This is a genomic window from Colwellia maritima (genome assembly GCF_022669015.1).
Taxonomy (GTDB): Bacteria; Pseudomonadota; Gammaproteobacteria; order Enterobacterales; family Alteromonadaceae; genus Colwellia; species Colwellia maritima.
This window is the reverse complement of the sequence record NZ_JAKKSL010000001.1, coordinates 749,731-807,401: the sequence shown is the minus strand read 5'-3', so window position 1 is coordinate 807,401 and position 57,671 is coordinate 749,731. Positions and strand designations below refer to the sequence as shown.

The following is a 57,671-nucleotide window of genomic DNA, read 5'->3' as shown; positions in this document are numbered from 1 at the left end:
ATATCCTCGCTATTTACATTTAGCGCTTGTAAATCAACCATATGCTCCGTCGGTAGTGCAGGGCTAGCAAAACTCACTTGATACCCCTGCTGCTGAAAAAATGCGATAAGTTGCAACATACGACTACCGGCTGCAGAAGAGTTAGGCTCAGGCCAAACATAACCGATAATTAGGAGTGTGTTCATGTGAGGGATAATAAAAAGATTATAATGATGGAGTATACACTTTATTTGCGTTTCATGGCACTGAGATATGATTCACATTCAACAAAAAAGTCACTAACAATAACTCGTTAGTGACTTCTAAAGTCGTTATTTCTCCCCTAGTTATATTACTACCTAGGCGAATCAATAAGGTTTATTGTTCTGCAGGTGTATCGCCTACTTGTGGAGCCGGCTCGCTTTTTTGAATCTCTAATAATTCAATTTCAAATTGTAATACTGAATTTCCAGGAATTCGTGGCGGATTACCATTTGGTCCATAGGCTAAATCAGAAGGGATAGTGAACTTGAATTTAGAACCAACTGACATTAATTGTACGCCTTCAGTCCAACCACTAATTACACGGTTTAGAGGAAATACAGCAGGTTCGCCACGGTCATATGAACTGTCAAAAGTTTCACCATTTAAAAACGTTCCTTTATAATGTACTTTCACCGTATCCGTTGCTTTCTTTGGTTTATCACCTTCAGCAGCGGTAAGTACTTCATATTGAATACCAGATTCAGTAACCATTACGCCTTCTTTCTTAGCGTTTTCTTCTAAGTACTTTTGTCCTTCGGCTAAACTACTTTCAGATGCTTTTAACGCCATTTCTTGTTGTTTAGTTTTCATTGTTTCATCAAGGCTCATCATCAAGGCTTTGATTTCTTCTTTTTCAATGGCTGATTTGTCGTTAATACTATCAACAAAGCCTCGTACGATTAATTCTTTGTCTAACGCTAAACCTAGTTTGTCATGCTCATCTAAATTGCGTTGCATATACATACCAATCGATGCACCTAATCCATAAGCTTGCTTTTGAATTTGTGTGTCTAATACTGGTGCTTTGACTTCTTCCTTTTTAGCGCCTTCTTGACAACCGACAACAGCAAATAATGCAACAGCAACTAAAGTGGGTTTAAAAAATTTCATTTATTTCTCCGTAAAAAATCATAATTGGAGAATCCCCCAATCCATCTATTATTTTAGTTTTTACTTTCTATTGACGCTTTTACTCTCTATTGTGCAAGTAAATCAAAGATAAAGTTAAACAATTTAAAAAAACGCCTTATACTAACGAGAAATGCTCAAATAAAAAAGTATTAATATGTTGCTTAATTTTTCAAAGACTAAAAAACACCGCTTAACTGCTACCGTGTTATCGGTAACTAGCCTTTTAGCAATGTTATTTTTACAAGCTTGCTCCCCCTTAACAACCAAACCTTTGCAACGTTATCAACATTCAATTGAAGGCAGTTATGCTGCTGATATTTCTAACGATGGCAAATGGAGTGTTAGTTCATCGATACACCACGGTATTAGTGCTTGGGATTTAGATAAAAATGCACTGATTTATCAATGGTCTCAACAGCAAGACAGCAGTGATAATTTAGTATTAGCCATTGATATAAGTGACAACAACAGCCATGCGCTAACAGCAAGTAGAGAAAATTTTGCACTGTGGAATATAAAAACAGGACACTCTGAAGGTTATTGGAAAGTTCGAGAATCTAACATTCGTGATATTGCGGTGAGTAATAATGGTGATTACTTACTTATCGGCAAAGGCAATGGTACTGTGGTACATGTTGCAGTAGATACAGGAAGACGTTTAGAGTTTTTGGGTCATACAGAAAAAATTAACACCGTTGATATGATGCCTAATGGTAGAGTGGCCATGTCAGGTGGCAATGATTTTATAGCTTACGTTTGGGATACAAAATCTGGGCAAGTGATTTATCAATTCAATCATACCTCAAGAGTTTCTAAAGTTGCATTAGATCCATTAGGTCGGTTTGCCTTTTCTGCCGACAGTATGAAATCTGCACATATTTGGGATTTAAAGACTGGCAAATTAATCAGCACCCTACAGGGAACTAAACGCCAAGAAGTGTTTAGCTCGGTCCGTTTTTCTCCTGACGGTACAACGTTAGTCACGGGTGCTGCTAGTAGCAAAGTGAGTATATGGGATATTGCGACAGGCAAACGTACCACTAAATGGCATGTTACGCCCAAAGAAGCAAAAATACCTACGGGGGTAGTTGTGTATAGTGTCGCATTTAGCGATAATAACACCTTATTAACTGAAAGCTCGTCTGGCTATGCTGAGCTTTGGCAACTTCCGATGAAAACAAAATAAATGACTTTAACTACGCAGACACAAAGCGACAGAAAAATTCTTGAAGAGCGTATTGATGCCCTTGAATCGCGCAATCTTTTTCAAGACGATGTTATTGAGCAACTCAGTGAAGAATTAGCCGTGCATCAAACACAACTTTCTGAATTAAAGGCACAAATTCAATTAGTTGCTAACCGCTTAAAAGATGCCGGCAGCTTATCTTCAGGTAAAGATGACGTTGAGCCTCCACCACCGCATTATTGATAAACCAACATTGCTACACCAACTTTTCAACACTAGATGGTTTCAAAAATTAAAGACACATTCAACCCACCAAAAGCAAATGAATTGCTTAAAATCCGCTTGATTTTAGCTTGAACAGGTTGGTTTGAAACCAAGTTGATTGAACACAATGGATCAAGTTGGGTAAAGTTGGTTGTGGGAGGAACTGTTTGATTTTGTATCGCAAGAATTGAAGCAATTACTTCAACAACGGCTCCTGCACCTAACATATGCCCATGAATCGACTTTGTTGATGAAACGAATGGTGCGCTTATCGCCTCTGAAAACACCGTATTAATTGCTTGGCTTTCAGTTTTATCATTTTGTAATGTTCCTGAGCCGTGCGCATTGATATAATCAACATCCGAGCTTGTTAACTTTGCATCATCCAGAGCGGCTTTCATTGCCTGCTCTGCGCCTTCAGATAACGGCTGAACCGCGTTATGAGCATCAGAGCTCATACCAATACCTGAAAGCTTAGCGTATATTTTTGCCCCTCTTTTCACGCGCGTGTATTTCCCGCTCTAAAATTAAGGTGCCTGCACCTTCACCTATCACTAAACCACTTCGGTCTAAAGAAAAAGGGCGACATGTATCAGTTGATAATACTCTAAGACCATCCCATGCCATAAAATTGCCTTTCGTAATACAGGCTTCAGCACCTCCCACTATCGCGACATCAATCAAATTACTGCGTAACATCAGCGCCGCCATGGCAATGGCATGCCCAGAGGAGGAACAAGCAGACGAAGTAGAAAAGGTTGGTCCCTTAATGCCAAACTTCATTGATATTTGACTTGCGCCGGCACTAGGTAACAATTTAGGTACCGTAAACGGATGAGTTCGAGTTTTTCCTTGTTCAAATAATTGTGCGTAAGCAGTTTCTATTGTTTGTTGACCACCAATACTAGAGCCGTGCACAACACTAATACGTTGTGGATTTACCGTTGTGAAATCAAGTGCTGCATCGGTAATCGCTTCTTGCGCGGATATAAGCGCAAATTGTGCAAACCTATCGAGCAATTTAAGTTCATTTTTTGAAAAGTGCTGCTCACTGATATAATCTTTAACTTCGGCGGCAATATAATTGGTATGGTCATCCGTCTTGAATAAACTAATTTCTCCCATTGTATTATTCGTCGGCTGCGTAGAAAAAATCGTTTTTCCAAATTCAGGTATACTATTACCTGCAGCTGAAATACACCCCATGCCGGTCACAACAATTTGTTCAGTCATCGTGCGACTCTTTTTCAATAAGTGCAGTAACAATAGCTAAAACCCCTACAAAACTATTGCAGTCAAAACCGTCTTTTTGCAAGTCAACTTCATTTGGTATTTTGATATCAAAGGCTTCTTCGATATCAAAAATAATTTCAACCACTGATAATGAGTCAATATTAAGCTCTGCAAAACTACTCGCTTGGTAAAATTCATGCGATGGCATTTCGGTATATTCTGCAATAATTTCTTCTATTTTTTCTTTAATTTCTAACATTTGATTTCCTGCCGAACAATACAATTACCAATGCCAGAGACATAAATAAGTATTTGATCAAATTGGGATATTGTGAATAAAAACTTGTTATTGGCTGAATCTCTATTTCATTAATAGAATAGCCAAGAATATTATCGTCGATTTTAGAGGAATCAAGCAATCGACCATATGGGGTAATAATACCGCTGACCCCTGTATTGGTCGTTCTCACCAAGTACTTTCTAAATTCTATCGTTCTAAAAAGTGCTAAGGCATAATGTGTATTTTTGCCGGCAATATGAGCAAACCAGTCATCATTAGAACTATTGATAAGTATCTCTCCACCTTTTTTAACACCGTTACCTACAATCTCTGTAAATACAGCTTCATAGCAAATCAGCGGAATAACGTGAATAACATTATCATTATTTTTTATTGTTAATAAAGTGCTTTGGTTACCAGGTTTGTAATTAGGAGCATAAGGAAACAGATCTTTTAGCCAAGGCATACTTTTTTGAAAGGGAATGTATTCACCAAAGGGTAATAACACTTGTTTGCTGTATTCTTGTGTTACACGCTTATGCGCAATTAGCTCCATAGTGTTAAAGTAACTACCGTTTTCATTGATATCACTTTCAAAATGGTTATTAGCCGGTTTTATCGTGGTCATAAGCAATGTTTTGCTTGGTAAGTGCTTTTCAAAATACAGTTTATCTTCAGGGTAATATTGATAAGAAATAGGAACCGGTACCTCGGGAAAAACAACAAGGTCTACATTCTGATTTTGTTCAAGTGTATCTAACACTGGCGTTAGTAGTGTTTGCTGAGTTTTCCAGTCGTTACGTGTTCTGTTTTTAATATCAATATTGGGCTGCAGCATGGCAATGTGGAGTGTCTTTCCTGCTTTACCATCAAATACTTGTGATTGCGAAAGTCGATAGTCACCATAGGCAATATTAGCAAAAAATAACGTTATCGCTAACAATAGACAGCCTTGCGATTGACGCCTATTGGTTTTAACCAAAGTAATAGCATTTGCTAAAAGAAAATTTATACAATGGATAATATAAAAAACTAACGGTACACCACCAACATCCGCCAATTGAATAAACAAAGGCCTTTTGTATAACGCATGAGCTAAATTACCGGGCAAAATATGCGGTATATAATTCACGAGTACCGTAAAAATAACAGCAGAGCTTAGTGCCCCAACGACTGAATATCCCGACTTAAGACGAACATGAAACCAACAAGCAATGGCATAGGGAAGTGCAGATAAAAAGCAGAAAATAAAAACAAATGGAATGACAAGGTTCGCCTGCGTGGATGTTATTTCAGAAATACCATTAATCGCCCACCAAATACTGCACATCCAACCTAGCGTGGCTGCCAGTAGGCCTAAAAAAAATGCATTTCTGCCCGAGCTATTGTTCAACGCAATGACAACAGGCACTAAAGTAAGCCATGCTAAATCACCCAATCCACCACTTGGAAAGGCAAAGTAAAATAAGGCAACGGTGGTGAACGCCATTACCAGATCAAAGCATTGCTTTTTCTTATTCTCAGACGGTTCGGCTTGAGTTCGGGTTAACACTGCTATTTTTTATCCAGAAAACGTGCGGTTATTTTCTTTTACGGTAAAGGTAGGCAACAAAAATAATCATAGCAATTTGTAAACTAAGGTTCATTGAGGGTACGGTTGAACCAGTCACAGCGCCACCTCCCCCGCCTCCGCCACCGGCAGCAAGTGCATTGAATGAGAAAAGCATCAGTATTATGACAGCAACAAACCACTTAATAATAATCATATACAACGATTTCCTTTAAACTTTTTATCTAGACCTAATATAACAACTAATGCCGTAGCAAAATTTATGGCTTGCCAAATATATAAATGAAACATATCAAAAGCACTATTTTGATTTTTTACTACATACAGTAAATGCGCGATCCTCACAATATTCTCACACTGTAAAATGAATATTGCGATGAGAATCATTTTAACTTTAACGTGCCATGTATGTTCAAACGCTATGATAGCGGAACATACACTAGCAAGAAGCATTAACCCTGTGCAACTATTATCCACAATCAAAAAACCAAGAGAATCTTGATGAATCAATAGATTACCATCAATTACAATAGAAGAATCTACCATACTATAGAGCAACCCTACAGCATGGGTGATACTACCTTGGATTATGGCTGAGAAGTTAGCTTGTAAAACATAAACAACTAACTGCAAAATAACGACTGTTAAAATAAATTGAGTAAAAAAATTCAGTGTTATCGATTTTTTTAGGTATTCACTATTTTCAAACATCGAGCCCATACCTAATGGATAATTCTTCATAAAACAGTATCATTTTTCAAAACTGAATCCTATGAATAATTTAAAACGCTATCACGTTAACTCATTGTGATGACTGTTATTTGTGAGTATATTTAGGTTTAATTTTTATATACATGTGTGTCGTTATTGTTTAAACACTCCAATAACTTGCTCATGTTGACGCACAACTTCTTCAACTTGCGGTTCGCTTTGGGTCATTTCTTCACCGCAACTCACACACGTCGCTTTTTCAACGCCATCTTCTTTAGTTAACGCCATCGTGTCTTGCTCATTACATTTTGGGCAAATAGCCCCCGCAATAAAACGTTTTTTCTGCTTCTTTGTCATTCGCAATACTCTACTTCATCAATTAAGGGAAAATAATCAGGATATTCGCTATTTTACCTTGAATAGTGGTATCAGGAAAAGCGACAATGCACGAGTATTTTTTTAGTCACCATTTTACTTACTTTCTACACATGATTTATATAAGGAAAGAACATTGATTACCGCCGATTTAAGTCTAGACAGAGGCGCAAAAAATCTAATTACGGCCTCTAGTTTCACTATTCATCCCAACCATAAAGTGGGGTTAGTTGGCAGTAATGGCTGTGGTAAATCGTCTCTTTTCGCGGCATTTCTTGGTGAGCTAGCACCCGATGCAGGCGATTTAAGTATACCGAGTAGTTGGTCAATAGCCACGGTAAAGCAAGAAACCCCTTCTTTGGAGCAGTCTGCCCTTGATTATGTAATGGATGGCGATAAGGAGTATCGTCAACTTGAAGCTCAATTAGACGAGGCACGACAAAATGATGACGGCAATTTAGAAGCAATTCTGATTAATAAAATAGATACTATTAACGGTTATAGTTTGCCCGCCAGAGCCGGTGAGTTACTCCACGGATTAGGCTTTCTACAAAATCAACTCAACAACCCCGTAAAAGATTTTTCCGGTGGTTGGCGCATGCGTTTAAATTTAGCGCAAGCATTAATTAGCCGTGCTGATTTATTATTACTTGATGAGCCAACTAACCATTTAGATTTAGATGCCGTAATTTGGTTACAACGTTGGCTTAAACGCTTTACAGGTACCTTGGTACTTATTTCACATGACCGTGATTTTCTCGATACTGTAATCAACCAAATTTTGCATATAGAACATCAACACGCCAAACTTTACAGTGGCAATTATACTGCCTTTGAAAGACAACGTGCCGAACATCTAGCGCAACAAGAAGTGCAATACCAAAAGCAACAAAAAGAAGCAGCACATTTAACTGCGTTCGTTGACCGATTTCGTGCCAAAGCCAGTAAAGCAAAACAAGCACAAAGCCGTTTGAAGCGTTTAGAAAAACTGCCGAACTTAGCCCCTGCGCATATTGATAGCCAGTTCACCTTTAGTTTTGAAGAGCCTGAAAGTTTACCCTACCCTTTATTGTCTTTAACGGAAAGTCAGTGTGGCTATAACACTGACACTATTATACTCAATGATGTTGGCTTAACCTTAGTACCCGGTAGCCGCATCGGGTTATTAGGTAGAAATGGCGGTAAATCAACATTAATTAAATCTCTCGCGGGTGAAATAGCCTTACTTAATGGCGCACGTTATTGCGCGCAAGAATTAACAATAGGCTACTTTTCTCAGCATCAATTAGAGCAATTACATAGTGGCTCAAGCCCTGTTGATCATATTCTTCGTGCTAAACCTGCCATGGGGGAGCCAAACGCGAGAAGCTTTTTAGGTAAATTTGGTTTTAGTGGCGATCAAGCGCTTGAAACCGTTACTAATATGTCTGGTGGTGAGAAAGCTCGCTTAGTGTTAGCACTGATTGTTTTAGAAAAACCACAATTACTGCTACTTGATGAACCAACCAACCATTTAGATTTAGAAATGCGTCAAGCCTTGGTGATGGCATTACAAGACTTTGGCGGCGCGATAATATTAATTGCCCATGATAGATTTTTACTTGAATCATGTGTAGATGAATTCTATCTGGTAGCTAACGGTCGTGTTACTGACTTTAACGGTGATATTGATGATTATCAACAATGGCTTAATGAAGATAAAAAACAAACGGTCTCGAATCAAAAAAATGAATCTAGTAGTACTAATAATGTTATTGTAGATAAAGGATTAGACAAAAAACAATTACGTCAACAACAAGCTGAGTTACGCAAAAAATCGGCCCCCTTACGCAAGGAGTCTGACAAACTTGAGAAACAAATACATGTTTGGCAAACAGAGTTAGCAAAAGTTGAAGCATTATTGAGTGACAGTGAGATCTATCAAGCTGATCGCAAAAGTGAATTAACAACCCAGTTAAAACTGCAAGCAAATTTAAAAGACAACATTGAAGAAAGTGAAATGCTTTGGCTAGAAATAGCAGAAAAAATTGAAGAAATAATGGCTTCAATCTAAAAAGTTGAACTACACTAATTAATAATCATACACTACTTTAAGCGAGAGAAATTATGCGAATTATTCTAGTAAAATCGTTAGGAATAGTCATTTTATTACTGCTAGGCTGCTTTTCTACACCCGCCCAAGGCAATGATCTTAATCAAGGTATTTATGAACTAAACCGTGGTGAGTTTCATGCGGCAATTGAACAATTTCGCCCTTTAGTTGCAGAAGGTTATGCCCCTGCCCAGTATCAAATGGCCATAGTTTATCAACATGGCTACGGAGTACCGAAAGATGGCATGAAAGCGTTAGAGTTATTTGAATTAGCCGCTAATCAAAATTATTCTGATGCGCAGTTTGAACTAGCATTAATTTACAGTGAAGGGAAATTAGTTAAGCAAGACTTAAAAAAAGCTTATGATTTAACGTTTAAGGCAGCTAAAAAAGGCTTAGCTAGCGCGCAATTTAACTTAGCCGTTATGCTTGCCAACGGCACGGGAACTGAGCAAGACTATTTCAAGGCATCTCGGTGGTATCAAAGTGCTGCTGATCAAAATCATGCGTTAGCACAATACAACTTAGCCTTACTTTACAGCGAAGGAAAAGGAGTCGAGAAGAGTACTGAAATGTCGCTCGTTTGGAATACTATTGCTTCTTGGAATAGTTATCCAGATGCAGATAAAAGCCGTATTCTTGATGAAAGAGAATTATCGAAGGCGAAAATAGATACCGCAATTGATAAAGCCAACAAAATTTATAGTAAAATAATTGAACAAGAAGAATTAAAGGCAAAAATGGCGAAAAAGAACGATTTTTATTGATTTAAATCATCAATCAATTGTAACAGGCTCTTATAATATATTTAGGTTATGTAGTTTCATAAATTAAATAATCATACATTTTATTATGTATGTATAAGGAGTTGAAAATGAACTTTTTTTCAATGTTATTAAATGATCCCGTTGTCATGTATTCTGTAGGCGGCTTAATTATTTTACTGGGTATTTGTGCTTTTTATGTTTATTACTTTATCACTCATGTTATCGACGATAAATAAACATTGATTCAACCTTTTTTAACAGCACTTTTAGCGGTAACAATGACGTATGATAGTTAAGGTAACAGCCTTAACTACGCTATTATTCCGCTAAAATTACTCCGTAAGGCTGTATGCTCTTACGTTTATTATTGCGATCTTCAATCATTACTGATCTGACTTATCGGGAATAATGATATTTACGTATCAAAAAATGTTACGCTGCATTAATTAGCCACAAAACTTAAATATTTCATGTTTATCAACCCCAGTTCAATAGATCCAGACACATTAAACACACTGATTAAAGACTTTGCTTATGCGCAAATATCCACTAACGGTGACGATAACACGACAGTGATAACCAACGAAGCCATTGCTCACTTTAAACGAAAATTGCTAGCAAAAGAGTACGTCATTCATTTTGCGAGTAATGACGAAGTAGAAGAGGATGCACGTATATCTATCAGGCCTGTGTCTGATTTTTCATTATCACCTTATCAAGTCGAATTTTAATTACAGCAAAGGAAGAACATGTGTTCCTCCTTTGTGTAAATAACCTCAGCTCGGCTTAATAAATCTTTCTATTAACCCGTATTTCGCATACCCGTAGCAATACCCGCCATTGTTACCATTAACACTTGTTCATATTCAGAGTGTTCCGGCTGAGCTCTTAAACGCTTAAGCGCTTCAATCTGCAATAGATGTAAAGGCGCTAAATAAGGGCGACGTAGTTCAAATGAATTAAGATTCCACAGATCGTGCTCTAATGGTTCTTTTTGTCCTAATATACTTAACAGTGTTTGCTTATCTTGTACTAGTTGCTCACGCAAGTCATCCCCCATAATCTTTAGAGAATCATCGACTAAAGACATGTCATACAAGGCAGACATCTTACTATCTGCTTTTGAATAAACCATTTCGGTTAGTGAGATACGAGAGCGAAAATAAGGCCACTGCTGCAGCATCTCTTTAATTAGTGATGCATGGGTTTGATACGTGGTTTTAATTGCACTACCAAGTCCAAGCCGACTTGGCACTACAAGCCTATTTTGAGTCCAAGCAAAAATCCACGGGATTGCCCTCAAGGACTCTATTCCCCCGTCTGATTTACGTTTGCTAGGGCGAGATCCTAAAGGTAAAGAGGCAAGCTCTTGTTCAGGTGTTGCTTGTCTAAAATATTTAACAAAATCGTCATTGCCTTGTACATACTGACGATACGTAGCGCAACTTTCATCAGACATTACTTCCATAATATCTCGCCACGTTTGTTTAGGCACAGGAGGAGGCGTAATTAAACATTCCAAGATTGCCGATGCGTATAAGTGCAAACTTCGGTTAGCTAAATTAGGTGTACCAAATTTAAAGCGAATAGTTTCACCTTGCTCCGTTACACGTAAGCCACCATCTAATGTACCTGGTGGTTGAGAAGCAATGGCATCATGTCTTCTCCACCACCTCGGCCAATAGTTCCACCTCGGCCGTGAAATAATTTCAGTTCAATATTTTTTTTAACAAATACTTCTACTAGTTTTTCTTGGCATTTATATTGACCCCATGTTGCGGCAAGTACGCCAAGATCCTTTGATGAGTCGCTGTAACCAATCATAACATGGTGTTCGTTATTACAGCTATTTCGATAACTTTCAATGGATAACAGTTCAGCCATGATCTGTGGTGCATTATTTAAATCATCTAAGGTTTCAAATAACGGCGCTATGGGCATATCCCATGAAACACCCGCCGCTTTTAATAACAACTTTACGGCTAAAATATCACTGACTTTACTGGCCATTGAGATAACATAAAGGCCAAAAAGTTCTGCCGGCTCTTGTGCAATCATGGCATAAGTATCAAAAACTTCTTGTGTATCTGCTGTCCAAGGATGTTTAGGTAACAAAGGGCGAGGATTATTAAGTTCAGTAAGTAAAAACTCTCGTCTCTGTTCCTCAGACCAATCTATATAAGAGCCTAAATTTAACACTTGCGTTAATTCAGCTAAAGCACTGTCATGCCGCTCACTGTGTTGTCTAATGTCGAGTTTTACTAGCGAAATTCCAAAGCTATTTACTTTACGAATTAAGTCTAGCACTAAGGAATTAGCTACGGCCGTTAAACCAACCGCTAACAAGCTGTTTCGGCAGGCTTGTAATGGTTTACGTAATTGTTCTGAACTTGACAAAATATTTTCGGTGCAGCCTTCTTTTAAACAGGCTTGTGATTTTTTTAATAAACGTATAACGGGTAATAAATGTTGGCGGTAAGGCCCTTGTATGTCATTATTTTCACAGATTAGATCATCAGTCGCTTTAGACATAGATAGCTCTAAATAAAGGTCTTCAAAATCTTGTAAATATAATTCACAGGCCATCAATCGTGCGTTAATTAACGCTTCTTTACTTAGGCTAGCCGTAACAAAAGGGTTACCATCTCGATCGCCGGACCATCCAACTCGCCATCTTAATCGGCGTAGCATGTTGGGGTAATGCTTGCCCTGTCATTTCATAGGAAAAATCATCAAGTTCACGCATAAATTTTGGCACTGCATACCAGAAATTATCGGCAATACTGTTTAATCCCCGCCGAGATTCTTGTAATGGTGTAGGGCGTTGTTGGCGAATTTCATCTGTATGCCAAGCTTGGCTAATCAGCTCTTCAATACGGCTAAAATCAATATTATCTGACACATCTAATGCTTGGCCAATTTGATTATATTTATGAATAAACGTTCTACGGTTCACTTCTGTGGGGTGTGCAGTGAGTACCAGTTCAATTTTTAATTTACTCAGCGCCGCTGTGATTATGGTGGGATCAGTATTGTGAATTTTAGTTTTAAGATCTTCTAACGGATGCGCAAGATCTAATTCAGCCAAGCCTTGTGGGTCGGTGGTGTATTGCTGTTCTGCTAAATTAACCAAATTCAAAAACTGACTAAACGCTCTAGCATAAATGAGCATATCGTGTTCATTACATTGAGCAAAATGTGTTTGAAGTGCTGTAATGGCCTTGCTATCGCCGGCGGCTAACTCTCTACCTTCTAAACGAACCGCTTCTATATTTTTCAGCCATTGTTCGCCTTCATCTGCCGCAATAGTTTTACCTAAAATTGTTCCCAGATCACGGACATTTTGTTGAATTGGTTCTAACATAGTGTTCCCTTATTTATGGCTGTAAGGTAGGTTGATATAAAATACTTTACTTTGAATCAATAGAGACAATATTCTGTTATTAAAACCTACTGTTGATAAAACAAAATATTGCTTTATCAACAGTATAACTAACTATTTTTTGTTAACCAATTGTTCTTTAATAAACTGATTGTAAGCAGTGCTTTCAACAATTGCGCCTTTATGTTGAATAACAAAACCTGCTGCTTTTGAAGCAAGGTCAATCGCGTCACTGATACTGACATTTTTAGTTCTCGCGCCAAGGTAAACACCATTAAACGAATCACCAGCCGAGGTTGTATCAACCACATTATTGACTGGCGTTATATCAAATTGGAAGTGTTCGGTTTTTGTGTAACAAAATATACCTGCTTCACCATTTTTAATAATCAGCTCATCAAATTGGTAGGGTTTACAAAAGTCATAAACCTCTTGTGAGGTCGATAAACCATACAGTTGTTGAAAATCATCAACCCCTGGTAAAACAATATTTGAGAGGCCAAAGGCTTTTTCAAACTGCGTTTTTGCTTGCGATTCGCTATCCCACATTCTTGCACGATAATTCGGGTCAAACACAATGTTAACCCCTGCTGCTTTCAACTTTTCGATCATCGCCCAAAAATCAGCACGAGCACTAGGCTCTATAACCGCCAAAGAAATTCCAGAGAAGAAAAACATATCCCCTTGAGACAGCGCATTGATTGCATTATCGTCAATGTGCTGCATAACTTGCCGCGCAGCTGAATCGCTTCGCCAATAGGTGAAACTACGTTCACCGACGTCATCAAGTTGAATCGCGTATAAACCAGGAATTTTCGTGTCTGATTGAAATACGAAATCAGTACCAATATGCTCATCATTAAAATACTGAATCATATCTTGGCTAAAACTATCTTTTCCTACGGCTGTTACTAAGTGTACATTCACGTCAGAAAAAGTGCGTTTTAGGTAAACTGCGGTGTTAAATACATCACCTGCAAATGATTGTTTTAACGTGTTTGATGATGGATCTTGCGAGGCTGTCATCAGCTCAATCATACATTCACCAAATAAAAAAATGTTTTTCATTTACCCCGCCTTATTAGCTTTGCTTAAATAAATTGATACTAATTTAAGTTACTAAATTAGTATCAATTATCGATTTTCCGAACTGTTATTGAATACTTTTTAATGGTTCAATTTTTGGAATAAGAATCCATACTGCAGCCAAAGCAATAATCGCTAATGATGCACCAATAACAAATGCAGGGGTATAGTTGCCATCCGCAGTTAAAATTGGCACTAGTGAGGTTAAACCTAATGCACCAAGTTTCGCAGCCATTCCGGCAAAACCAGACAGTGTGCCAACGGCTTTTTTACCATATAAATCACTCGGTAGTGTTTGAACATTACCAATAGCAGTTTGAAAACCAAATAGAATGACAGCCATAATAATAACAGCAGTAGTTGGTCCACCTGGGTTAGCCATTGCTAGTAATGCGGGTAACATAATTAAACAGCCCAATGTAATTGTTAGCTTACGAGTTTTATCAGTGTTCCAACCTGCTTTCAAACGATTTTGAGCCAAAAGGCCTCCAAACCAAGCACCAATCATAGCGCCAACATAAGGTACCCAACCATAGATACCAATAGATTTAACATCCATTGCATAGACTTCATTTAGATAAATTGGGATCCAAAAAACAAATAGCCACCAAATAGGATCAATGGCTGCAGACGCAATAATGACGCCCCAACTTTGTTTACGAGACAATAATTCGGGTTGATGGGTTATATTCATCATCATCGCATAAGTTATCATCGGTACTATTTTTTTGACCCGTTAAAATATATTCACGTTCTTCGTCCGTAATCCAAGGGTGTAATTTAGGTGGTGCTTTAACCAAAATAATCCAAGGAATAAGCCACAACAAGCCAACTAAACCTATGACTACAAATACCATTTTCCAACTAAAATAAACGGTCATAAAAGCAATCAACGGAATGGCTATAATACCGCCAATAGCCGCGCCTGAGTTAAAAATACCTTGAGCTAAAGCTCGTTCTTTCGTTGGAAACCAGTCAGCATTACTTTTTGCAGCACCAGGCCAGTTACCGGCTTCAGCCACACCGAGTATAGCGCGAAAAACACTAAAACTAAGTACACCTTGTGCTAACGCATGAGCAGCAGTAGCAAGAGACCAAACACCAATTGAAAGTACAAAACCTACGCGTGTACCTAACCAATCAAATATCTTCCCAAAAATAGCTTGACCAAAAGCGTAAGACAATATGAAAACCATTGAAATATTTGCATATATTTGTTTACGCTCTAGTGCTGATTCATCGGGAAATAAATCCTCGACAATATCTGGCCAAAGCACACTAAGGGCTGAGCGATCAATATAGTTAATCACAGTAGCCAGTGCGATGAGTGCTATCACCCACCAACGTAGATTTTTTAATTTCATGTTTATTTCCCTACTGGCTTGCTGTTAGCTTTATCAAGGTCAACATTATCAAATGTTCCTGGTGGTACAAAATCTTCTCGCGGTGGACTAAAGGTATCAATAAGAATGCCACCCGTTGGACAAGTTGCACCATGGTCAGCATAAGGCGGCATAAAGCAACTATCGCCCGCTTTTAAAATTTTTGTTACTCCATTAATGTTAAAGTGAAACTCACCTTCAACAATGTAGGTTACTTGCGAATGTCTATGGGCATGATTATAACCAATAGCTCCTTTCTCAAACCAAATTTTAACCGCCATTAGTTCATGGTTATAACCAAGCATTTGACGCTTAAGCCCACCACCAATGTCTTCAATTTCGGTTTCATTTCCAAATGAAAAAATATCACTCTGACTCATAATTAACTCCTACTCTTTAATGTCGAACAATTTAAAACGGCCATCAAATTGATATTTAGAGCCATTAAACGAAAATGTACTTTTTTGATTATGCTTAACGTTTTCAGCTGAATTAATCGCTAACAAATAATGTTGCTCATCTGAAAAACCAATTTCTATTACTTCAACTTGATTTATTTTTTTATGTGATAGTTTTTGAATTTCACTTACGGCATTCAGAGTGAATTCTTTTGAAGGATTATATTCACCGTGCGCTTCTAGCACGCTAACATAGGTATGATCTTTAGCCTTTGTTTTACGATTTATGAACGCATTTTCATTGCGTAAATTAAATAGGGGATCATTGGCGCCAATTTGGGTAAATATGAACGATGCCTCTCCATCCATAATAGACGAGTTAGTGTAAAAACGCCCATTCTCGTTTAACCATGTTATTTGAGACAAACCCGCTTTTGGTTGAGCTTGGGCTTTCAGCCATAAATGCTGATAACCATTGTCTGTACCTAATACAGGTAGGTTGGTTACATTGGTATTTAGTTTAAAACTAGTACTGATTAAATGTCCTTTATAATGTACTGGCAAGTCATATTGATGCTGCTCTTTCGATTTAACATCAAAAATATCAACAACTAATGATTTCGCTTGTTCTTTGCCATTATGAATGGGAGTATTTATCAGTGCCATAGTACGAGTGAGCGATACACCTTTGTAAGCAGTATCTATTTTTGCAGAGCTCAGAATCACATTGTCTGATTTTTCAAAAAACAGTAACTCTGGGTAATTAGCATTACCTACTTCAACATTCGCATTAAAGTGTGTTGTTTCATCAACGACAACCGTATTATGAGCAACCGTGTGTTTAGCCCATGTATCATTTTCAGGTAAATAACGGCCACCATACTTGGCTTCAACATTTAAAAATCTTGCCGCGCCGTAGTCAGACACTATCTCTTCACCACGATCATAAAACTGCCATGTTAATTTATCAAAATGTCCGTGACCTAAACCTTGAGCTGCAGGCTTAAACAAAACAGCTTGTTCACCCTGAACATTTTGTCGCATGATCACAAGTGCACCTTGCTTGCCGTCATGTCCATCACCAAATGCTATCGACTTAAATTGATAAGGTTTTTCAAATTTATTGTCAAGCGCTTGAGCTACCTTTAAACCATCACCAGTTAAGATGATTTGATTTTGTTGTTTGGCAATATCAAGTAAACCTTTCTCTCCAGTAAAACCATACGCGATAGTGACGCCATTAACTAATTCAATGGTATCTATCCCTTTGCTTTTTATTGAATCATTAATAGGAAAAAACAATTTGTTATAGCTTAATTGAATAGTAGTATTGATCGCTTTTAAAATAATACCATCACGATATTCAAATATTTTACGTTCAGGTTGGTTCGTTTGAATCGCTTTAGCAAACGTAACAAAGGGTAATAACGCAAATCGTTGATAATAAGGCCCTTCATTGTAATACCCCTGTGGTGAAAACAACTCATCCAGTTGCCTTAAAAAACCACCTTTTCCCGATTTTTCTAAATCATAAAGCGCTTGTTCAACCCACTCTTGTTCACCTAATACATAGCCTGTCATCCCTACTGCTGCGGTTGTCCAAGTACCATGATTATGAACTTTGTTAAAGGTTTGCGGTGACTCTACAGACAGAAATTTTACGATTGGACGAAATAACCCTTGTTCAATGGTTTGCTTCTGCGTTGTGGTCAATGAAGATAGAATCAAGTCATACGCTTGGCTGCTATAAACTAACCACATGGCTTCATTTAAACTTTGCCAAAATAATTTTCCGGGACTTTGTTTACCCATTTTTCTTTTAGGATGAAGTGGTAAAGTGGGATATAGTTTTGCATATTCAAGCAACATATCACGTACATAGTGCGCGTACCGTTCATCTTGTGACAATTGATAGATCACACCCGCATCATACATTAATTGATAATTTTTTTTATGTCGCTCGTGTGTATACCCGCCACCGCCATCTTGTGGTACAGGTACCGTTATTTTCTGGGCTATTTGCTTATCTACTGATGCTTTTACCGCAACAAAAGTCGTTTTAAACTTTCCTTCTTGGGTAATTGCCGCTCGCATATTTTTCACATCAGCCGTGGTAATCACAAGATTTGGACTGGTTCTTGCCATTACAGATTGCTTTGGTAAACTAGTGCAGTTAACACAATCATAGTGACCGCGGTTAAGTAACGTTTAAATACGTTGCCTGCTGATCTTATTGTTGTAAATCGGGTAAGATTTGACATAAATTTCTCTTATTAGTATTGCTTGTTATTCAGTAATACAGCTGTATGCGGGCCTTTAGCGTGTAGCTCTTTTACGCTCGGTAGTGATGTTTTAGTAAGGCTATTATTTTTTACTACCGTAATTGGTTCGCCAACAGTGTGTTCAATAACAATAGGTGCCGAATCGTTGAATTCATTACCACTTATTGATACAACTTGCGCACCATGAAGATAGAGACTAGCCAAGGTTTTATTACGCTTATCTTTCGATGCATTCAGTACCTTGTTATTAACAAAGGACAAGTGCGGACCAAAGGTACTTTCATCTTTACCGCCACGATATAACTTAACAATGGCTCCGCCAATACTGTCAAAGGTATTATTTTCAACGGTTAAATATTCGGTGTTATATATACCTAAATCATCTTGTTCCTTATCCATACGGAACAGATCACCGGTAATATTCTTAAAAGTATTCCCCTTGATTGAAATATAATCAGCAAAGGCTCGACTGCCTGAGTCAAAAAAATGAAATGAATGGTTAATGTCTAAATCTTCAATAATGCTATTTAACATGCTAAAACGATAATTAACGAGCATTCCCCACTTAGCTGTTCTTATTAACGTATTGCCTGTTGAATCGGGGCTTTCACTGCCAGAAATAACCACGCCTTCTAGACTCAAGCTACCATGATCAACAATGGCAAATAATGTAGATCGCCCAAACGTGATTTTAGCTTTATGGGCATTAGCAGCTTTTATTGTTAGGGTTTTATTTAATGTAATAATTTTATTTTCAACGTAGTTCCCATCAGTTAATACTAAAACATCTCCCTCTGATGCTTTCTCTACGGCATCAAACAAGGCATTTTCACCTGCTGATACCTGAATGGTCTTGCCTGAGTTAAAACTAACAATAGGTTCTTTTTTTGCATACCAAATTGGGCCTGTATCGGCTTTTATGGTAGGTTTCAATTTAGCTGACACACCAACATTTACGCTGTTTTCATTAGGGTAGAGCAAACCATTACTTGCTTTGGTTAATGAAAAATTTTGAGCAGAAATACCTGATTTTATTTTGTTATCTTTTAATAGATTAGACACATTGCCCGCAAATGCAATTCCACTAATATCATCGAATAGTGAAAAAGGCGCTTTATTATTTTCGTTGTAAAAAAGATTATTTTTAAAGTAACTGTTTTTCGGTACGGCAGTGCGTTCCGCATCGCTTCCTGCCGCTAAATGAATGTGTTCAACATTAATAAACGTATTATTTTCTACTTTAGCATTAACCACTTGATGGTAACGATTAATGGTAGAGTTTGGTACACCGTTCATCACCGTAAATCCGCTACCAAAGCGATAACCCGTTAAACCTTCCAAGTAATTATTTTTAACTATTTGATCACGATTAATAATACGAATACCACCCGTATGATCAACGCCATTACCTTTAAATACGTTTCCTTCTACAAGGTTACCATTACCATGACGTAACGTTAATGTACCTCTTGATTCAAAAAAGGTATTGTTTAGAATTTTGTTTGCACCTGATTTAACAGAAATTATTTCAACCTCACCGTCACAACGATCAAAATAGTTATTTTCAACAACTGTGAGTGAATCAGATAAAGAATAATGGCTTGTACCAATACGTAAAGTTTCACCGCCATTTGAGCCTAGCATAGGTCTAGGACCGAAATAATTATGGTCAATACGATGGTGATTTTCTCGACTTGCTTCTGTGTTTAAGCGCACAGCCATAGTCACACCTTTATTTCGCTTACCCACTAGCATGCTATGATCAAAACGATTATGTTTCCCAAATAATCCCACCCAATAATCAGATTCAAATTTATCTGGATTACTGAAGTTATCGATAACAACTTCTGTTACGCGAGAGTAATAAGCTAATTCTGTTTTGTTTTCTCTGAAAGCAATGACTTCATTGCTCGGTGTATAGCCTTCTTTAAACACAAGACCAGAGACAATTAGATGTTTACCCGCCAATCTTAAATTAGATTGCCCAGTAAGAATAACCTTACCTTTTGTTTGCGCTTTTAAGGTAATTGGCTTTTCTGCAGTACCTTCACCCTTAAATAAAATCTCAAAATTATTCCAAGTACCATCCGCTAATACTATGGTGTCACCACTTTTACCTTGCTAACGGTCTTGTTGTAAACGTCAGGTGTGTTAACTACCCAATTTTTTGCTGTAACTGGAATAGATAAAACAAAAGTACACAGTAAGCATGTTAATAGTTTTATTTTTTGTGGCCTTTTAATCGAGTACATGAATATCTCTTCTTAATTTTATTTAAAACAGGGTTTGTGCATGATGCATAGAAACCCCAAACGACCTAAATCAATTCTTAGTTCAACTTAATTTAGTAGCGAGAAAAATCTCAAAATAGAAATTTACACTGAGTTAGATTTAATCAACACTTAGACCAATTGTCAACCACTTTACATTACCAATATAGCATAAATTGGTAACAATATTGTTTTTACTATTTCATTTACTCACATACCAAAATTTAACTAGCATAAACTATGGCCATAATATATTTTTTGCCATCCGTAAAAATAAGCGATATGATTATTACCAATAAGTGTCATTTACAGGTAACCATCTAAGGACAAAAACATGAGCAACAATCGCAGGTTATTTTGGAGCATTGTCGATAAAATTGAGGCTCTAATTAATTCTGGAATGTATCCTCCTGGTAGTCGCTTACCACCAGAAAGAGAGCTAGCTGAAACATTTAATGTCAGTCGCCCCACCATACGTGAGGCTATAATAGCACTCGAAGTACGGGTTAAGGTTGTTGTTAAAACAGGCTCGGGTGTGTATGTTCTTAAACAAGTAAAACAGTCAGATTCTCCAGAAAAAGTGAATGCTTTTGAAGTTACACAAGCTCGGGCATTAATAGAGGGTGAAATAGCGGCGATTGCAGCAACCACGATCAATGAAGATGAGTTAAACCGTTTACATCAAACCTTAGTAGATATGGAAAAAGGTAATTCTGTCGAAGCTGCAGATAAAGAATTCCATTATATAATTGCTAATGCCACACGTAATAATGCCATGATATTATCCGTAAAAAACCTTTGGGATCTGCGCTCTTCAACGCCTCAAATAATAGAAGATTACGACAGTGTATGTAGTGCAGATAATTCAAAAACACTTTCCGAACATAAAGCTATTTATCAGGCATTAAAGTCGGGCGATGCTACCAAAGCAAGATCGGCTATGCATAAACACTTTAATCGTTTAATTAATGCGTTGTTTGATGCGGCAGAATCCAGAGCGCTCGCTGAAATTACACGTAAAAACAATGAGAAACGCGGGCTTTATTCAATTCCTAATACGACTAGTTCTATCGGTTAAGGGGTTGAACAACGGGTTGAACAACAAACCTTAATCTAGAAGCCGATAACTAAACTTCATATTAAAATTGCAAAAAAAAAGCCTCTAATACCAATCTCACTAACTATATGAACATCTAATTAATGAAACGAGTATGAAAAGGCTAAAAGGAAGCAGCGCTAGCAACAACCCCATCAAATTTTCTATACTAAAATTAGGCAACTAAAATTAAGCACGTATGGCTACTTTAGTTGGTCTGAGTATTATTTCAGACCAACTAACATAGCTAGTTACAAGGTTCAGAAACAGTGTTCAATTAACTTGCTTAATACTTGCTTAGTGCTTGCTTAGTGCTTGCTTATTACTTGGTTAACTTAAGGAAATAGTCAAATATTTCTGGTACGTTACCGTTACCCATACCGGCATCAACAGCGGCTTGAAGGTTAGTAGAAGTACCTTGAGCAATTAGTGACTCACTACCTAAGTCTTCAACCATTGTTAGAAAATAACCTAAATCTTTGTTGGCATTAGCAATAGAGAAACCTAAATCACTTACACCATCTACAGCGTAGTTTTTACAAAACTGCATGAAAGGTGAATTAGATGGACCAGTTGACATAATTTCAAATAATTGTTGACGATCAACACCCGCTTTATCGGCAACAGCAAATGCTTGTGACATGGCTGTCACTGTGGTCATACCCATAAAGTTATTAATAAGTTTTGTTGTATGGCCTGCACCTAATGCGCCAAGATGGAATACATTTTCACCTTGCTCTTCAAGCACAGGTTTAACTTTATTGAATGTGGCTATATCACCGGCCGGCCATAATATTTAATAAGCCATCTTTAGCATGTGCCGGTGTACGTCCTAAAGGAGCATCAATCATTCCTGCACCTTTTTTGGCAAGATCAGCACCTATTTTTCTTGTAGAAGCAGGAATAGAAGTACCGAAATCTACTAATACGCTACCTTCTTTGATACCCGCTAAAACACCCTCTTCGCCGTAAACAATTTTCTCAACAACAGCTGAAGTAGTAAGACAAAATTGAACGATATCACTTGCGGCGGCTAATTCTTTTGCAGAAGTAAATTCTGTCGCATTACCACGATCAAGTACGCGAGCAACAGCGTCTTTACTAAGATCCATTACGTTCACTTGAAAACCACGTTTTTGTAGGTTTTCAACCATGTTGCCACCCATAAGGCCAAGACCGATGAAACCTATGATAGGTTTTGTCATATATAATTCCTAAATATATTGGTGTATGTCTATTGGGTTATGCCCATGCCATGTAAATGGTCAATGCATACCTTTTTAGCAATACAAATTTATAATTTATTAAGCTTTAAGTTTATTTGCACCTAAATACTTAACCTTACGTTAAACCAAACATCATCTTTGGTAAGAGCCCGACATGTAAGCAATCAAGCAAAACAGTTGTTTTTATAATTAAAAAACACCAAATGTGTATTTCTAATGATTAAACAATCGAATCGCCTCGTTAATACTCATAATAACCAGGAACAATCAAATACTAACCAAATACTTTCTACATGTCAACCAATTGTGATTAATTGGTAATAACCAAGGTAAGCGCATGCAATAATAGAATTTGCCTGGTAACAATGTACAGGTTACATCTATATTATTAAATGTACGTACTTGTTTTACGTAACTTGAGATCGGTTTAATGAAGAAAAATAAATCAGACAAGGTTCTCTATAGAGCAACAACTGGTTTTTATAACGGGGGACTAGTTTAACCAACACTAATTTAACCAACACTAATAGGCAACAAATCACCCTATATATTGGATACACAATTTATTGTTGAGCAGCGTGCCTAAGCACAAGAATGCATAATGGCTATAGATATACTTTTCTGTGGGCTTTTATTACTTGTTGCCAAGGAATATTTTGATTACCTAAACTCAGAAAGTCTGGGTTGTGCAGGCTTTCTCTTTTATTATAACTAAGTGGATTAAATTCACTGTCAATTATAGTGCCACCGGCTTGCTCTAAAATACACTGGTCGGCACCAGTATCCCATTCCCCCGTGACACCAATACGTAAATAACAATCGGCACCACCTTCGGCAATAAGACAGTTTTTCAACGAGCAACTCCCTAAAGCGATATGTTCAAATTCAAAACCTTCGTTTAAATATTGCTCTATTAACTCAATACGTTGTCGTTTACTAATTGCCACTTTAATAGGGCGAGCCCCTTGATAGTCGGCAACGTGAATACGATGCTGTTGATTTTTAACTTGTACTTTTGATTCTTTATAAGCTCCTAAATTATTTTGAGCATAGTAGGTTGTTTGATGATCCGGTGCATGAATAACCCCCATACTGGGCCAACCATTTTCAATTAACGCTATGTTAACCGCAAAATCACCACTACCAATAATAAATTCACCCGTACCATCAATAGGGTCAAGTAGCCAATAACGTTGCCAATTGTGACGTTGTGATAACGAAACGGCTCCTACTTCTTCTGAAATAATAGGAATATCTGGCGTTAGGGTTTGCAGTTGATCCATTAAAATATCATTGGATGCGATATCTGCGCTCGTTACGGGACTTTCATCTTCTTTTAAGTTAGCAGTAAAACTTTTGTCACGATAATACTTCATTACCTCAACACCTGCTTTTTTTGCACTGTCTAAAGCAATACTTAATAATCGCTCATCATTCATAGCACTCATATTTCACCCTGCTTGATTAACTTGCCGGAAGAAAAGTAGTCTATTGATAACATTAAGGCGGCAATGCTGCGTGCTTCTTGAAAATCTGGTTGTTGTAGCAAAGATTGATAGTCTTTAACCGGCCACGGAACTGCTTCTAAAGGCTCTGGTTCATCCCCTTCGAGAGTTGACGGATATAAATTTGTGGCAATATAAATATCCATTTTGGCATTAAAAAAAGCAGGAGCCATCATCACTTTAGACAGAAATTGCAAACGCTTACTACCATAACCAATTTCTTCTTGCAGCTCTCGGTTAGCGGCATATTCAGGTGTTTCCCCCGGATCGATTAATCCTTTAGGAAAACCGAGTTCATAACTGTGGGTACCCGCACAATATTCTCGCACTAACAAAAAGGTATCGGCATCAAGCATAGGTACTATCATTACGGCACCATTACCAGAGCCTACCATGCGTTCATATTGACGCGCTTCTCCATTACTAAAGGTTAATTCTAGTTGCTCAATGGCAAATAAACGGCTTTTGGCCACTTGTTTTTGACCATTGATTTTCGGTAATTGATTTTTCCCTGTCATAAGTTTGCGTATTTCGTTCTACATACCGCTATAATGACACGATAAACCTCATCTTTGGAACCTCTAAATGCTTAATTGGGGAAAAATTAACGTTGTCATCCTCGACATGGACGGCACATTATTAGATTTACATTTTGATAATTACTTTTGGCATATTCATATCCCAACAAAATACGCTAAAACACACAACATTACATTACAAGCTGCTCAAGAATATTTGCACATTGAAACCAGTAAAGTTGCGGGGCAAATACAATGGTATTGTTTAGATTATTGGACAGATAAACTTGATTTACCTATTGTAGAATTAAAACGAGAAATACAACATAAAATTGCATTACGTCCAGATACTTTGCCTTTTTTAGATGCGTTAAAACAGGCGGGGAAAAAAGTCGTTTTACTCACCAATGCCCACCCCAAGAGCTTGTCATTGAAAGTAGAGCGTACCAAACTCGATCAACATATTGATTTACTAATATCTACGCATCAGTACGGTGCAACCAAGGAATCACAAACATTATGGGAACGTCTTCAAATTGATTTGAAATTTGACAATAGCACAACCTTATTTGTCGATGACAGCTTAACCATTTTAGATAGTGCTAAAAAATTTGGTATAAAACATTTACTTGCGATTGCCAACCCTGATTCTCAATTGCCTAGTGTGAGTGCAGACCGACTTAAGGGCTACCCTTATATTACAGATTACAGAAAAATCATTACCGATATTGTGTAGAAAGTAGCGTATTTACTTATTGATAAATTCTGTATGGGCGGTTATTAATCGGTTCAAAAAAGCCATGGCAGCAGAGCTTAATACATAACGGTCTTTCGCCATTTTAAAAAGCAAATCTCGGCTAGATAAATAGTCTAACGCTTTATCCCAATTTTCTAACCTCAGTGCTTTCAAAGAGCTTATTAATAAATCGTCTTGCTTTAATGCCTCAATATCACTTTCTTTAAGACCAAACATGGGGTCGGCAAGTTGTGCTAAATCACCGGCTTTTGCATAATAACGGCCAATAAAAAGTAATACGGCTTGAATTTTCATGGCGTTGTCATCGGCTTCATCATTATTACTGTCACGAATTTCTTGAGTAAAATAAAAATCACCTTCTTCGTCAAACTTTAACTGGTAACCCATGTGTTTAAAGAAGGAGGTGAAGTGTTTTATTTTGTTAAACACTAACGTGAAAAGCTCATCATCAACAAAACAGCCGTGTATTTCATCGTATCGCTGTTTGTTTAACACTTTACCCTGTGAAAATAGGCGATAAATCTTCGCACTTTTTACATAGGATATTTCTTCAAAAGTGTTTATTACAGTCTGTTCCATTACCTTGCCTCTTGTAGCATAACCACACGATAGACGTAATATTCGTTATCGTGCTGTATATATGATTTTTTATTCGTTTTAATCAGGTGTTTACCCTGTAGTATTGTTTTTCGGTAATGCACCACCGCATTAATTAAATCAACAAACTGATAATGAGGTAATAAGTCTTTTAAACGGTAATGTAATGTTGCAATCAGATCTTTCGATTCACGCAACGATAACTGCTCAATAAGATTGAATATTTGCTTAGCACGTTCAAGCCTAGTTTTTGAAGTAAATGATATTAACGCTTCGCCTTCAGCAGCCAAAACATCATTACTCACCAATAATTGATCTTCTATCAAATAAGTTAAATCGGTAAAAATATTATAAAAATACGATTCGTTATTCTCAATTTTCAAGCTTTTGGGACGTGGTATCCGTTTAACTTGATTCATAAAAGGGATATCTTTAGCAAAAGAACTATCCACCTTGGTACGGTTTACCCGGCCGTCTAGCGTGGCTTCATACTTTTGCTTGAATCGTTCAAAGTGCCATTCCATCGCATTAAATTGAGTTAGGCTTTTTTGCGTTTTTCTAATAAAACCATTGATCTGATTAGCAACATCTTTCAGCGGATTAATAATATTACTAAAACTTAAACTGTAGCGAAAAATTTGATCTGACAACTCATGTTTACCATGTGCGTCAAACAGCACTTTAATTGAATTAATAGTTGCGAGTAAATTATCACCGTCAACAAGCCTGACATCAGGATTAACAAAGCGCTGCGTTGGCAAAATATGACGTTCATATAAACGAGTAACATCATCCAGTAACTTCTGACGATACTCAACAAAATCAATACCTTCCTTACTCACATCAATAGAAAGTTGCTCAAGATCGCCATTAATATTTTGCATTCTAATTAAATTACGTTTTAGCAAATCGAGCAAACTACCGACTTTTTGTAACAATTCTTCAACTAACTCAGTGTAGTCAGGATCTAAGGCATTAAAACTGCAATCATTGGCATGTAATTTGGCTTGTATATGCCAAAAAGAAGCTAATTCAGATTTTAACTTAGCATCGGTTAATTCTTGATATAACGACGTTTCACATAACCTAAATAATGCCAAAACCGACTCTTGAAACATTAAGCGATTAACATTATCAAACTGGTCTTGGTCAGCAACAATATGTGAATTGGCTAAATTTTCGGTAGCAAAAGCAATTTTAAAACGCTGTTGCTCTTTTTTATCTAAATTTTTAATCTCATCTAATACCGTTAAGGCAACAGCCGCTTCACTGATAAAACGTTCGTTTTGGCGATCCATTTGCTTGATCACGTTAAACATAATGTTGGGTCGTTCAAGCATTAACTTTAACGTTTCAATCGCACTAAATTGTTTCATCAGTGCCTTCCAATAACTCAATTTGGTTATCGTTTTGATAATCTTCAAAATCAGTTTCGTTAATAAATGCTTGTGGTCCTCCCCACACAACTCTTGTCCGTTCTTTGGTATAAGGTTTTGCGGTTTTAAGCGCGTCAACATCATAATGATGGCCAATCATATGAACTAACTCAGCTCCAGAGCTATGAGTGCCTGCCGTGAATAAAAAGAAGCCACTTTCTCTAATATCGTCAAGTAACCATTCATATTGATCAACATTAATATTCGCTGCTTCGTCCATAATAACCGGCAATTGCACCATACAGCTGTCTGCACGCAGTTTAGCCAACAACATACGTACCAATTTTAAATTAATTAAGGCTGTGGTAGAGGTTGATTGTTGTTTAGTTTGCCAACCATCATGTCCGTCTTTTTTAACTCGGTAACTTACCTCATTTATAATATCTGACATCACCAGTTTATTGCGCTCACCGTTTTTAAAGAACGCATCACTAAAGGCTTGTAGCCTAATATAAAACTGCTCAGATAAGGTTTGATCGCTAAATTCATTATAACTTTTATGAATTTCTTTGATTAAATTACTAAAACGATTATCAATATGAATAGACACTTCTATTTCATTTAAATCATTAATTGAAATACCTTTAAACGCCCTATTTAATTGGTTTTCAAAACGGTTAATATGTTCAAAGTTTTTATCTAAAATATCCACATAATTGCTGACACTTTCGTTGTGCATTTTGGTTTTACTACGTAATAATAAACGTTGGTCTTCCACTTCTTCATACACTCTTTTTAACTCAATAAAAGTCGCATGAATAACACTCGGCATAGGGCTAGCACTAAATAGATCATTGTCTGCATCTACAAATTTGTCTGTGACAAATGCTTTGAGTGTATCAATGATTTTGGTTCTGAGTTTTTCAACCGCTTGAAGGTTTGTTTGTAACTGTTGTAAGTATTCGAGTGTTAATGCTTCAGGTGTATTTTTACAGCCGGTTTGCTGTTCAAGTTGTCGTTGAATTTTCGGGTAAGCTTGTTTAGTGCCATCTGCATTGCCTTTTACCGACAATAACTGAGACTGCGCTTGCGTTAATTGCGCTTGTGTCATTCGCTCGGTTTCTATCAGGCTTGCTAATTCTGTTTGCTGCGCTGACAATTTAGCAATAACAGGGGTTAACTCATCAAGTATTTGCTGATTTTCCCTTTGCTGATTAGCGTAAATTTTTATCGCAGTTTTATTTTCATTAAGGTCAGTAATCAGTTGTTTGATTCTTAATGATTCATTAAGCTCTTTCTCTAAACCCGCTAACTTTTTCTCAATAATTAACGGGTTTTCGGCGCCTAAGTTTTCAAGGGATTTTTTCTCCGATATATCAGCTAATAATTCTGACTTAATGTTATCTAATTCTCTTGCTAAATCACGATTGTTAGGGGTGTTAGACTTTCTGATTTCTTGACCAAAAAATGCATACGAATAACCTTGATCAACAAAGAGTTGTTGAAAGTTATTGATCGCATTTCGATCTTGATCTCTTAATAACTTACCCGGATTAGCAAAACTAAGTTGATGATTGAGCGTGTTTAAAAAAGTAATGGTATCACTAGGCAATTGTTGCACTAGAGTATATTCAGCATTAGCAATATCTTGCTCAAGTTGTTGCTGTTGTATGGTGTAACGATCAATTTGATTTTGCAGTTTGACTATACGGTTCTGTCTAGCGTTATTATCTTTAAGCGATTGAATTTTTTCATAACTGCTACTGATGTCTTCATCTAAAATTTCAACCACTTCGGTATGCGACATATCACCATATAAGTTGAGTTCTGCCTCAGCTTTATTAATATCTTTGTTTGTTTTTTCAATAGTACTAATAGCTTTACTAAGCGCTTTATTGGCAGCAAATATATTTTGGTTGTGTTCTTTAATTTGAGCGCTGATCGGATTAAGTTGCAGCTGATAATTTTTAATACGCGTTGCAGATTCATTAATATTGTGGCTTTGTGTTTGAATGGCATTTTCTAGATACAAATACAAGTCAACAAACTGGCTTTCTGCACTAGACAACTCACTATAACGGGCATAGTTTTGTGTTAGCTCATTATATTCATTACTTTTGTTTTCTATATCGGTTAGCTTTTGTTCTTCTTCTTTTAACTGATCATGCGCCATCATAAAGCTTTGAATATCAAACTGTAAGGCATCGGTAGTTTCTTTCTTTTCTGCCTCAATTAAATTAGCTACTGCTTTAGCTACCGCTTTATTTGAGGTTTTCATATCAAATAACATTAAGATTAATGCACGTAATGATTCGATATTTTCTTCTGAGGCATCATTAAGCGGAAACAAACTGTAACGCATAGCCACGTCTGACAGAATGTCTCTGGCGTACATTAAGTCTTTTAATTTTTGCGGGTCTTTTACGGTGATACAGAATTTGTCTTGGCTTTTTATTTTAGCAAAAACCTCTTGAGTCGACAGCTTGTCTACTCGAGAACCTATATGATAGTGATCGTCCGCTTCTACTTGCCAAAATAATGAACGAATATCATTATAAGCAAGCGTTGTAAAAATTCGTTCAAAGGCAAGGTTGTTGCCTCGGCTTAATATCTGGCAATGGGTATATTTTTTACCGCCAATCACTTTTTCAACTTCAATTATTAGGTGTGAATACTTGGTTGGAAAATAATGCCCAAACGACTGGTCTTTATCGTATTCATCACCATTTGAACTTCTAAAATTAAACTTATCTTTGGCTTTATTAAAGTTGACTTCGGGTAACAAAAACAATCGAATGCAGTTAAGCAAACTTGATTTACCCACGTTACCTTCACCCAGTAAAATGGTGTGTTTGTCCAATTCTATTTCAGAATAGCAAAAGCCACCGAGTCGACTAAAACGAGCTTTTTAAGGACAAAATTGAACTGATGTGACATGGTGTAATTTCCTAATCAAAAGCTAATATAGCTTCTTGTTCCATAAAAGCGGTTTCTGACAGTAAAAGTGAATGCAATGCCATTAAATTTAAGGCTTTTGCCTGCGCCAATGCCTTAAGATATTGGGTTTTATTGGCAGGTTTTTTTTTGAAATATCGCTTCATGGTATCTGATGTTGGTTCTAAAAATGTCACTTTGTTTCCTAACATATTCTTTAAGGCTTTAAATATTTTTAAACCACCCAGATCATAATCAAAAAAGCATAAAACAGACTGGTATTCACTTAAAAAGTTTTTATTTAAATTGTGGGTTACTTGATTGCCTGAGCCATAGATTAGATCAGTGGTTTCCAATGATATCTGCAAACCAAAAATGCGTTTTAATTGAGCAAACAACTGAGTTTTAGCAAAAAAAAGCTCGGCATTTTCAACAATCAGTGCCTGCGATTTAGGCTTAAACAAACAATGCGTTCCCGTTTTGCTCATAATAACCGTTTCAGGGTGAATTGAGCTAGACTTTTCATGGTATGCCAATAAAAAACTGGTGGAAGTGGTTACTTTGTGTGAATTTCCTTGGGTGGTAGCTTCAACACGGTTTTTAGGTTCAATAGTTAACTGTGCTAACTTCGTCTTAATTTCATCACAGCTAAGAGTCACCACAGACAAACCGCCTTTTTGGCGTTTTACTCTGGCATGATTTCGTACTTCATCCTGTAAATTTTCAGGCAACAATGCTAAAAACTTAGCAAAATTAATCGCTTCACCGCATTCTATTTTTACTAGGTATTTTGAAATTCTTTTATCGAACATTGTTTTAAGCCGCCACTTAACCAAATATAAAACAGAGCATTGAACAGAATAAAATTTTTTTACACGAACGCATAAATTATCTCCCTAAAAATTCTTCTATTTTACTCACATAGTATAGTGGTAGCACTATAGCATTTGAATTTTCTAATGAGCCCCTAGAGCCGATTAGTTTTATTGTTTTCTCTGGTTGGTAGCGCTGTTTATAAACATCAAGGGATTTAGCTCGCGTTCTTTTACCACTTTTTACTTCTATTGGATAAATATTACCATTATCCTGTTTAAACAAGAATTCTATTTCACTGCGAGCATATTCCCACGAATAGGTTGGGTTGCCATACTTTGCAACAAGCTCATTTTGCACAAAGTTTTCAGCGATATAACCTTTATAGTTAAAACCCTGATCTCTGTGTTCTCTGTAAGTAAGGCCTAGCATGTTACCTAGCAAGCCTATATCAAATAGAAACAGCTTAAAGATATTTTTTTTAGCTAAGGTAGGTAGCGGCGAGCTTGGCTGACAATCAATAGGATGACATTTAGACAGTAACTTACATTTATCTAGCCAATTAATTGGTCCTGCCAACTCTTGATATCTTGTTTTTTTATGAATAACATCTTTAAATTTAAAACGCTTAACTGAGTCATCAATATTTCGTGATAATTGAATGGGTATATTATTAAATACAGCCTCTATATGTTGGGCTACTATTTTGTCTGTACCCTTGTCAAAATACTTACCAAAATCACGCTCATAGCCGACTATCAATGATGTATGTATTTGATCAACTAATTGCGTTCTTTCTAAAATACCCGTATCGCCCTCACTTTCAAACCATACGTTTACTGCTTCTGGCATTCCCCCAACATAATAATAATCAAGCAACAAACTAAATAACTTATTATGCACTACTGCCGTCATTTTGGTTTGCTCAAATGCTTTAATCAACGAGGTTTGTTTTGATGCCCACAAAAACTCTTCAAACGTAAGCGGATAAAGCTCGAGAAGTTCTACTTTTCCCACAGGGAAAGAGCCTAATAAGCCAATGTTAGAGCCTGATGCACATATAAACATATCGGCACATTGCTCAGAAAAAAACTTTAACGAGTTAATTGCTGTTTGGCACTCACCAATTTCATCAAAAATAATCAACGCCTTGCTTCTATCAATACTCGTGTTGAATTCAAGTTCGATATTATCTAGGATATCTTGTGGATTTAAAGAACCATCAAAAAGATCCACTAGTGCGGGCTGTTCTAAAAAATCTAAACGAATAACTTGTTCGAAGTGCTCGCCAAATATCTGCTCTAAGAGAAATGACTTTCCTGTTTGCCGCGCGCCATCAAGTAAAATAGGCTTACGATTGCTTTGATTTTTCCACGATATTAATTTATCAAGTAATAGCCGCTTCACGTTAACCACCGTATAAACAAATAAAATTATAGTAACAGAGTATAGTAAACAACACTTTAATGCGCAATAAAATGTAATATATTCACACTTTAATGCGCACAAAAGTGTGACATATGGTGTTTTTTAGTGCAAATAAATGCTGAACAGCTAATACTAAGACTTTCAAATACATTAAAGTCTTATCATTAAATCCTATGGTAATAGGATTTAATATCAATATACTTTGAAACACTGTATAATCCTACTTTATCAGGATTATTGCCTAGCTGCACATTATGCTATATATTAATCCTACTTAAATAGGATTAATAATTATGGCAAAACGTATAATTGCGACAAAAGCACCGAACAATGATCTTCCCGTCAATATGGTACGGTTAGGAGAGTTTGTTCGATTCAAAAGAACGTCTTTAGATATGACGATTGAAAATGCAGCTAGCCTGTGTGGTGTATCAAAACAAGCCCTCAATAACATTGAATTAGGCATGGATTCAGTAAAACTAGTCACCTTATTTAAAGTTTTGACCCAATTAGGAATATCACTATGGTTTGAAAATCAAAGTGCTTTAGATAAGAAGGAGATAGATGATGAGTGGCTCTAGTTCATTTCCTTCAATATCCATATTTAGTCAATCTGAAAAAGTTGGTACGCTCGCGTTTATTGAATCGGGAAAATGCACTTTTTTGTATGATGATTTTTGGAAAGCCAATCGATTTCCTATTTCACCGTGCATTCCATTTGATACGGAACTATCTTCCCAAACAGTTATTAACTTCTTGAGAAATTTATTTCCAGAGGGGGATGCTTTTGATCTTTTATTAGCAAGTCAAAATCTATCCAAAAATAATTTATACGCAATTCTTATTACAATAGGCATGGACACTGCGGGAATTTTGTCTTTTTCTGATATTAAATATCAAGAGGAAGAAACAATACTTCGTGAAGTTAAAGAACAAGAGTTAATTCAAAAGCTATCGTCAAATAATATTCAAGCATTGATCACTTGGGATGGAAAGTATCGTTTATCTGTCGGCGGGGTTCAAAATAAGTTGAATGTATTGATCAATTCCAATAATAAATTCATGTTGGCAAACGGAAATTACTCAAGTACACACATTTTAAAGTTTGCTTCCCAAAAGTACAAAACTATTGTGGTCAATGAGCTATTCTGTATGAAATTAGCTAAAAAGGTTGGTTTAAAAGTCGCTAATGTTTCCTACAGAAAACTTGGCGAACATGATACTTTGATTGTTGAACGGTTTGACAGAAAAATTACACCGACAAGGGTTAAAAAGCGCCATATCATTGATGCATGCCAAGCATTAGATATGCCTCCTGAATATAAATATGAACACAACTTTGGCGGTGAGCATGTTCAGCATATTCGAGATGGTGTGAGCTTTAATAAAATATATGAATTCGCCAAAACGTGCTCAGTTCCGGCCACAGCGATACAAAGCCTAATCGATTGGATGATATTTAACTTAATTATTGGCAATAGTGATGCCCACGGTAAAAATGTTAGCTTTTTTGTCGGCGCTAGCGGGATAACTATCACGCCATTTTATGATCTTGTTTCTGTCACCTATGAAGCAACCAAAAACCAAAAAATAGATACCTCATTAGCAATGGCAATTGGCGATAATTTTAATATTACGAGCATCACCGCCTACGATTTATTATCACTTGCTGATGAAGCAGGTATCTCATTTAGTTTTTTGAAGAAAAGAACAGCAAATTTATCAACGCTTATCATAAAGACAATAGATAACATAAATTTTGATGAGTTTACGTTGGATAAGCTAAGCTTATTGATTATTAAAGAATTAAAAGCGTTGGTGACACAACAGGCTAATGACTTATTCGATGAGACATTAGAAATGGATTCAGTTGCTAAACACGCATTTTAGCAACTCAACAACTCGCTTGAGAAACATCACTAATTAAAAATCATACTAGCTGTTCGGTTGAACGCAAACAGTAAAGATTATTAAATTAACTTGCTCATTTATCACCAGTTGATACCATGCTTCATTTAGCTTAACGCGCTTAAATCGATAGCTAATGTGTCGAGAACGCTAAGTAATCAAACAAAGACATATTAATTGGGCGACTGAATGTGAAAAACATAGTACCCAAAAACTTTTCATCAAGAATTTTAGTAGTAATAATAAGTAATGAAAGATAAAAAATATTTAGTTGATTTATTCTCTGGTTGCGGAGGCTTGTCATATGGTTTTGAATTGGCAGGATTTGAATGTATTACAGGAGTTGATATAGATGCCCCTGCCTTGAAAACATTTACACATAATCACCCACACGCAGCTCCTTTACAGCTAGATTTATCAGAACCAGAGAGTATTGATGTTATTGTTGAGGTAATTAAGAAGCGTAAGGTAGAAGTTATTGTCGCAGGACCGCCTTGCCAAGGCTTTTCTTTGACAGGATCTCGCAATGAAAATGATATACGTAATAAGTTATTTTACTCAGTATTTAAACTTGCCGAGCGTCTAAAACCCAAATATATAGTCATAGAGAATGTTCCAGGTATTGCTAATTTATATAATGGTCGTGCCCGAACAGCCATTTTAGATGAGTTTAAAAGGCTTGGATATGCAGCATCAGAAAAACTAATGTATGCGCCTGATTATGGCATTCCGCAAATTAGAAAAAGAATGTTCTTCGTGGGTGTTTTAGGTGAAAACACATTCACGTTTCCTGAACATAGTCACTCATCAGATACATACATTACTTGTGAGCAAGCGATTAGTGATTTACCTAGTTTACTTAATGACTTAGGAGCGGAGAAGTCCGAGTATCAGAACCCACCTCAAAGCGAATATCAACGCAAAATGAGAAAAGGTGCAAAATTACTAATGAACCATGTAGGGACAAAACATACAGATCTTGTTGTTTCTGTGATCAAGCAAGTTCCTGAAGGTGGCAACCATAAAGATTTACCTCCTGGAGTCGGAGATTCCCGTAAATTTAATGAAGCCTGGACAAGATACCATAGCAAAAAACCATCAAAGACTATTGATACAGGACATCGTAATCATTTTCATTATAAGTGGGATCGAGTTCCATCAGCGAGAGAAAATGCGAGGTTACAGTCATTTCCCGATATATTTGAATTTGTAGGCCCAAAAACTCAACAGTATAAGCAGATAGGTAATGCTGTACCACCACTGCTTGGGTTTGCTTTAGGCCGGCAGATAATTCAGCAAGAGAACAATAATGTTTAATACTATTGATTTATTTGCCGGATGTGGCGGTTTAACTGATGGTTTTAAACAAACACAATTTTTTAATATGCTTGCAGGGGTTGAGTGGGATAAAAATGCAGTACAAACGCTAAGAAAACGATTAAAGGATAAATGGCACTACCAAGATGCAGAAGAACGTATTATACATTTTGACATACAAAAAATTAATGAATTAATCAATGGTTTTGAAGATCTTGATGGCTATACTTCTTCCGTTGGACTTAAACAGCTAGTTGGTAACGCAACTGTTGATGTTGTGATTGGCGGACCACCTTGCCAAGCATATTCAGTAGCAGGAAGAATTCGCGATAAGAATGGCATGCATGATGATTATCGTAATTATTTATTTGAGTCTTACATAAATGTGGTGAAGACATTTCAACCTAAAGTATGTATTTTTGAAAATGTTCAGGGTATGTTAAGTGCCAGTCCTGGTGGAGTTTCAATTGTTGATAGGGTTACGGGAGCATTTAATGCGGTGGTTATTATATAACGACCAACTTAAAGGCAGATGCTTTATTCGACACATCTGATTTTGGCATACCTCAAAAGCGATTAAGGTTGATTATTATAGCTTTAAAAAAATCAGATTTTTCTAATTGTGAAAGTAAAATGAAAGAGTTTTATAATCATTTAAATAGCTTTAAAGTTATTGAAAAATCTACAGTTGAAAATGCACTCCGGGGACTCCCAAAAATATATCCGCTCAAGGAGCCTGAGAAGCGTCGTTCTCATTTTGTTCACAAAAAAGAAAATATTAAAGATCTTACCTGTCATGAACCTCGCTATCATAACCTGAGAGATGTAGAGATATTTAAGTTATTGGCAATGGATATAAAAACTAAACAAAATAAATATATACATGCTGATGCTTTAAAGGCACTTTATACAGAAAAAACAGGGAAAATATCGGCAGTTCACAAATATCACGTTCTTCGTGCTGACTTACCAAGCAATACAATACCCGCCCATCTCTATAAAGATGGTTTGAGACATATTCATCCAGATCCCGAACAAGCAAGAAGTATTACGGTAAGGGAAGCGGCACGACTGCAAACTTTTGATGATGATTTTGAATTTTTAGGTGGAAATGGCGCAGGATACAAAATGATCGGGAATGCTGTTCCTCCGCTATTTGCAATGAAAGTAGCAAAAGCATTAAGTAAAATATTATAAAAGGAAATTAAAAATGTCTGAATTAGTATGGATTCATCGCTTCAATAGTAATGAGTTAGGTCTTCGAGGTGCAGGTGGGTTTTGTCTTGTTCCTGTTGATGCTAGGGTTATTTTTTTCCCCAATAGAGATTTTAGCGTTAATCCTGATATAAGTGAAACTATTCACTTAACATACATTTCAAGCGGCGAACAAGTTGATTTAACATACGGTAAACCACCATCTAAATCTGAGCACCGGTTATCTTTAACAGGCCCAATATTAAAAAAACATATTGGTGATGAGACTTCAAATTCAGACATAAAGCCTGGAAAAATAGGTTGCTTTTTTAGAAAGGGAGATGAGATATTCTTATCTATCACTGACGCTGATAGCGCATATGGGAAACTTTTAGATTTATTTCCCACTAGAGGAAAAACGAATAACTTAGTAACCCAAACAGTACTAGATTCGCAGCAGCAAAATAATAATAGGAATTTTAATTCTTCAGGTATAAGTTACTTGTCCAAACCTTTCCTCCTCCTCGGGTATTTCAGGCACAGGTAAAACGCGTTTTGTACGTGAACAAGCAAAAGCAACAAACCAGTTTAATAAAACTTATTGCTTAACCTCAGTAAGACCCGATTGGCATGAACCCAGTGATTTATTAGGCTATATCTCAAGATTAAAAGGTAATGCCGAATACGTTACTACCGATGTATTGCAATTTATCGGTAAAGCGTGGCGCGGTATTGCCGACAGTGGTTTAACAATTACTGCGCAAAATATTGATGAACAAGGCAAATGCTTGGTCGTAAATGGTGATGGCGAGTCACTTAACGGCTTGTTACCTTATTGGTTATGTTTAGATGAAATGAACCTTGCGCCAGTTGAACAGTATTTTGCCGATTATTTATCAGTACTTGAAACCCGAGAATGGTGTTGGAACGATGATTTGTTTACTTACCGCTGTGATCCGCTATTAAAACCTTCAGTTTTATCACTTAAAGACAAAGATGGGAATATTGATACAGCGTATAACACACAACTACGTAATAGCCTTGGTTTTGAAGAATCAAAGTATGACGGCTTATGGTCGCTTATTTGCAAATTCGGCTTAAGTATTCCGTTTAACTTAATGGTGGCGGGTACGGTAAACATGGATGAAACCACGCATGGTTTTTCACGTAAAGTAATTGATCGCGCGCTTACTTTTGATTTTGGTGAATTTTTCCCGAATGATTACAATCAATTTTTCAGCCCTGAAAACAAAGATAAAACTTTAAGATTCCCAATTTATTCGCACGCTAAAAAAGAACATCTAACTAATACCGTGGATAGTGTCAAGCAACGAAGTATTAATTTTCTTACTGCGGTTAACGAAGTACTCGCCAATACCCCATTTCAATTAGCGTATCGTGCCTTAAATGAATTGTTGTTGGCTGTTATTAGTGCCAATCCACAAGATGAACCAACACTTAAAGCTGTTTGGGATGATTTTTTAATGTGTAAGGTATTACCGCGCATTGAAGGCGATATAGATAAGTTAGGCAACGAACCATCCTTAATAGAACAGCTTGAGAAAGTATTAGCAGAAGATCAACTTAGTGATATTTGGCACCAAGAAAAAGAGTCTGCTACGGCTCGTCCTGATTTGTTCCGTGAGCAAAAAGAGGGTGCAGATGATGCTGCCAAAGTGATTCGCATAGGCTGTCGCAGCAAAGCTAAAATAACGTGGATGCAAACACGTTTAAGTAATGCAAGCTTCACTAGTTTCTGGCCTTAAGCGCTGAGCTTATACAAGGAACCGTAAATAATGCCTGAACTATTACGAATAAAAACAGCAGATTATCTTTTTACTGTTAAGGCCGCCTCTATTGAAAAAAGGCAACAGGTATTAGCACAAACCTTGCTTAATCGCCGTAGCGCAAGTGAAGAATATAGTGTTAAGTTAATGCCGCCATTAACGCTTACTGAAAGACCTAGCGTTTATGCTGACGGGCAAGTGAGCTTAAATCTTACTGAACACCAACTGATAAACAATAATCAAATAACTTTACTTGAGCCGCTTTTTTTTGAAAATACGCTGTATCAGTTTGAGTGGATATTTTTAAAAGCGGTCGAATCTGCACAATTGACTCATCGCTCTCAAAGTGTGTGTGAATCTTTTATCTTTAGTCCTAGCGAAGAAGGCATAAATGCCCGCCTCACAGGTAGCATCAATACGGGTAATAATGTTGGTTGGATTCGCCTACCTTTGTCGTATCAATGTGTCGGCAACAGCACTGTTAACAATGTTATTCAAAATACGTCTTTTGAAATATTACCGACCAAAATGGCACTGCATCAAGACTTACCCGTTATGTATCAAACCATTGATCACACTTTTCCGTTGTGGCGTTTCAGCTTAGTTGAAAAAACAGAACAAGATGCTAGCAAAGGTAATACTCGCGGTAACTTTCCATTAATGTGGTTGGCAAATTTTAGCCAATTGCGAACGCGTTTTGAGCAGGGCTTAAAAGTTATTTGCCAAGCACCACATAGCCGTTTACAACCAAAAGTTGCACACGTTAAAGTAGCCAAATTAAAAGGGCGTGTTCCCTATAAATTAGGCGAGCGCGTTAAGCAAGATTTTGCTAATGGTCAATTTGATAAACATTACCGTATTGATAAAAAACAGCTAAGTGTTGATACTTTTGAAAACCGTTTTATTAAAATGGCGGTAACGAAAAGTAAACAACAATTGGCGAGCCTAGAACAACGTTTACGGCTGAGTAACCAAGTACCTGATAAGCAAAAATTATCAGTTGCATTTTTAAATGAGCTGAACAATTGGCAAAAACCACTACAAAAAGTGTTAGATCAAAGCTTTATTAAAGAGGTTGGCAAGTATGCAGGGCTTAATCGTGAGTCGTTGGTATTGCAGCAAAAAACGGGCTACAGCGCGGTATATCGCGTATGGCAAGAGTTGAAATTCTATTTAGACGTATTTGGTGATCAGTCTAGCTTGTCGATTAAGTCAGTGGCTGATATTTATGAAATCTGGTGTTTTTTGTGTATTAAGCAAATTCTAGAGCAGCTTGGTTTTGAGCAAACATCAAAAAAAGTGGTACTTACGCAAAATGAATTTTTAGAGTACCAATTTAAAGATGGATTAAAATGCGCCTTTCATTTTGAGCGTAATGATGGTGTAACAGCAAGATTAGCCCATGAACCAAGGTTTGGTAAAAAATCAAACCCTATACGCACTTATATGGTTAATCAAGTGCCCGATATTGTATTAGAGGTGACAATACCTGCTGTCAGTGTTGAGCAAAAGCAGAAGCAATTTATTTGGTTATTTGATGCAAAATACCGTATTAAAAGTGATCAAAATCGTTTTGACGATACAGACACTGATGTTACAGACCATGTGCCTGACGATGCGATAAACCAAATGCATCGCTATCGAGATGCTTTGATTCATTTGTCAGCAAAAAATGAAAAACCGAGTAAGAATGATGTTACGGATGATGTTACGGGTGATGTAAAACAGTGCAGTAAAAGCCGCCCTGTCTTTGGTGCTTTCGCGCTTTATCCTGGTTATTTTGATCAAGAAGCTGAAGCTAACCCTTATGCAGATGCTATTAATGAAATAGGTATTGGTGCATTTGCTTTATTACCAAGCGAAGAAGATCTATCTAATCAACAAAACGGCCATACATGGTTGTTTAATTTTCTAGAAGAACAAATAGGTAATAGCTCATTGCAATCAGTTACGTATGGAAAAAGTAATATGGCTGAGCAGCTATACGTACAAGAAGCAGCACGTATTCCTTATCACGGCATGAAGCAGGTACTTTATCCTGACTTAACCATGACTATTGCGTTAGGTGCTCAAAAAGGACGTAACGATGAATACTTTAATGGTTTTGAGCAAGGCACTGCGCAGTGGTATCACACTAAACAAGCACCAATTGACACTCTTCATGCCAACGTTGGTATGCATGTTGTTGAAGAAATTCGTTATTTAGCGCCGGCTTCTACCTCAAAACAAGATTCACATTTCAAAGAAATAACCAAGCTTTGGCCAGTTAAACAGGTAAGTTTATTGCCCCGTTATGCCATTACTGAACAGCAGTCTGGCACAGCGTCTAGCTCAGATGAGCTTTATTATTTATTTGAGTTAGGTAGGCCGTTAACCTTGCAAACTCCAATAACAAACGTGCCACAACGTCGATTTTTTGACTCAATCAAACTCACCACATTGAATCAATTAGAAAATATACAGGTGTTTGGTGACGTTGAGTGGGTGTATAAAAAACAAACACCTTAAAGGTGCGCAAATAGCCAACAAGCTCTGCGTTCATCCAAATGGTTAATGACCTTGCCTTAAGTTTTGCCATTACCATTCATCCTGATGTTGCTCTTGATTAGTCAAACGTTGGGTTAACGGTTTTGTATGATCTATAAACTGTAATTTAACACCTAAAATAGAAAGCACTTTGAATAAGCGTTCTATTGTTACTTTTTGTGGCGCACTTTCGAGGGCTTGATAGCTTTGCCGGCTAATACCAAGTTTTTCGGCCGCTTTTTTGGGAAAGGTTATTCGTTTTTCTAAATCCGACTAATATAGGTTTGATTTGATCTAGGGTATTTATTGTGTAGTGCACGTTAACCACCAAAAACAATGTATAGGCTGTATTGATAAAAAACAGTATATAGACTGTTTTATGGAAAAACAACATATAAGCTGTTTTTTATACATTTAATCAATACGTGTATAAAATTTTATTTTTTTATATATGTTTTGCTACCTGTGCTGATTAAAAATACCAAAGCGAAGTGCTCAAGCACTATAAACATTATAGTAAGCATAACGTCACTAAAGCTAAACTATTGTTATGTTTATATTGGGATAAGAAATTCGACATCTGGGCACTTTAAAATTAATCCGCTATTTTGAATAATCAAAATAAAAATACACCTTTTACCTAACAGAGTCATACCGAGCAAGACAGACATAATAGTATCCAAAATAACTAAAAAAATGCCAATATAGACACTATAGTGTTTACAATGACAATAAACACTTACTGGCTCGTAATGAAAAGAGTCTATGTTGATAGAATCGACACGTTATAGCTTGTCGATTTTCTGATGTCATAGACTCTATCAGCAACGCTCGCTGCAGTGTCAAGTGATATTACTCCATTCATAATTTAACTGCCTTCCCTGTGCCTTGCTCTGTTAGTTTATTAAAATTACCATCATGGATGCGGTATTTTGTTTCATTATCAATATGTAACCAAATTGGTATATAATCCTCATCCCAACGGCAAATGCTAGAGGCTGTATGGTTAAGGTGCTTATTCTTGTTATTTTTGAACTGAAAACTCACGCGTTTATTGGTTAATTCGCAATTCAAAAAAGTGAGCTTTTTAGTAAATTCTGGCACTTCTTTATAGTCCCGAGGAGTTGCTATCCAAAGGGGAATGGGGGCTCCGTCACGATCAATAGTAATGTGTTGCGATACCCTGTCTTCTGAAAAAGGTTTGCTCGGAATGGAAGAGCGAATACTCTTTTGCGGAAAATAAAAATGCCCTTTATTATCCGTAATAGCTGTGTCTATATGATCTTTGCCATCGATATACATTAACGAACGTTTAATCTCAATACTAGCAACAGGTTCACCATTTTCGGTAACTATGCCATTGACTTCAGAACATAAAAATACGTCTTGTTTTTTAAACCAACCAAACATATCAACTCATTGACTTATAATAGGAAAAGCAAGCAGACATGGAATAAGTAATAACAAGATAAAACGAGGGCGAGAAAGAGATGTGCGTTTTCTGCGTTTATTCATTTGCTATCCTTGCTGAATATTTGTTGATATTTTATCCGAGAGATCAAAGGAAGTAAATATAACTCACTTTATTTTACCTAACGTAGCTTTTATAGCACATCTATCCTTAGAACTTAGGCTACAGTAATAAAAGTGGCGGTTACTAGTCTAAACTGAGTAATGAAAACTAATAGCACCAAAATATTTTCTAGCACTTTGAGTTTTTATGCATGTTTTGGCTGCCTTTACTGATGTAAGATATCAATAAACAGTACTCAAACACTAAGAACAACAAAGCCTCGATAATCGAGGCTTTTCTTAAATATAATGGCAATTTTTAACCGCTAAATACCTTTATTTTTACTCTATATTAGCGATCTGTTCTCTCATCTGCTCTATTAACACTTTTAATTCTACTGCACTAGCGGTTACGTCGGTGTTAATTGATTTTGAGCCCAATGTGTTAGCTTCGCGGTTAAATTCTTGCATCATAAAGTCTAAACGACGACCTTGTGCGCCACCTTTTTTGAGAATTTTTCTGGTTTCACTCACGTGGCTGTTTAATCTGTCGAGTTCTTCGGCAACATCCATTTTTTGCGCAAGCAGTACTAATTCTTGTTCAACACGGCCTGAGTCTAAATCAATTTTAGCATCGGTGAATTTTTCAATAATACGATTACGTTGCCACGCGATCACTTCTGGCATGTGTGCTTGTACTTTATCGGCTTCAAGCGCTATTGCGTCAAGACGTTGCTCAATCATAGCTTTAAGGTTTTCACCTTCACTTGCGCGCGCGGCAATAAAATCAGTAAGTGCGGCATCAAAGCCGCAAGTAGTTCAGCTTGTATTGCTGACATATCTTCTTCTGCTGATTCCATAACACCCGGCCAACGCATAACATCAAGCGGGCTTATTTGGCTGTTGAGTGTTTGTTCGTTAATCCAGTTGGCATGCTGAATTAGTTGTAGTGCGAGTTTTTCGTTAAGTGCTAACTCATTTTTGTTTGCTGCATTAGCATTAAAACGTAAATTACATTCTACTTTGCCGCGATTAAGCTGCTTACGAAAGCGCTCACGTAAAACAGGCTCTATGCCACGAAACTGTTCAGGTAAACGAAAGTAAGTTTCTAAAAAACGTTGGTTAACTGAGCGTATTTCCCAAACAGCATTGCCCCAATCACCTTTTATTTCGTGACGTGCAAAAGCAGTCATACTGTGGATCATATGTAAAAGTCCAATTAATAAATCATGGTTAGATTATGCCTGAGCAGAGCAAATCTATCCAGACATACACGCGACACAACAGTGGAAATAGTTAGGGTGTGAATTCCATTTGGCCAAAATTAGCCGAAAAATCAACACACCAGACACTTAAACCAGTGAAATCATCGAAGGTTTTACCATTGGGCAAGGTTAACGTTAAGCTAGTATTATCATAAAATGTACCGTTAATACGCTGACTTACAGCAAAGGCACTATCATCGCCATAATTATGATCCTTGCCGGATAAATATACACTTCAGGCCCACCACCGTCATAATAAAATTCACTAATACGTATAGTGCAATCATCAATGAGAGTCGCTTTACCAGAAACGTTGTGAGCTAAGGTATTGAAATTCCCACTCCATCCCACGTTACGATGAGTTTTAGCGCAGTTGCCCATAGCTTCCCCATTAAGGGCTTCAAGGGTTTGTTGAAAGTGGTAAATGGCTTCGTCGGCTGAAACTAACGTTAAATTTAAGGTGGTTGCTAGGGTTAACAAGCTATCTATTTGTTGTTCAAATAAATCTGACGAAACGTCAACCGTTATACCGCTTGTTAGCTCGTGAACTAGAGTAGGAATTTGAATGCCATTGCCGGCAATACCATCTAGATCTAAACTTTGTAACAGCCTTAATACATTCACCACTAAACTATTATTAATATCGTTTGTGTTAAACAAATTAAGTGGCGTAATCACACTAGCAGCATCTATTGTAGGAAAAGTAATACTACCAATCGAGAAAGTGACTTTTTCATTGGCTAAATAATTGAACTCACCTTGACTATTAGTAACACCGCTTTGTGTTTCTGTAGCGTACCTTAAGCCTGCTACTGGCGCGTCTACAAATGTACCCGTAAATTGTTGAGGCGATTCAGGGGTAGATTCTGGTGTAGAGGGTGTTGTAGGTGAATTAATAGCAACACTATCGTTACTTGAACTTCCGCCAGATCCGCCGCCACAGGCAAATAAAAAACAGCTTAGTACTATAATAACTATATTTTTCATAGGTAATCGCCTTAAATTTATAAAAGGATATAACAAGGTTATGACTTGTTATCAGTTATTCATAAGCTGATTATTACGGATCCATTGTGATACTTCCTCACAGAAGTATCACAATAGTCATTTTATTCTAATTTAGTGCGTTCATATTAACTATTAGCTATTAGTTATCAGCTATTCACTGATTTTTCCCATTTTGATTTGATAATATCTGCCACTCTAAAAGCATTAGCATAAATGGTAAATGTGTACGGTACACTGCCGCCCGTTGGCATGAATGAACCATCAGTAACAAAAAGATTATCGACTTCATGTGCTTGGCAGTTTTTGTTGAGTACAGAGGTTTTGGGATCATTGCCAAAACGACAACCGCCACCATTAAGTTAGTTGAGGGTGCACCACTAACCGATGATGAGATATTTTTTGCCCCTAACGCACTCAGTAGCTTTTCGCCTTTTTTAGCAAGGTATTCACCCACAGCTAAATCGTGGTTATGATAGCCTATACGTACTTTGGCAACAGGGTCACCCCATTGGTCGGTTACTTCATCATCTAAACTCACATAACAATCATCAGTAGGAAGCCAGTCATTAAACACTTCAAAACGTAACGTTTTATAACTAGTAAATTCATGTTTTAATGCGTGCTTTAGTTGTTCACCCCACACTAATTTTTCGTTGTCATTTTCATCATACTGCCATTGGTTGCCTCTTGCTCTGGCAATCGGGTTTTGATGAAAAAGAAAATCTATAGTGCCACCTTTAGCGCGACCGTCTTGGCTAATACCACTATTACTTTTTGACATCTGTTGAACAAATTGCTGATCATTAATTTGATACCAATCTTGTAACGCTCGATTAATAAAAGGACCTACCTGTTTTAATGCATTCGCTTTTTCTTCGCTTAATTCCGAAAAAATAAAATCGCCTTGCCCTGTGCCACCGCCACTAAACAGTAAATTTTTTCCAACTTGTCCATTATTATTGGCGAGTCCGTTAGGAAATTTTTCGCCTGTGGAGGCTAGTAGTAATCGTGAAGTTTCTACCGCCTGACAAGCAACAACGTAAATTTTAGCCTGAACCTGTTGTTTTCTACCTACTTGATCATAATAATGCACACTGGTTATTTTCCCCGCTTTATCAGTGGCGATTTTATACACTTTTGAATTAGGCTTAATGGTACAATTACCGCTAGCCACCGCATGATTAAGTAGTGCTGCCCGACCACTGCCTTTTGCACCGGAAGAACAACCATAACTACTACAATAACCTGAATATTCGCAGCTTTTACGACCCATATCTGGTTGTGACAAAATAGCTCTAGGTACAGGAATAGCATGATAGCCTATACTATCTGCAGCCTTATCTATCCATGATGACACGGGTAATTCGGCAACGGGAGGATAAGGGAAGTTGCTTGAACGTGGCTCTTGGTGAGGATGTTCAACAACACGTCCCGATACACCCACCTCTTTCTCTACCATGGCATAATATGGCTCTAGTTCACTATAACTAATTGGCCAGTCTACAATATTGGCACCGCTAATTTCGCCAAATTCTGACTTTAATCGAAAATCAATAGGCTTTAAGCGATGAAAGTAACCGCTCATAAAATTAGATGAGCCACCAACGACATTACCGTTCCACCAAACTCCAACCTGATTCACTCGTTGGTTGACCTTGCCAAAAACTATTGCCGTCCGCATCTTCGTATTCTTCTTCAATAACGTGCTGTTCATCAGCCAATTTAGGGTTGTATGCGTCGTGAAGGCTGACAGTTAACTCATCTTTAAAAAATTCTTTTTCTGTTAACCAAGGACCTTTCTCTAACACCAATACTTTAGCGCCGGCCTGTGCCATACGATAAGCAATTGGAGAAGCACCTGCGCCACTGCCGATAATACAAATATCAAAACTCATGATTCATTATCCTGATAATTTAAGCGGGTAAGTTTTATAATATTAGCGCGCGGTGGGAGTTCAAAATACCGTTGGCCTTTTTCGGGTAACGGAAAACCGGCTTTATGTTCAAGCCATTGCCACCCCACACCTTTAGGATTTCCACCATAAGCAGGTGGTGCTAGCATAGCTTGGAAAATATAGCCCAAAAGAGTATTCAACCAATTACGCCCTGCTCTTGATTGACTTATGCCTTGAAGTAGTTGCTCTTTGTCATGAAATGAAAGCGCCGAAAATGTTTGGCTTTTTTCACTCTTTGCATAACTATTAAGCCAACCAACCCCTTTGAGAATAAAGTCTTTTTCTTCTTGCTCTGTTGGCTGAACTGTCATCACTTGATATAAGTACGCCGTGGCATTGATATCTATAGCACTTGGTCCTGTTGTTGACTCAGGTAACAGGTGATTTAAGGTCGCATCAAGTGTTAGCCATGGGTCTTTTTTATTTAATAGCACGAATGACTCTTGTTGTTTAGCACTTAGATGAAACGTTGCTAACGCAGAAACTGCTCCCATTCCGACCGCTGATTTTAATAAATGACGACGAGATTGTTGTTTTTTATTAATGAAGTCTGGTGTTTGATAGTTTTTATCGAAAAATGATTTAATGAATAACACGCTATAGCTCCCCAGTTTTTGTTGAGTTAACGTGGCTTGCTCAGTAAGCAAGTAATTTTCTACCGACCATTGGTTTAAAAATGTCAGCCAATACTCTCTGGAATAGTCAGTGCCCGCTAATAATTCAGCGGTATCTTTTGATAACAGCATTTTGCCGTTTGCACTCGATACATACATATGTGGATAGCCTAAAACAGGTGGTAGTGCTTTCATGAAATCTGCATTTTCATTGCTATCGCTAACATTAATCTTAAGTAAAACAAAGTTCATGTGCAGTGTTTGATAAACATCGGGATTATGGCTTAAAAAGGTATCCATTTTATGGCACCAACTGCACCAATTGCCACCCACTTCGATTAACACCTGACGATTTGTTGCTTTTGCTAAAGCAAGTGCGGCAGTTGCATCGTTAAAGGGGTTTCGTTGATCGTCATAAACTTTACTGTACGCCGGTAAATTAAATTCGGGTAAATTGAACTGGGACAAATTGTTCTTTGGTGATTCTAAACTGTTTTTAGCCATTACTGGTGAAATAAACATCGCCAACAATGCTGTAAGGATAAGGGTTAATAATAATTTCATTTTATTCCAACGTTGTTTCAACAATAACAATTAAGCATGTATATAAATAACCAGACCTAGTTTTAGCTAACTATATTTCAAATTATTGCTTGCTGCATTATAATGCCCGCATATTTACTCTATTTTTCATTTTAGGAAGACATCATGCGTCCAAGCGGCAGAACATTAGGGCAAATTCGCCCTGTCACCATCACTCGCCAATTTACTAGCCATGCTGAAGGTTCAGTATTAATTGAATTTGGTGAAACCAAAGTTATTTGTACTGCCTCAGTTGAAGAAGGTGTACCGCGTTTTTTAAAAGGCCAAGGTAAAGGTTGGGTTACTGCCGAATACGGTATGCTACCTCGCTCAACTCATACTCGTATGCGTCGTGAAGCTGCCAATGGTAAACAAAGTGGACGCACATTAGAAATCTCTCGCTTAATTGCTCGTGCTTTACGTGGTGCTGTTGATTTAAAAGCTTTAGGTGAGAATACCATTTCTGTAGATTGTGATGTTATTCAAGCTGACGGTGGAACGCGTACAGCCTCTATTACGGGTGCCTGTGTGGCCTTAGTTGACGCCCTTAATTATATGCGCGCAAAAGATATCATTAAAACAAATCCACTTAAGTACATGATTGCTGCAGTTTCAGTGGGTGTTTACAAAGGTGAGCCAGTATCTGATTTAGATTACGCTGAAGATTCTAATGCAGAAACCGATATGAACGTAGTAATGACAGACACGGGTAAATTAATTGAAATACAAGGTACTGCCGAAGAAGAGCCGTTTAGTTTCGATGAAATGCATGCAATGCTAGCGCTTGCTAAAAACAGTATTAACGAATTATTTGAATTGCAAAAAACCGCTTTAATCTAAGTAGGAAAGAAAACAATGAAAGATTATCAACGTGAATTTATTGAGTTTGCTTTAGAAAAACAAGTATTACGCTTTGGTGAATTTACTTTAAAGTCTGGCCGTACTAGTCCTTATTTTTTTAACGCAGGTTTATTTAAAACTGGTGGTGATTTAGCGCGCCTAGGCCGTTTTTATGCCGCCGCTTTAGTTGATGCAAAAGTTGATTTTGACCTAGTATTTGGCCCTGCTTATAAAGGCATTCCCATTGCCACAACGACAACAGTCGCTTTATTTGATCAATATAATTTAGATGTACCCTATTGCTTTAACCGCAAAGAAGCTAAAACGCATGGCGAAGGGGGCTCTTTAGTTGGTGCCGATCTTAAAGGCAAAGTGATGTTAGTTGATGATGTTATTACCGGTACCGCAATTCGTGAATCGATGGAAATAATTAAAGCGCATAATGCTGAACTTTCTGGTGTATTAATTGCCTTAGACCGACAAGAAAAGGGCCAAGGTGAGTTATCTGCTATTCAAGAAGTGGAACGTGACTTTTCTACTCATGTTATTTCAATTGTAACATTGGCGGACGTTGTGACTTTCCTTAAAGAAAAGCAAGCAGATAATGCTGAATTGGCCACTAGCCTAGATCGCATTACTCAATATCGTCAAGATTACGGTATTTAACCTGAGCTCAGGTTATTTACTTTATCTTTAGACCTTTCACTAAAGGTTAAAACTAATAAAGCCTGCAACTTGCAGGCTTTATTATTTTATACCTTCCTATAACAATACTAAGCAGTTAGTTCAAAATTATTACTCGGTGGTTTTTCATATGCTTGGGTTATGCCCGCATAAAAACTTTCAATTCTTAAGGCACGTTGCACAAAAACATCTGGTTGTTCTGCTAACACTTCATCTTGGTTGTTAAGCGTTTTGTTCATTAACACGTCATATTCGTGTGCAGAATTATTGTCATTCTCTGCAGAAAAGCTTTTGGTGGTTGAAGCCGTTTCACTTTTATCAACACGACCTTGTTCCTCGCTTTTTACGCTACCCAATTCAGATAATAATTCGGCTTGCGCTTGAAGAATAACTTGTGTCGCTGTACTTGCCACCTGTGTATCTTGTGATGAAGGATTCATTGGTGCCAAGGCGGCAGCGTGCACTTTCTTCATTTTAGCGATAGTTGCACGGGGGTCACCATTCACTGGCGATAAGTCTACGGCAACTTCCCCATCTACTGCATACCTTTTTCCATCAGGACCATTTTCATACGACAAGTTAGGTGAGCCCGTAACCGAACCACCTACAGCAGCATGAGCTGCCTCATGCGCTCGAACTTCTTGATCTCTTTGTTTAAGCTCACTAATAATCCGTTCTTGTTCAACTGCTTGAGCGCTAGTTTGAGTGTCACCATTAACTGAATTGTTATTTTCTGTTGTGTCTGCGGTTCCATTAATCGCGCTAACTTCTCGATCGTCATTCTCTTCTTGATTATTTTGGCTGTGTGAGTGGTCATTGTGCTGACCGCTTTGATCTTGTTTTTGTTCTGCGATACTACTATTAGCTAATTCTGCTTGTTCTTTAATACTTACAAAATCTATATTGGCATTATTTTGAGCGGGTGTTCTGCTACGTTCACGATCAGAAGCGACCCCTTTTTCTGCTGCTGATTGGCTAGTAGCGGTCGGTTGGGTGATTATTTCTCGTTGGTTATTTTCACGGCGCAAGCTTTCCGTGTGCGGATTAAGCACGGTTGGAATAGATAAATTAGGCACTTGCGGGGTAATGTTCATAACTAAACTAATACTCAGTAAAGACTTAAGTTAATACTCATACTCAGTTAAAACTCAGCTAATTTTGACGACTTATTTTGTTCAGCAACTTACGCCGTTACATCAAGTAACGTACCTAAAGTATCATCCGCTGTTTTAATGACTTCAACAGAAGCCTTCGCTTGATACTCTGCCACTTTCAAGTCAACAATTGACTGATTAAGATCAGGTATTTTGTTCTCACTGCTAGCAGAGGCTGCATTGAGGGTGTTAGCCTCTGGCACAGTAGTTTCAGCGACTATATTTGCCGCAGCTTGGTTTGCCGTTTCTGTTGCGTTTTGAAAACCTTGTACACCGGAATTAAAAGCTGATTGGATTTCCATAAATCCTCCTTACGTTTACTACACCCTCTACTGTTTAATTATTAAACAAAAACATGAAAAAGTAAAGCTAAACCCTTAAAACACCTTGTTTTAAAACGTCTTCAAAAGCCAGTTAATCAGTATCGCTTTAAAATCATCAGCATGCGAAATAAATGGAGCATGAGAAGCTTGTTTAAAAATATAAACATCACTTTGCTGCGCAAGTTTGTTTACTTTTTCTATTATCGATTTAGGTACTAAACTGTCTGCATTACCATACATTCGGAAAAAAGGTTGAGTGATCAATTGCAGCTTTTCTCTATAATCACTGCTTTCTAATAACTGTAATGATTGATCAAGTGTCGCCTTACTTGCCATTTTATGCTGAAACACTAACTCACTAATAAGTTTTATATCTTGGCGAATATGCGGACTCCCCATTGCTTGAATTTTTAAAAAGCCGGTTATCGTTTTTTGTATATCCACGTGTAATTGTTGATGAAAAGCCGTGAGTACGCTTGGCTTAATACCCGGCCAACTTAATTGACTATTTTCGTCACATTGCGTTTTATCTTCAAGAAAACGAGGAGAGCTTGCCACCGTGATCAAAGCCGAGCACTTTTTCAGGATGGGATAGCGCCATCTCAGTAGCAATTAAGCCACCCAATGACCAACCTAAGTAAATGGCAGGTCGGTGAATAGTTGCAGAAATACTCTGACAAATATTTGCTAGCGTATAAGGGCTAACCACTTTACTTACATTAGTCCCAAAACCTGGTAAATCGACAGTAACTATATTAAATCTGTCAGTAAAATTTTGGGGTAAACTTGCAATAAGCGGCTGCCACACGGCTGAATTTAATCCCCAACCATGAAGTAAAACTAAAAGAGGTTTCTGACCCATTGCTACAGACTGAAAATCAGAAGAACTGGAAATATTGAGCGTTTCTGCCATGCTAATTTCTTGGAGAATAAATAAATTACGCTTATTTTACAAAATGGATGATAACAATGACATGGCAAACAGTCGATTGGCAAAAAAAAATTCAAACCTTATATAACAAACTTTTGTTGTCGTTGGGTCAATGTGATTTATGTGGTAATAACTTAAATAACTGCATCTTGCCTCAACAAACCTTAGTGTGTTCATCCTGCTTTGCTGATTTACCCCTTTTCAAACAAGCAATCGTTCAAGGTGACCTACTTAATTGGCCATCAATCAATAAGGCGCTACCCAACATCAATTTTGACCATTTAGTGTCTCTTTCTCCTTACTTACCCCCGTTTACCCAATGGTTGCCTCAACTTAAATACCAGGGCCGGTTTGAGCTCGCGTCGTTATTATCTACATTGTTAGCGCAGTTATTCACACAAGAGTCTTTCGAAAAGTACGCATTACCTTTTGACCTCATGCTTAGTGTGCCTCTTCATCCTAGAAAATGGCAAATTCGTGGCTTTAACCAAGCACATTTACTGGCAAAGCCGTTGGCTCATCATTTACAAATTCCCTATGATAGAACAGCTTTAGCTCGCGTTAAGAATAATAACAGCCAAGTTGGGCAATCGGGTAAGCAAAGAAGAAATAACTTAGTCGATGCTTTTATGCTAGTAAAAGCACTACCTCGTAATACAAAACATGTTTTATTGGTAGATGATGTGTTAACGACAGGTAGTACAACTAATGAAATCAGCAAAATATTAAAACGTGCTGATGTACGTACTGTGACTGTAGCGACAATTTGCTTATCATTACCGGAAACAAAAAATTAATGTGCTACGTAAGTAAAAACTTGTCTACTTACGTGATTTGTTAGAATCTTATTTTATGGTGGCGCTGAAGGTATCAGCAAAAAACAAACTATTCGCCAATAACTTCGCGCTACCTAACCAATAACCTCGAAATGCTAATACATCTGTTGTTGCAATAACACGTCCTTTACCATAATTATGGGCAACAAGTGCTGCGTTATAGGCCAAAAGATTCACTAAATTTTTATCTGCATAGCCACTGAGTAAGGGTTCCGAATTGTAAGATGCCACAGTAACAAACGATTGCGGTCCAGTATTCATCATTAATGTGCTATTTCTAAATAATGGGAGTGTATTGTTGGCATAACCAAAAGCAAGTGGATGCGAGGTATCAAGGGTTGTTGCAAAAATAGCACCCGCGATACGCTTCCTAGCACTCAGTTTCTTTTTATCTTGATAACTAAGCTGTTGGCTATCAAATAAATTGTCTATCTGTTTTTTATCAATAAAATTAACAAATAGTATATCTTCTTTTGCCAACCACTTAGCTGCTCGTTTTTGTGCAAACACAGTACCTCCCTGCTTTAACCAATGTTTTAATTGGCTAATATTACCATCAGACAATTGGCCGTAATCACCATCAACTAATATCAAATGACTATAATTCGCTAACTCTACATTGGCTAATCGAGAATGCTCAACAACACTCACGGGGATTTGTAATGTTTCATCAAGATAGTAACGAATTTCGCCGGACTTCATACTGAGAAATTTTATTCCCACCTAATAACAATACCTTAGGTTGTTTTACGGGCTGAAATGAATGGCTACCAAGATCAATTCCTTCGCCGGTTAATCCGCTATTGATGGTGAACAGTTCTATGTTGGTATTTTCTGCTAGCTCGGCTAAATTTTCACGCCAGTTTTGGGCTACCTGAATGCTTGCAGGAATAAGAATAGTTCCCCGAGAAAATGTTCTATTTTGATCGTTAACCTGGCTTACAAAACGTTGAGTTGCCACTTTAGTTTTGATATTTTTACTTTGTAATTGATTTAATAATTTAGGTGCTAAAAAATGATGCCATTCAAAAGCATAGGCGTAGTCAGTGCTTTGGGTAGTTATTTTGCTTACCCGTGTTATCTCTTTAGTCGACCAAGGTTTTTTAGCTAGCGATAGTCCCCAAGTACTGTCGAGTGCTTGAACATCAATATTCATGGCCAACGGCATAGTCCAACCTGACACATCATAAAAAGTATTATCTGGAAAATCTGTTTTCTGTTCAAATAATGCTTGTATTAATCGATATTGATTCTGCTCTAACGGCACATAATAACTAGTGTCTTTATTATAATTTTTACCTTTATAATTAAAATTATCACTTAACTGATACACGTTAATATGATGCTGTGTTAATTTTTTTAGTAGCGCATTTAAACGGTAAGGATCCTGAGGTTCGCTAAACAAGTAACCATCAAATTGCTCTTTTTTGGCTTGAGATATCGCTTGTTGGTAGAACTGCTTTCGATATGCTTTAAGCTCATTACGGTTGTCCCATGCTCCTTCAATCGTTGAAAGCGATGTTAATACATGATTTTGAATGCCATATTCAAAGGTGAGTAAACCATTAATTGTGTTCTGTTGCATACCACGAGCGGCTTGTTCGAATAATATGCCAATACTTCCGTTAATATCAGGGTAGGTAGAACCTTTACCATAATAAAAATCATCATAACTTTCTTCACTATAATATAGGCGCTGCGCTTGATCTAACGCTTTGGCATGATATTTTGCTAATGCTTTAGTGAGTGATATATTTTGTTTGGGTGTTAACGGATTTGTTCTACTGGGAATACCTGGCTGAAAGAAATAACTGCTGTTGGCCCCCATTTCATGATAATCACCTAAAACATGAGGTTGATATTGATGAAAATATTCTAGTCTATGCTCGCTTTCTTTCTGCGTTAACAATAACCAATCACGATTAAGATCAAACCAGAAGTGATTCGTTCTCCCGCTAACCCAACCTTGATGGTGCTCAATATGTTCTGGATCACCATTATTTGCAGAACCACGATAGGTATTAGCCCAATTCACAAACCGGTCCATCCCGTCAGGATTAATACTCGGCTCTAATACTATGATGGTATTTTGCAGTAGATCTTCAATATTTTTATCTTCGCTTGCCGCTAAATAATACGCGACAACCATGGCGGCATTTGCGCCACTAAGTTCATCACCATGAACGCTATAACCAAGCCAAATAACCAAAGGTTCATCTGTGGTTGATGCCTTTTTATTTTGATAAGGTATCCGTCTTTTAGCAAGAATAGTGTCTAAATTAGTTAAGTTTTCAGGACTAGAAATGGTAACTAATATTTGTTCTCGCAGCTGTGCTGTACGACCAATTGAGGTAATATTTATACGATTTGCATGTTGCGCTAATGTTTTAAAATATTGCGTTAATTGATCATGTCTTACATGCCGAGAGCCAATCTCAAAACCTAACGTCTCACTTGGTAAAGGTATTTCACCGTTAAAAGTAGCTTGTTTAGGTAAGTAGGCTTGTACAGGTTGAGCTCCAACAAAACAAGTAGGTAGTAGTAATAGTACAAAGAAAGCAATAGCGCGATAAAAAGACATAATAAATCCAAATTTAATGATCAGGGATAAAATAACAAATAAAAGCATAAAAATCATTAGCACATCGCAAGATTGCAGCGTAAAATGTAGATACTTGAGTAAAACACTCAAGTATACTCAAACCTTTTGGTTCTCATGAACACCGTATTTTGAGAAGGTTTGCGTATATTCTGTTTCAAAATAAAGAAAACAAGCGAGTTACTGTATTATGATCACTATATCACCCAGTGCCCAAGAGCACTTTATTAAACTGTTATCTCAACAAGCTGAAGGCACCCATATTCGTGTATTTGTTGTTAATCCAGGTACGGCTAAAGCGGAATGTGGTGTTTCATATTGTCCTGCTGACGCAGTTGAGCCTGACGATATAGAATTACCCTTTGACGGTTTTTCTGCCATGGTTGATGCAGACAGCAAAAGCTTTTTAGAAGACGCTGAAATTGACTTTACTACCGACCAAATGGGTTCTCAACTTACCTTAAAAGCCCCCAATGCCAAATTGCGAAAAGTAGCAGATGACGCCCCTTTATTTGAGCGAGTTCACTATTTTTTACAAGCTGAAGTTAACCCACAATTAGCCGGACATGGTGGCGAATGTACTCTCGTAGAAATCACTGATGATGGCTATGCTGTACTACAATTTGGTGGTGGCTGTAACGGTTGTAGTCAAATTGATGTTACCGTAAAAGATGGTATTGAAACACAGTTAATTGAAGTTATGGGTGATGAAATCAAAGGCGTTAAAGATGTTACTGAACATGAACGCGGTGATCATTCTTATTATTAAGCCGAGTGAAGTCTAAATAATAATTTACAAAACAGTTTATGATTAATTTACTTGCGAAGTTAGGTCAAAATCCAAAACGTAGTTTATCAATTTTTTTACGTGGATTTGGCCTTTTTATCATAGGATTGTTTTTTATTGGTATAGGTTATTTTAATCATCACCTATGGCAAATTTTCGGTATTATTATCATATTTTTTGCCTGTATTATTGCAGCTTGGGGTTATTTAGGTATATTTGCTAACCGTTGGTTTACAATTCTAAACAAAAGAAACCTCAATAAGCATAAAACATCGACAAAGAAATCAGCACCATGATTTATACCATTCAAAAATATTGGCTTCACATTACTTGCCTACTACTCGTAAGCATTGCCACCTTGTCATTATGGCCCGCTGCCTATTTACCTGCTGTGCCAGGTACTGACAAAACTCATCACTTTATTGCGTATGGCGCCTTAATATTTCCAACAGCATTAAAGCAGCCTAAAAATACTTTTCTTATTATTGTTGGTTTTGCTGCATTTAGTGGCGCTATTGAATTAATTCAACCCTATGTAAATCGTTATGGTGAATGGCTCGATATGCTAGCAAATACATTAGGCCTATTGTGTGGTTGGGTTTTAGCAAAAATAATGCTACATTTTTACCAAGAAATTGTTTAATAGACGTGTATAAAAGATAGAAAGTGGATTTAAGTTGATGCTTATCAAGCCTCTCAACAGCTTAAATAACTAGAATACATTTACTGATCTTAAAGGCAACATTCATGGAAACTGTTAAACATAGACCAAAACATTTTTGGCAAAAAATCATCATGGTCATCGCAAACATAAGTTTTGCATGCGCAGCAATTGGCGTAGTAATAACGTTACTTTATGTTAGCGAAGTTACTGAAGAATATAAAGCAGCAATGGGAGCTATTACCTTCATATGTTTTGCTATTGGTATTGTGTTAAAAGCCATAGGCAGTACTAGCATTCCCAATTTGAAGCCCAAAAAAGATTAAATGATAAAATCAGTCTTTTTTGCTTAGAAAAAGCTGACTCAATAATGACAAATAATTCAAGATATATTGATAATAGGATTGAAACGCCCCAAGAATTTGCGAGCGTATTTTCACATTTTTATTTTGCTGAGAATAAATCCATTCACGCCATTCATAAGACATTATTTCCCTCTTTTCAC

General features: G+C 37.2%; 55 protein-coding genes and 8 pseudogenes (2 of these 63 only partly in view). 24 read left to right on the top strand and 39 right to left on the bottom strand.

Translation table 11 applies throughout. The features are described 5' to 3' along the window. Both L3081_RS04050 and L3081_RS04045 read right to left on the bottom strand, forming a co-directional pair. Nucleotides 1–185, bottom strand: a pseudogene (locus L3081_RS04050) (glycosyltransferase); it reaches 1,073 nt to the left of the window's first position. A 172-nt stretch (nt 186–357) separates the two neighbouring features. Further along, nucleotides 358–1,134 (bottom strand): FKBP-type peptidyl-prolyl cis-trans isomerase, encoded by a 777-nt coding sequence (locus L3081_RS04045; RefSeq protein ID WP_242283674.1) that lies wholly within the window; start codon nt 1,132–1,134, stop codon nt 358–360. A gap of 175 nt (nt 1,135–1,309) precedes the next feature. On the opposite strand from L3081_RS04045, the gene L3081_RS04040 reads away from it, so the two are divergent. Together L3081_RS04040 and L3081_RS04035 are read left to right on the top strand one after the other, a co-directional pair. Next, nucleotides 1,310–2,341, top strand: a complete 1,032-nt coding sequence (locus tag L3081_RS04040) for a WD40 repeat domain-containing protein (protein WP_338027098.1) — start codon at nt 1,310–1,312, stop codon at nt 2,339–2,341. Further along, on the top strand, nt 2,342–2,584 hold the full coding sequence (locus L3081_RS04035) for a SlyX family protein (protein WP_242283672.1): 243 nt from the start codon (nt 2,342–2,344) through the stop codon (nt 2,582–2,584). A gap of 32 nt (nt 2,585–2,616) precedes the next feature. Here the strand turns inward: L3081_RS04035 and L3081_RS04030 are convergent, their stop codons facing one another. The 7 genes from L3081_RS04030 to L3081_RS04000 all read right to left on the bottom strand — a co-directional run bounded on the left by L3081_RS04030 (nt 2,617) and on the right by L3081_RS04000 (nt 6,756). Next, complete coding sequence (locus L3081_RS04030) at nt 2,617–3,108, bottom strand: beta-ketoacyl-[acyl-carrier-protein] synthase family protein (protein WP_242283669.1); 492 nt, start codon at nt 3,106–3,108, stop codon at nt 2,617–2,619. Then, nucleotides 3,080–3,838, bottom strand: coding sequence for a beta-ketoacyl-[acyl-carrier-protein] synthase family protein (locus tag L3081_RS04025; RefSeq protein WP_242283667.1), 759 nt, complete (start codon nt 3,836–3,838; stop codon nt 3,080–3,082). The genes L3081_RS04030 and L3081_RS04025 overlap by 29 nt, the downstream gene beginning before the upstream one ends. Beyond that, on the bottom strand, nt 3,831–4,097 hold the full coding sequence (locus L3081_RS04020; protein ID WP_242283666.1) for an acyl carrier protein: 267 nt from the start codon (nt 4,095–4,097) through the stop codon (nt 3,831–3,833). Before L3081_RS04020 ends, L3081_RS04025 begins: the two co-directional genes overlap by 8 nt. Then, entirely contained in the window at nt 4,084–5,670 is a 1,587-nt protein-coding gene (lnt, locus tag L3081_RS04015; RefSeq protein WP_242283664.1) for an apolipoprotein N-acyltransferase, read from the bottom strand. Before lnt ends, L3081_RS04020 begins: the two co-directional genes overlap by 14 nt. A 28-nt stretch (nt 5,671–5,698) precedes the next feature. Then, entirely contained in the window at nt 5,699–5,884 is a 186-nt protein-coding gene (locus tag L3081_RS04010; RefSeq protein ID WP_242283662.1) for a hypothetical protein, read from the bottom strand. Then, a complete protein-coding gene (locus L3081_RS04005; protein ID WP_242283660.1) occupies nt 5,881–6,429 on the bottom strand; it encodes an archaeosortase/exosortase family protein in 549 nt (182 codons plus the stop codon). Before L3081_RS04005 ends, L3081_RS04010 begins: the two co-directional genes overlap by 4 nt. 123 nt (nt 6,430–6,552) lie before the next feature. Beyond that, nucleotides 6,553–6,756 carry a YheV family putative zinc ribbon protein gene (locus L3081_RS04000; RefSeq protein ID WP_242283659.1) on the bottom strand — a complete coding sequence of 68 codons (204 nt, stop codon included), beginning with the start codon at nt 6,754–6,756 and terminating at the stop codon, nt 6,553–6,555. A 154-nt stretch (nt 6,757–6,910) separates the two neighbouring features. Between L3081_RS04000 and L3081_RS03995 the strand changes: the two genes are divergently transcribed. From L3081_RS03995 to L3081_RS03985, 4 genes are all read left to right on the top strand, one after another. Further along, nucleotides 6,911–8,827 (top strand): ATP-binding cassette domain-containing protein, encoded by a 1,917-nt coding sequence (locus L3081_RS03995; protein WP_242283657.1) that lies wholly within the window; start codon nt 6,911–6,913, stop codon nt 8,825–8,827. A gap of 53 nt (nt 8,828–8,880) precedes the next feature. Continuing rightward, nucleotides 8,881–9,633, top strand: coding sequence for a tetratricopeptide repeat protein (locus tag L3081_RS03990; RefSeq protein WP_242283655.1), 753 nt, complete (start codon nt 8,881–8,883; stop codon nt 9,631–9,633). 107 nt (nt 9,634–9,740) lie between these two features. After that, complete coding sequence (locus tag L3081_RS26355; protein ID WP_274620318.1) at nt 9,741–9,869, top strand: hypothetical protein; 129 nt, start codon at nt 9,741–9,743, stop codon at nt 9,867–9,869. Nucleotides 9,870–10,103: 234 nt separating this feature from the next. Continuing rightward, on the top strand, nt 10,104–10,364 hold the full coding sequence (locus L3081_RS03985; RefSeq protein WP_242283654.1) for a YheU family protein: 261 nt from the start codon (nt 10,104–10,106) through the stop codon (nt 10,362–10,364). A 71-nt stretch (nt 10,365–10,435) separates the two neighbouring features. Here L3081_RS03985 and L3081_RS03980 read toward each other — a convergent pair. The 7 genes and pseudogenes from L3081_RS03980 to L3081_RS03955 all read right to left on the bottom strand — a co-directional run bounded on the left by L3081_RS03980 (nt 10,436) and on the right by L3081_RS03955 (nt 20,388). Further along, nucleotides 10,436–12,324: pseudogene (locus tag L3081_RS03980) on the bottom strand (phosphoenolpyruvate carboxylase). Next, on the bottom strand, nt 12,272–12,997 hold the full coding sequence (locus tag L3081_RS27910; RefSeq protein WP_338027097.1) for a phosphoenolpyruvate carboxylase: 726 nt from the start codon (nt 12,995–12,997) through the stop codon (nt 12,272–12,274). Before L3081_RS27910 ends, L3081_RS03980 begins: the two are co-directional and overlap by 53 nt. Nucleotides 12,998–13,129: 132 nt before the next feature. Beyond that, a complete protein-coding gene (locus tag L3081_RS03975; RefSeq protein ID WP_242283652.1) occupies nt 13,130–14,083 on the bottom strand; it encodes a sugar kinase in 954 nt (317 codons plus the stop codon). Between the two features lie 85 nt (nt 14,084–14,168). Continuing rightward, nucleotides 14,169–15,465 (bottom strand): annotated as a pseudogene (locus tag L3081_RS03970) (MFS transporter). A gap of 2 nt (nt 15,466–15,467) precedes the next feature. Continuing rightward, complete coding sequence (locus tag L3081_RS03965) at nt 15,468–15,863, bottom strand: cupin domain-containing protein (protein ID WP_242283650.1); 396 nt, start codon at nt 15,861–15,863, stop codon at nt 15,468–15,470. 9 nt (nt 15,864–15,872) lie between these two features. Continuing rightward, nucleotides 15,873–18,026 (bottom strand): heparinase II/III domain-containing protein, encoded by a 2,154-nt coding sequence (locus L3081_RS03960; RefSeq protein WP_242283649.1) that lies wholly within the window; start codon nt 18,024–18,026, stop codon nt 15,873–15,875. Nucleotides 18,027–18,154: 128 nt separating this feature from the next. Then, nucleotides 18,155–20,388: pseudogene (locus L3081_RS03955) on the bottom strand (chondroitinase-B domain-containing protein). 379 nt (nt 20,389–20,767) lie between these two features. Between L3081_RS03955 and L3081_RS03950 the strand changes: the two are divergent. Next, entirely contained in the window at nt 20,768–21,511 is a 744-nt protein-coding gene (locus L3081_RS03950; RefSeq protein ID WP_242283647.1) for a FadR/GntR family transcriptional regulator, read from the top strand. A 340-nt stretch (nt 21,512–21,851) separates the two neighbouring features. On the opposite strand, the pseudogene L3081_RS03945 reads toward L3081_RS03950, so the two are convergent. From L3081_RS03945 to nudE, 3 genes and pseudogenes are all read right to left on the bottom strand, one after another. After that, nucleotides 21,852–22,734: pseudogene (locus tag L3081_RS03945) on the bottom strand (NAD(P)-dependent oxidoreductase). A gap of 626 nt (nt 22,735–23,360) precedes the next feature. Next, a complete protein-coding gene (gene cysQ / locus L3081_RS03940) occupies nt 23,361–24,194 on the bottom strand; it encodes a 3'(2'),5'-bisphosphate nucleotidase CysQ (protein ID WP_242285528.1) in 834 nt (277 codons plus the stop codon). Between the two features lie 5 nt (nt 24,195–24,199). Beyond that, nucleotides 24,200–24,778 carry an ADP compounds hydrolase NudE gene (gene nudE, locus L3081_RS03935; protein WP_242283645.1) on the bottom strand — a complete coding sequence of 193 codons (579 nt, stop codon included), beginning with the start codon at nt 24,776–24,778 and terminating at the stop codon, nt 24,200–24,202. Between the two features lie 67 nt (nt 24,779–24,845). Between nudE and yrfG the strand changes: the two genes are divergently transcribed. Then, nucleotides 24,846–25,514, top strand: a complete 669-nt coding sequence (gene yrfG, locus L3081_RS03930) for a GMP/IMP nucleotidase (protein WP_242283644.1) — start codon at nt 24,846–24,848, stop codon at nt 25,512–25,514. A 12-nt stretch (nt 25,515–25,526) separates the two neighbouring features. On the opposite strand, the gene L3081_RS03925 is transcribed toward yrfG, so the two are convergent. The 5 genes from L3081_RS03925 to L3081_RS03905 form a co-directional block, all read right to left on the bottom strand. Then, nucleotides 25,527–26,114: a condensin complex protein MksE gene (locus L3081_RS03925; RefSeq protein ID WP_242283642.1), complete on the bottom strand. Its 588-nt coding sequence runs from the start codon at nt 26,112–26,114 to the stop codon at nt 25,527–25,529. Continuing rightward, nucleotides 26,114–27,508 carry a hypothetical protein gene (locus L3081_RS03920; protein ID WP_242283640.1) on the bottom strand — a complete coding sequence of 465 codons (1,395 nt, stop codon included), beginning with the start codon at nt 27,506–27,508 and terminating at the stop codon, nt 26,114–26,116. Before L3081_RS03920 ends, L3081_RS03925 begins: the two co-directional genes overlap by 1 nt. Further along, nucleotides 27,495–30,368: a hypothetical protein gene (locus tag L3081_RS03915; protein WP_242283638.1), complete on the bottom strand. Its 2,874-nt coding sequence runs from the start codon at nt 30,366–30,368 to the stop codon at nt 27,495–27,497. Before L3081_RS03915 ends, L3081_RS03920 begins: the two co-directional genes overlap by 14 nt. An 88-nt stretch (nt 30,369–30,456) precedes the next feature. Then, nucleotides 30,457–31,254 carry a Wadjet anti-phage system protein JetD domain-containing protein gene (locus tag L3081_RS03910; RefSeq protein WP_242283637.1) on the bottom strand — a complete coding sequence of 266 codons (798 nt, stop codon included), beginning with the start codon at nt 31,252–31,254 and terminating at the stop codon, nt 30,457–30,459. Nucleotides 31,255–31,330: 76 nt separating this feature from the next. Next, nucleotides 31,331–32,662, bottom strand: a complete 1,332-nt coding sequence (locus tag L3081_RS03905) for an ATP-binding protein (protein ID WP_242283636.1) — start codon at nt 32,660–32,662, stop codon at nt 31,331–31,333. 314 nt (nt 32,663–32,976) lie between these two features. Between L3081_RS03905 and L3081_RS03900 the strand changes: the two genes are divergently transcribed. From L3081_RS03900 to L3081_RS03870, 8 genes are all read left to right on the top strand, one after another. Beyond that, nucleotides 32,977–33,264 (top strand): helix-turn-helix domain-containing protein, encoded by a 288-nt coding sequence (locus L3081_RS03900; RefSeq protein ID WP_242283635.1) that lies wholly within the window; start codon nt 32,977–32,979, stop codon nt 33,262–33,264. Next, on the top strand, nt 33,251–34,573 hold the full coding sequence (locus tag L3081_RS03895) for a HipA domain-containing protein (RefSeq protein ID WP_242283633.1): 1,323 nt from the start codon (nt 33,251–33,253) through the stop codon (nt 34,571–34,573). Before L3081_RS03900 ends, L3081_RS03895 begins: the two co-directional genes overlap by 14 nt. A gap of 267 nt (nt 34,574–34,840) precedes the next feature. Next, the gene (locus L3081_RS03890) at nt 34,841–35,908 is read left to right on the top strand and encodes a DNA cytosine methyltransferase (RefSeq protein ID WP_274620317.1); all 1,068 of its coding nucleotides are present in this window, start codon (nt 34,841–34,843) and stop codon (nt 35,906–35,908) included. After that, a complete protein-coding gene (locus tag L3081_RS26350; RefSeq protein WP_274620316.1) occupies nt 35,901–36,422 on the top strand; it encodes a DNA cytosine methyltransferase in 522 nt (173 codons plus the stop codon). The genes L3081_RS03890 and L3081_RS26350 overlap by 8 nt, the downstream gene beginning before the upstream one ends. Beyond that, on the top strand, nt 36,419–37,105 hold the full coding sequence (locus L3081_RS26345; RefSeq protein ID WP_338027252.1) for a DNA cytosine methyltransferase: 687 nt from the start codon (nt 36,419–36,421) through the stop codon (nt 37,103–37,105). Before L3081_RS26350 ends, L3081_RS26345 begins: the two co-directional genes overlap by 4 nt. 13 nt (nt 37,106–37,118) lie before the next feature. Further along, nucleotides 37,119–37,649: a hypothetical protein gene (locus L3081_RS03880; RefSeq protein ID WP_242283629.1), complete on the top strand. Its 531-nt coding sequence runs from the start codon at nt 37,119–37,121 to the stop codon at nt 37,647–37,649. A 154-nt stretch (nt 37,650–37,803) separates the two neighbouring features. Continuing rightward, nucleotides 37,804–38,868: a hypothetical protein gene (locus tag L3081_RS03875; protein WP_242283627.1), complete on the top strand. Its 1,065-nt coding sequence runs from the start codon at nt 37,804–37,806 to the stop codon at nt 38,866–38,868. Nucleotides 38,869–38,898: 30 nt separating this feature from the next. Then, a complete protein-coding gene (locus L3081_RS03870) occupies nt 38,899–41,397 on the top strand; it encodes a DUF2357 domain-containing protein (protein WP_242283626.1) in 2,499 nt (832 codons plus the stop codon). 69 nt (nt 41,398–41,466) lie between these two features. On the opposite strand, the gene L3081_RS28900 is transcribed toward L3081_RS03870, so the two are convergent. The 9 genes and pseudogenes from L3081_RS28900 to L3081_RS03835 all read right to left on the bottom strand — a co-directional run bounded on the left by L3081_RS28900 (nt 41,467) and on the right by L3081_RS03835 (nt 48,333). Further along, nucleotides 41,467–41,670 (bottom strand): helix-turn-helix domain-containing protein, encoded by a 204-nt coding sequence (locus L3081_RS28900; RefSeq protein ID WP_420839714.1) that lies wholly within the window; start codon nt 41,668–41,670, stop codon nt 41,467–41,469. A 606-nt stretch (nt 41,671–42,276) separates the two neighbouring features. Further along, nucleotides 42,277–42,825, bottom strand: coding sequence for a DUF6795 domain-containing protein (locus L3081_RS03865; RefSeq protein ID WP_242283625.1), 549 nt, complete (start codon nt 42,823–42,825; stop codon nt 42,277–42,279). Nucleotides 42,826–43,269: 444 nt separating this feature from the next. Next, nucleotides 43,270–44,132 (bottom strand): annotated as a pseudogene (locus tag L3081_RS03860) (YicC/YloC family endoribonuclease). Between the two features lie 91 nt (nt 44,133–44,223). Next, nucleotides 44,224–44,361: a DM13 domain-containing protein gene (locus L3081_RS28895; RefSeq protein WP_420839713.1), complete on the bottom strand. Its 138-nt coding sequence runs from the start codon at nt 44,359–44,361 to the stop codon at nt 44,224–44,226. 8 nt (nt 44,362–44,369) lie between these two features. After that, a complete protein-coding gene (locus tag L3081_RS26340) occupies nt 44,370–45,179 on the bottom strand; it encodes a DM13 domain-containing protein (protein WP_274620315.1) in 810 nt (269 codons plus the stop codon). A 167-nt stretch (nt 45,180–45,346) separates the two neighbouring features. After that, nucleotides 45,347–45,490, bottom strand: a pseudogene (locus L3081_RS03850) (GMC oxidoreductase); the annotation flags it as partial. A gap of 701 nt (nt 45,491–46,191) precedes the next feature. Further along, a pseudogene (locus L3081_RS03845) lies at nt 46,192–46,659 on the bottom strand (GMC family oxidoreductase N-terminal domain-containing protein); the annotation flags it as partial. A gap of 151 nt (nt 46,660–46,810) precedes the next feature. Then, the gene (locus tag L3081_RS03840) at nt 46,811–47,095 is read right to left on the bottom strand and encodes an NAD(P)-binding protein (protein ID WP_242283624.1); all 285 of its coding nucleotides are present in this window, start codon (nt 47,093–47,095) and stop codon (nt 46,811–46,813) included. Beyond that, a complete protein-coding gene (locus tag L3081_RS03835; protein WP_242283623.1) occupies nt 47,092–48,333 on the bottom strand; it encodes a gluconate 2-dehydrogenase subunit 3 family protein in 1,242 nt (413 codons plus the stop codon). Before L3081_RS03835 ends, L3081_RS03840 begins: the two co-directional genes overlap by 4 nt. Before the next feature lie 144 nt (nt 48,334–48,477). On the opposite strand from L3081_RS03835, the gene rph reads away from it, so the two are divergent. Next, nucleotides 48,478–49,191 (top strand): ribonuclease PH, encoded by a 714-nt coding sequence (rph, locus tag L3081_RS03830; RefSeq protein WP_242283622.1) that lies wholly within the window; start codon nt 48,478–48,480, stop codon nt 49,189–49,191. A gap of 15 nt (nt 49,192–49,206) precedes the next feature. Then, nucleotides 49,207–49,857 carry an orotate phosphoribosyltransferase gene (gene pyrE, locus L3081_RS03825; RefSeq protein WP_242283621.1) on the top strand — a complete coding sequence of 217 codons (651 nt, stop codon included), beginning with the start codon at nt 49,207–49,209 and terminating at the stop codon, nt 49,855–49,857. Between the two features lie 107 nt (nt 49,858–49,964). Here the strand turns inward: pyrE and L3081_RS03820 are convergent, their stop codons facing one another. The 4 genes from L3081_RS03820 to L3081_RS03805 all read right to left on the bottom strand — a co-directional run bounded on the left by L3081_RS03820 (nt 49,965) and on the right by L3081_RS03805 (nt 52,265). Beyond that, nucleotides 49,965–50,969, bottom strand: coding sequence for a putative metalloprotease CJM1_0395 family protein (locus tag L3081_RS03820; RefSeq protein ID WP_242283620.1), 1,005 nt, complete (start codon nt 50,967–50,969; stop codon nt 49,965–49,967). Nucleotides 50,970–51,058: 89 nt separating this feature from the next. Next, nucleotides 51,059–51,331, bottom strand: a complete 273-nt coding sequence (locus tag L3081_RS03815) for a hypothetical protein (protein WP_242283619.1) — start codon at nt 51,329–51,331, stop codon at nt 51,059–51,061. A 90-nt stretch (nt 51,332–51,421) separates the two neighbouring features. After that, entirely contained in the window at nt 51,422–51,919 is a 498-nt protein-coding gene (locus L3081_RS03810; RefSeq protein WP_242283618.1) for an alpha/beta hydrolase family protein, read from the bottom strand. Then, nucleotides 51,885–52,265 (bottom strand): alpha/beta fold hydrolase, encoded by a 381-nt coding sequence (locus tag L3081_RS03805; protein WP_242283617.1) that lies wholly within the window; start codon nt 52,263–52,265, stop codon nt 51,885–51,887. The genes L3081_RS03810 and L3081_RS03805 overlap by 35 nt, the downstream gene beginning before the upstream one ends. A 56-nt stretch (nt 52,266–52,321) precedes the next feature. Between L3081_RS03805 and L3081_RS03800 the strand changes: the two genes are divergently transcribed. Continuing rightward, nucleotides 52,322–53,080, top strand: coding sequence for a ComF family protein (locus tag L3081_RS03800; RefSeq protein WP_242283616.1), 759 nt, complete (start codon nt 52,322–52,324; stop codon nt 53,078–53,080). 48 nt (nt 53,081–53,128) lie between these two features. On the opposite strand, the gene L3081_RS03795 is transcribed toward L3081_RS03800, so the two are convergent. Beyond that, on the bottom strand, nt 53,129–53,821 hold the full coding sequence (locus tag L3081_RS03795) for a hypothetical protein (RefSeq protein WP_242283615.1): 693 nt from the start codon (nt 53,819–53,821) through the stop codon (nt 53,129–53,131). After that, the gene (locus L3081_RS03790; protein WP_242283614.1) at nt 53,790–55,700 is read right to left on the bottom strand and encodes a M14 family zinc carboxypeptidase; all 1,911 of its coding nucleotides are present in this window, start codon (nt 55,698–55,700) and stop codon (nt 53,790–53,792) included. Before L3081_RS03790 ends, L3081_RS03795 begins: the two co-directional genes overlap by 32 nt. A gap of 208 nt (nt 55,701–55,908) precedes the next feature. Here L3081_RS03790 and nfuA point away from each other — a divergent pair, with 208 nt between their 5' ends. The 5 genes from nfuA to L3081_RS03765 all read left to right on the top strand — a co-directional run. Then, nucleotides 55,909–56,487 (top strand): Fe-S biogenesis protein NfuA, encoded by a 579-nt coding sequence (gene nfuA, locus L3081_RS03785; protein WP_242283613.1) that lies wholly within the window; start codon nt 55,909–55,911, stop codon nt 56,485–56,487. A 38-nt stretch (nt 56,488–56,525) separates the two neighbouring features. Beyond that, nucleotides 56,526–56,801 carry a hypothetical protein gene (locus L3081_RS03780; protein WP_242283612.1) on the top strand — a complete coding sequence of 92 codons (276 nt, stop codon included), beginning with the start codon at nt 56,526–56,528 and terminating at the stop codon, nt 56,799–56,801. Further along, the gene (locus L3081_RS03775; RefSeq protein ID WP_242283610.1) at nt 56,798–57,148 is read left to right on the top strand and encodes a VanZ family protein; all 351 of its coding nucleotides are present in this window, start codon (nt 56,798–56,800) and stop codon (nt 57,146–57,148) included. The genes L3081_RS03780 and L3081_RS03775 overlap by 4 nt, the downstream gene beginning before the upstream one ends. A 104-nt stretch (nt 57,149–57,252) precedes the next feature. Continuing rightward, nucleotides 57,253–57,492, top strand: coding sequence for a hypothetical protein (locus L3081_RS03770; RefSeq protein WP_242283609.1), 240 nt, complete (start codon nt 57,253–57,255; stop codon nt 57,490–57,492). A 44-nt stretch (nt 57,493–57,536) separates the two neighbouring features. Next, a protein-coding gene (locus L3081_RS03765) for an AraC family transcriptional regulator (RefSeq protein ID WP_242283608.1) crosses the window boundary here: on the top strand, nt 57,537–57,671 show its beginning. The gene runs 684 nt beyond the window's last position; the window shows 135 of its 819 coding nt (coding positions 1–135); its start codon is at nt 57,537–57,539; its stop codon lies off the right edge, out of view.

Bases quoted from the DNA above. Each gene is read 5' to 3' on its own strand.
- L3081_RS04025 (WP_242283667.1), bottom strand. From the start codon at position 3,838: ATGACTGAACAAATTGTTGTGACCGGCATGGGGTGTATTTCAGCTGCA.
- L3081_RS04045 (WP_242283674.1), bottom strand. From the start codon at position 1,134: ATGAAATTTTTTAAACCCACTTTAGTTGCTGTTGCATTATTTGCTGTT.
- L3081_RS03880 (WP_242283629.1), top strand. From the start codon at position 37,119: ATGTCTGAATTAGTATGGATTCATCGCTTCAATAGTAATGAGTTAGGT.
- L3081_RS03870 (WP_242283626.1), top strand. From the start codon at position 38,899: ATGCCTGAACTATTACGAATAAAAACAGCAGATTATCTTTTTACTGTT.
- L3081_RS26340 (WP_274620315.1), bottom strand. From the start codon at position 45,179: ATGAAAAATATAGTTATTATAGTACTAAGCTGTTTTTTATTTGCCTGT.
- L3081_RS03965 (WP_242283650.1), bottom strand. From the start codon at position 15,863: ATGAGTCAGAGTGATATTTTTTCATTTGGAAATGAAACCGAAATTGAA.
- L3081_RS03990 (WP_242283655.1), top strand. From the start codon at position 8,881: ATGCGAATTATTCTAGTAAAATCGTTAGGAATAGTCATTTTATTACTG.
- L3081_RS04005 (WP_242283660.1), bottom strand. From the start codon at position 6,429: ATGAAGAATTATCCATTAGGTATGGGCTCGATGTTTGAAAATAGTGAA.
- L3081_RS03890 (WP_274620317.1), top strand. From the start codon at position 34,841: ATGAAAGATAAAAAATATTTAGTTGATTTATTCTCTGGTTGCGGAGGC.
- nfuA (WP_242283613.1), top strand. From the start codon at position 55,909: ATGATCACTATATCACCCAGTGCCCAAGAGCACTTTATTAAACTGTTA.
- L3081_RS04010 (WP_242283662.1), bottom strand. From the start codon at position 5,884: ATGATTATTATTAAGTGGTTTGTTGCTGTCATAATACTGATGCTTTTC.
- L3081_RS03770 (WP_242283609.1), top strand. From the start codon at position 57,253: ATGGAAACTGTTAAACATAGACCAAAACATTTTTGGCAAAAAATCATC.
- L3081_RS03795 (WP_242283615.1), bottom strand. From the start codon at position 53,821: ATGAAGTCCGGCGAAATTCGTTACTATCTTGATGAAACATTACAAATC.
- L3081_RS03775 (WP_242283610.1), top strand. From the start codon at position 56,798: ATGATTTATACCATTCAAAAATATTGGCTTCACATTACTTGCCTACTA.
- L3081_RS03820 (WP_242283620.1), bottom strand. From the start codon at position 50,969: ATGAACATTACCCCGCAAGTGCCTAATTTATCTATTCCAACCGTGCTT.
- L3081_RS03800 (WP_242283616.1), top strand. From the start codon at position 52,322: ATGACATGGCAAACAGTCGATTGGCAAAAAAAAATTCAAACCTTATAT.
- L3081_RS26350 (WP_274620316.1), top strand. From the start codon at position 35,901: ATGTTTAATACTATTGATTTATTTGCCGGATGTGGCGGTTTAACTGAT.
- rph (WP_242283622.1), top strand. From the start codon at position 48,478: ATGCGTCCAAGCGGCAGAACATTAGGGCAAATTCGCCCTGTCACCATC.
- L3081_RS03805 (WP_242283617.1), bottom strand. From the start codon at position 52,265: ATGGCAGAAACGCTCAATATTTCCAGTTCTTCTGATTTTCAGTCTGTA.
- L3081_RS04035 (WP_242283672.1), top strand. From the start codon at position 2,342: ATGACTTTAACTACGCAGACACAAAGCGACAGAAAAATTCTTGAAGAG.
- cysQ (WP_242285528.1), bottom strand. From the start codon at position 24,194: ATGAATGATGAGCGATTATTAAGTATTGCTTTAGACAGTGCAAAAAAA.
- L3081_RS03985 (WP_242283654.1), top strand. From the start codon at position 10,104: ATGTTTATCAACCCCAGTTCAATAGATCCAGACACATTAAACACACTG.
- L3081_RS03865 (WP_242283625.1), bottom strand. From the start codon at position 42,825: ATGTTTGGTTGGTTTAAAAAACAAGACGTATTTTTATGTTCTGAAGTC.
- L3081_RS03815 (WP_242283619.1), bottom strand. From the start codon at position 51,331: ATGGAAATCCAATCAGCTTTTAATTCCGGTGTACAAGGTTTTCAAAAC.
- L3081_RS03950 (WP_242283647.1), top strand. From the start codon at position 20,768: ATGAGCAACAATCGCAGGTTATTTTGGAGCATTGTCGATAAAATTGAG.
- L3081_RS03960 (WP_242283649.1), bottom strand. From the start codon at position 18,026: ATGGCAAGAACCAGTCCAAATCTTGTGATTACCACGGCTGATGTGAAA.
- L3081_RS03835 (WP_242283623.1), bottom strand. From the start codon at position 48,333: ATGAAATTATTATTAACCCTTATCCTTACAGCATTGTTGGCGATGTTT.
- L3081_RS03975 (WP_242283652.1), bottom strand. From the start codon at position 14,083: ATGAAAAACATTTTTTTATTTGGTGAATGTATGATTGAGCTGATGACA.
- L3081_RS04000 (WP_242283659.1), bottom strand. From the start codon at position 6,756: ATGACAAAGAAGCAGAAAAAACGTTTTATTGCGGGGGCTATTTGCCCA.
- yrfG (WP_242283644.1), top strand. From the start codon at position 24,846: ATGCTTAATTGGGGAAAAATTAACGTTGTCATCCTCGACATGGACGGC.
- L3081_RS03910 (WP_242283637.1), bottom strand. From the start codon at position 31,254: ATGTTCGATAAAAGAATTTCAAAATACCTAGTAAAAATAGAATGCGGT.
- L3081_RS03840 (WP_242283624.1), bottom strand. From the start codon at position 47,095: ATGAGTTTTGATATTTGTATTATCGGCAGTGGCGCAGGTGCTTCTCCA.
- L3081_RS04040 (WP_338027098.1), top strand. From the start codon at position 1,310: ATGTTGCTTAATTTTTCAAAGACTAAAAAACACCGCTTAACTGCTACC.
- L3081_RS27910 (WP_338027097.1), bottom strand. From the start codon at position 12,997: ATGTTAGAACCAATTCAACAAAATGTCCGTGATCTGGGAACAATTTTA.
- L3081_RS26355 (WP_274620318.1), top strand. From the start codon at position 9,741: ATGAACTTTTTTTCAATGTTATTAAATGATCCCGTTGTCATGTATTCT.
- L3081_RS03920 (WP_242283640.1), bottom strand. From the start codon at position 27,508: ATGAAACAATTTAGTGCGATTGAAACGTTAAAGTTAATGCTTGAACGA.
- L3081_RS03900 (WP_242283635.1), top strand. From the start codon at position 32,977: ATGGCAAAACGTATAATTGCGACAAAAGCACCGAACAATGATCTTCCC.
- nudE (WP_242283645.1), bottom strand. From the start codon at position 24,778: ATGACAGGGAAAAATCAATTACCGAAAATCAATGGTCAAAAACAAGTG.
- L3081_RS03790 (WP_242283614.1), bottom strand. From the start codon at position 55,700: ATGTCTTTTTATCGCGCTATTGCTTTCTTTGTACTATTACTACTACCT.
- L3081_RS03780 (WP_242283612.1), top strand. From the start codon at position 56,526: ATGATTAATTTACTTGCGAAGTTAGGTCAAAATCCAAAACGTAGTTTA.
- L3081_RS04020 (WP_242283666.1), bottom strand. From the start codon at position 4,097: ATGTTAGAAATTAAAGAAAAAATAGAAGAAATTATTGCAGAATATACC.
- L3081_RS03925 (WP_242283642.1), bottom strand. From the start codon at position 26,114: ATGGAACAGACTGTAATAAACACTTTTGAAGAAATATCCTATGTAAAA.
- pyrE (WP_242283621.1), top strand. From the start codon at position 49,207: ATGAAAGATTATCAACGTGAATTTATTGAGTTTGCTTTAGAAAAACAA.
- L3081_RS03895 (WP_242283633.1), top strand. From the start codon at position 33,251: ATGAGTGGCTCTAGTTCATTTCCTTCAATATCCATATTTAGTCAATCT.